This is a genomic window from Janthinobacterium sp. SUN118, assembly GCF_030397695.1.
GTDB lineage: Bacteria > Pseudomonadota > Gammaproteobacteria > Burkholderiales > Burkholderiaceae_D > Janthinobacterium.
The window spans coordinates 2239991-2297661 of sequence record NZ_JAPUBV010000001.1; the positions used below are offsets into that span (position 1 = coordinate 2239991).

Sequence of the window (57671 nt, forward strand, 5' to 3'; positions counted from 1 at the left end):
TATCGGTGTCTTCGACGGAACCGGAACCGAATTCCTCATCGTCGATCGACAGCACGAAGGCCGACGCGCGCGATTGCTGCTGGGCAAATTGCGACAAATCGCCGTAGCTGGTCACGCCCAGCACTTCCATGCCTTCTTTTTCCATTGCGGCGGCAAGGGCGCGAATACCCAGGCCGGACGTATTTTCAGAACGGAAATCCTCGTCAATGATGACGATAGGGAAACGAAATTTCATGCATGTCTCCAAAAAAGCAAGCCGCCCCTGACGTAATGGAGGGGCGGACTAGGGCGCGTCAGCCTGGCGGTATGGGTGCCGGCAGTCGCAGAAAAAAAATAAGAACGGGATTCTCGCAGAAATGCGGCGTCTGCGGGAAAAAAATATCATACAAAAAACACTTCAAGCGTGCGCTAGCGTGACGCAACGGTGTGACAGGGGTATTACAGCCATCACTTGCCGCTGGATATATGCCCCTCCAGCACGTTCAGCACCTTATCAGGCTTTGCGTTCCAGCGTGACAAAGGCATACGGCAAGCCGGATGTCTCCGACACATGCGCTTCGCGCGCGGTTTCTTGCCACACGGTATGGTCAATCGCGGGGAAAAAGGCGTCGCAGGCAAACGTCTGGCCGATTTCCGTGACGACCAGGCGCTGGGCCAGGGGCAGCGACTGCTTGTAGATCTCGGCGCCGCCGATGACATAGCCTTGCGCGCCGTCCAGCAGGGCGATGGCCTCGTCCAGCGAGCCGACGGCTTCCACGCCGTCATGGCGCCATGCGGCGTTGCGCGTGATGACGATGTTGCGGCGGTTCGGCAGCGGGCGGCCGATCGAATCGAAGGTCTTGCGCCCCATGAGGATGGGGTGGCCCGTGGTCAGGCGCTTGAAGTGCGCCAGGTCTTCCGGCAGCTTCCACGGCAAGGTGTTGTCGATGCCGATGCCGCCTTGCTTGTCCGTGGCGACGACGATGGTGAGTATGCTCATTGGTTCTGTGAAATAGGTGGGGGCAGGGCCCGATGCCCGTTATTATCGTTGAAATTGCGTTCGGGCTCCACCGGCGTCCGCAAATGCGGGCGCGGCCAGGAAGGCGCGCATGGCGTCGGCCAGCGCGTCCGGCGCTTCCAGCGGGAGCATGTGGCCGCAATGGTCTGCGATCATGTGCAAGGTTGCGTCAGGGAAATGTTCTGCCATTTCCCGCAGATCGGCCGGCTTGACCAGCTTGTCGTTCTGCGCGCCCACGATCAGCACGGGAAACGGCAGTTCCGCCAGACGCCCCATCAAGTCCGGGCGGTGGATGGTGGTGATGAACTGCGCCAGCAGCACTTCCTTGCCCAGGTCCAGTCCCATCTGCTGGATCAGGCCCGTGATGGCCGCATCGTCCAGGTGCGATGGGTGCAGCAGCTCGCGCAGGCGCTGGCGCGTGATGCCCGTATACGCGTGGTGTTCGAGGATGGCGACGATGCGCTGGCGCGCCGCGATTTCCGCCGGCAGCAAACCTTTCGCGGAATTGGCGATCAAAGTCAGCGACTGGACGCGTTCGGGGTGGGCCAGCGCGTGTTCGATGGCCAGGTAGGCGCCCAGCGAAAAGCCCACCAGATGCGAGCACGGCGCGCTGTGGCTGGCGATCAGCGCCTGCATGTCCGCGCGCGTGCGGCCCTGGTGCAAGGGGACGGCGTGCAGCTGGAAGCGCTCGCCCAGGGCGGCAGCCAGGCGCGACCACATGCGTTCATCGCACAAGGTACCGGGGATGCAATCGAGGCGCGTGATGGTTTGCTGTAAATCGGTATGGCTGTTGAAATCGGTCATGATGATGGATGCGTGCGCTTGTCGAGCGGCATTATCGGTCATTTCGGCGTGCTGCTGTCCATTGCTGCGGTCCCGTGCCCGGGTGTCGGACGGCAGATGCGATGGCATTATTTTCAATAGTGCGGCTATGGCATGCATTTACTTTATGGTAGGCTCATGGCTCGTCCGGCCATTGCGCCGGCGTCGTGTTCCGTAGCACCGAATGCAACCTACTAATTAAAAAGGAAATACCATGGCGATCAGTCTGCAAAAAGGCGGCAATGTCAACCTGAGCAAGGAAGCTCCTGGCTTGAAGAAAATCGTGATTGGCCTGGGTTGGGACCCGCGCGCCACCGATGGCGCCGCATTCGACCTGGACGGCAGCGCTTTCCTGTTGAAAACGGACGGCAAGGTCCGCTCCGATGCTGATTTCATTTTCTACAACAACCTGAAGTCGGCCGATGGCTCCATCGTCCACGCGGGCGACAATACGACCGGCGGCGGCGATGGCGACGACGAGAAAGTGGCCGTCGACCTGGCCAACGTGCCGGCCGATATCGACAAGATCGCCGTGGCCGTCACCATCCACGACGCGGAAGCCCGCAAGCAGAACTTCGGCATGGTCGGCAAGGCCTACATCCGTTGCCTGAATGGCGACAATGGCGCGGAAATCGCCCGCTACGACCTGTCGGAAGACGGTTCGACGGAAGCGGCCATGATCTTCGGCGAAATCTACCGCGCCGGCAGCGAATGGAAATTCAAGGCCATCGGCCAGGGTTTCAAGGGCGGTCTGGGGCCTCTTGCACGCTCGTTCGGCATCAACGCTTAAGAGCTACGGAAAACGGTCCATGGCGGCGTTGCGCCGCCTCGCCGTACTATGCGTACTGTCTTCGGCGACGCGCCTTGCCCTGAACCGTTGTCCGCAGCTCTTTTGGTCTTGTATCCGTACATGGAACAGCGGTCCATGGCGGCGTTGCGCTGCCATGGACTTACTGTACTCGTACTGCCTTCGACAACCCGCCTTGCCCTGGGCTGCTGTTCGAAGCTTTCACACCTGAATAAACAATCCCATGGAAAATCTGATCAAGGGGCAGCGTCTGGCGCTGTCCGGCCTCGTCACGGGCAACGCTTTGCAGCTGGGCATCAGCAGCGCCGGCCTGGCGCTGGACTTTGCCTGTTTCGGCCTCGACGCCAACGGCAAGCTGTCCGACGACCGCTACATGACCTTCTTCAACCAGCCGCGCACGCCATGCGGCGGCGTGGAGGCGGCCGCGCCGTCCGGTGACGCGGCCGGTTTCAGTTACCAGCTCGATCGCTTGCCGGCGTCCATCGAGCGCCTCGTCGTGACGGCTGCCATCGATGGTGCGGCCACCATGGCGCAGCTGGGCAGCGGCTGCCTGCGCCTGCTCGACGGCGCGCGCGAACTGGCGCGTTTCGCGTATGCGGGCATGGATTTTGCGCAGGAAAAAGCCGTTATGCTGGGCGAGTTTTACCGCAAGGATGGCGCCTGGCGCTTCATGGCCGTGGGACAGGGTTTCAATGGCGGCCTCGACGCGCTGGTCGCGCATTTCGGCGGCGAAGTGGCGCAGGCCGCTCCCGCTCCCGTGGCGCCGAAGATTTCCTTGTCGAAAATCTCGCTGACCAAGGCGGGCCAGACGCACAGGGTGTCGCTGGAGAAGGGCGCGGGCGCGCCGAAAAAGCTCACCGTCAAGGCCACCTGGACGGACAACGGCGATGGTGACGACGATAACGACGACCTCGACCTGCGCGTGGGCGTGCTCTTGCCGAACGGCCAGATGCGCTTCATCCAGGCGCCCGATACGGCGGGCAGCTTCGACAGCATGCCCTACGTGCGCCACCTGGGCGACGTGGCGGGCGCGTCGGGCAAGGAGCCGGCCACGGAAACGGTGGAAGTCAACCCGGCGCTGGCGCAGCATTATGGCGGCACCGTCGGCCTCGTCTTCAGCGTGTATTCGGCGTTGGCCAACGGCGCCGTGTCGGTGGCGTCCATGCGGCCGAAGATGGTCATGCAGTATGGCGAACAGATCGTCGAGTGCGCGTTCGACTTCCGCCTCTCCAAGGCGGCCGAGGACGATTCCGTCTACACCTATGTGATCGGCCTGGCGCGCATCACGCCCGACAGCATCATCCTCGAGCCGTCCGGCAGGACGTCGCCGCCGGACAGCGAGGCGACGCCGTGGCTGAGCTGGCAGGGCGAAGGCTTGCAGCTGGCCTTCAACGGTCCCGTCGTCTTCAAGGGCGAGGACAAGGATGATGAAGACGATTTCAACGCCGACAATCCACGCCGCTACATCGCCTGAGGCCGTGCAACTTCACATAACGCAGCATCGATACCGGAGAAACTGATGGAAACCTTGTCCAAGGGCCAGCGCTTGCCGCTGGCCAATCTTGTCCCCGATGGCGTGCTGGACGTTGGCGTCGCCGCGCAGGGGCTGGCGCTCGATTTTGCCTGCTTCGGCCTCGACGCCAACGGCAAGCTGTCCGACGAGCGCTACATGACCTTTTTCAACCAGCCGCGCACGCCGTGCGGCGGCGTGGAAGCGCGCGCGGCCAGCCATGGCGACAATGCCGCGTTCGCCTTCCAGCTGGCGCGCCTGCCGGCCGGCGTGGAGCGCCTGGTGCTGACGGCCTCGATCGATGGCGGCGGCGTCATGTCGCAGCTGCAGGCGGGCCATGTGCGCCTGCAGGCGGGCGGACGCGAGCTGGCCCGCTTCGCCTTTGCCGGCGCTGATTTTGCGCAAGAGACGGCCGTCATGCTGGCCGAGCTGTACCGCAAGGACGGCGCCTGGCGCTGCATGGCCGTGGGCCAGGGCTTCAATGGGGGCCTCGATGCGCTGGTGCGCCATTTTGGCGGCGAAGTCGCTCAATCGGCCCCGGCCGCCCCGGCTGCGGCGTCGGCCGTCATGCAGGCCAAGATCGACCTGGAAAAGCGGGTCGAACGCGAAGCGCCGCAACTGGTGAGCCTGGTCAAGCAGGCGGGCGTGTCGCTGCAAAAGGTGGGCCTGTCGGCGCACCGCGCCAAGGTCTGTCTGTGCCTCGATATTTCCGGCTCCATGGGCAGGCTGTACAAGGAAGGCCTGGTGCAGCGCTTTGCCGAGCGCATCCTGGCGCTCGGCTGCAAGTTCGATGACGATGGCGAGATCGACGTTTTTCTTTTTGGCAAGAACGTCCATCACCCGGCGCCGATGGCCTTGAGCAACTGCAATACCTACGTGGGCCAGGCCATCACCCGCCACCCGCTGGAAGGCGACACGCGCTATGGCGCCGCCATGCAGGCGATCCGCGCGTTTTACTTCCCTGACGCGCGTGGCGGCGAGCGCACGCGTCCTGTCGCGGCCGAGCTGCCCGTGTATGTGATGTTCGTCACCGATGGCGGCACCAGCGACCAGGCGACGACGGAGAAACAGTTGCGCTGGGCCAGCAACGAACCGATCTTCTGGCAATTCATGGGCATCGGCAAGGGGCGCAAGTCGAAGAGCAAGTTCCTCGCCGCCTTTGCCGATTCGGATTTCCCCTTCCTGGAAAAGCTCGACGAGTTGCAGGGCCGCCTGGTCGACAATGCCAATTACTTTTCCGTCAGCTCGCCCGACGAGCATAGCGATGCGGAACTGTATGACTTGCTGATGACGGAATATCCAGGCTGGCTGAAGCTGGCGCGGGGGCAGGGCTTGCTGCGTTAGCATCAGGCGCATCGGGTGAGGCTGGAATGCCACAAGGGCAAGAGATTTGTAAATTGAAGTAAATTGCCATGCTGCGCATTTGCCTTGGCCTGGCGACTCGTGGCATGCTTTCAATGTGCCCTCACGCCGCGGCGTAGCGCCTCATCCGTAGCGTTTCCATTATTCATTACCTCATGCATAAAATCCTCTTTCACTGCCTGGCGGGCGGCAGCCTGCTGGTCGCCGGCGCCGCCCAGGCGCAAACCGCTGCCACCGCTGCCACCGCCGCCACTGGCGACGCCGTCGTCAAGCCGGCGCCGCCGGCCAAGGTCACGGCCGTCGATGCACCCGCTACCGTCAGCGTCACGGCCGAGCGTCCCACGGGCCGCATCGACCGGCAAGTCTACGACGTCAAGTCCGACGTGGGCAGCACCAACGGCACGGCGGCCGACGCCTTGAATAACGTGCCGTCGGTGGCCGTCGATCCCGATGGTTCCGTGTCCCTGCGCGGCAGCAGCAACGTGCAGATCCTGATCGACGGCAAGCCGTCGGCCATGCTGCAGGGCGACTCGCGCGGCGCCACCCTGAACGCCATGGCGGCCGACGATATCGAGTCGGTGGAAGTGATCAACAATCCCGGCGCCCAGTTCGGCAACGAGGCCGGCGGCGGCCCGATCCTGAATCTGGTGATGCGCCGCAACCGCAAGCCGGGCGGCTTTGCCACCGTCAACGCGAATACGGGCATCGGCGGGCGCTACAACACGGCTGTTTCGGGCAGCTACAACGAGGGGCCATGGGGTTACCAGGGCGGCATCAACTTCCGTCACGATGGCCGCAATTCCGTGGGCGAGGTCAGCCGCGAGCGCCTGGACCGCGATACGGGCGCGTTTGCCCCCAGCAGCCAGCGCTCCACCAGCAATGGCTTGAATGATTCGCTGGGCTTGAACGGCACCGTCAATTACAACCTGAACGCCAATGACACGCTGGCCGCCAGCGTTTCCTACAACGGCCGCAGCAACGACCAGCGCTCGCTCGATCGCTACATCAATGGCGACAGCGCGGGCAACACCATCGGCGACTATGTGCGCAGCACCGTGCGCAATGGCGACAGCCGCAACTACAGCTGGGGCGCGCGTTACGACCACAAGGGCGAATTGCCGGGCGAGACATTGAAGATCGACCTGCGCGTGTCGTCGTCGAACAACGAGAGCGACAGCGATTACGCCAACGCCTACACGGTGGCGCCCCCGAATGCCTTCGACACGCGCGCGCGCCAGCGCAGCGAGACGGGCAACCGCATCGTCGACTTCAGCGGCGACTACGAACGTCCGCTGGCGGGCGGCACGGCCAAGCTCGGCTACAAGGTGGCCGACAACAAGAGCAGCTTCGATACCCTGTACACGGACATCAACCCCGGCAGCCTGGCGGAAACTGTCAATCCCATGCGCAGCAACCGTTTCGAGCTCGACGAGCGCACCATCGCGCTGTACGGCTCCTACCAGATGCGCATCAACGAGCGCTGGGGCGCGCTGGCCGGTTTGCGCGCCGAATACACGGACTTGAATGTGCGCCAGATCACGGGCGGCATCGAGGCCAGCAACAATTACGTCAACTACATACCGAGCCTGTTCGCCACGTATAAAGTCAGCGACGAGAGCAATCTGCGCTTCAGCTATGCGCACCGCATCCGCCGCCCGAACGCCGGCGACCTGAACCCGTACGTGGTGTACCGCGACGAGTTCAATGTGTCGTCCGGCAATCCCAAGCTGAAGCCCACGCAGACGGATTCGTTCGAAATCGGCTATGAAACCAGGCTGTTCGGCCTGGAAAGCAGCTTGCGCGCCTATCACCGCCGCGACACGGATGCCATCGTCGATTACCGTTACTTCATCAGCGATAACGTCTTGCTGACCACGCGCGAAAATGGCGAGGGCAGCCATTCCAGCGGCATGGAGTTCAGCGTCAGCGGCAAGCTGACGCCATCCCTGACCCTGAACACGAGCGGCAACCTGGCGCGCAGCCAGCAGACCAGCTCCGACGACCTGGGCAACCGCAGCACGCGCACGGCCAACTCGCTCAGCGGCAGGGCGCGCCTGAATTACCAGATCAATGCGGACAACCAGCTGCAACTGGCCCTGCAAATGCAGGGCAAGACCCTGTCCGGCCAAGGCTACCGCTCGCCGAACAACACGCTGAACCTCAGTTTGCGCCATACGGTGACGCCGCAATTGAGCCTGGTCATGAATGTGACCGATGTTTTCAGCAGCAACAAGATGGAAACCGTCATCAACAGCGCCTCGCTGCGCGAGACGAGCACGCGTCGCTTCGATGGACGGATGATTTATGTGGGATTGTCGTACCGCCTCGGCGGCGCCGGCACGGCGGCGAAGGATGGCGAGCGCGAGCCGCGCTTCGGTCCGCCGGGCGGACGGGGACCCGGTGGTCCTGGCGGTCCTGGCGGTCCCGGCCCCGGCTGATGCCGGAGCTCAGGCGGCGGCGATTTCCAGCAGGAAGTCGATAAAGCTGTCCGCGTGGCGCTCGAAACGCCAGGCGCCGGCGCCATGCCGGGCCGTGTACACGGGCGCGTCGCCGTTGGCGATGGTGCCCAGGTCCAGGCAATACGGATCGCCGCCCGCATCGGCGATCACCAGATAGTGTTCGGGCCAGCCGGCAATGGCTGCATCGCTGGCGGGATTCCAGGCGTAACCGTGCTGGGCCTTGACCAGTTCCGCCGCGCCGTACAGGTTCAAGCCCTGGAAATACTGCTCGCTGTCAATCAACACCCGCAGCGGCGAATGGCAGGCCAGGAAACGCCGGTAATGCTCCGGCAAGACCCAGCGCTGCGCGATGGCGGCCATGTCGGCGGCGCTGGCGATCGTCAGCCAGTTCGATGGCTGCGCCAGGTCCTGTTCCTGTTTGCGCCTGGCCGCCAGTTTTTTCTCCAGCCTGGCCGCGGCTTTTTCCAGCGCCGTGCGCGGCTCGTCCAGCGATGCATGGGTGGCCGGCGCCGCATGGCCGGCGCCATCCGGGCAGCCATCGCGTTGCCAGGCCAGCACGGCAGCGAGCTTCAAACTGTCTTGCCGCCAGTGGCCGGGGTCTGTTGGCAAGCCCGCATCGAAGGGCTGTCGGCTGAAGACGGCCAGGCTTTTCACGGCCTTGGCCCGCACTTCCAGGCTGGCAGTGCCGGACGCGGCCAGCGCCACCAGCGGCGCATAGGCATTCTTGCCTGCGCTTTTCAGCAAGCCATCGACACTCCAGTATGCCAGCGTGGGTTGCGCCAGGGCCCAGGCGAAAAATGCCGCATGCTCATCCGCTCCCACCAGGCGCGCGATATCGCTCATGAGGAAGTTGCGCCAGTGTAGCAACTGCCCCTCCTTGGCGTAGCCGATGAGGATATCGAGCACGGCCAGCCGGTCGCTGGCGCCGTGCTTTGCCAGCAGCCGGTCTTTTAGTTTGGAAAATTTGACGCCATCGGTCTCGTCAAACAGCTTGCGGTGCAGGGCGGCCAGCGCAGTCACCGCCATCAGACGGCCATCGCCGCCTTGATGGGCGCATGGTGTGCATAGCCTTCCAGCGAGAAGTCGGACGGTTCGATCTTTTCCAGCCACTCGGGTTCGTACTTGCCCGTCTTGGCGTAAGCGGGCACGCGGTCGGCAATGACGAATCTTGGGGCCGGGAACGGCGTGCGCTTCAATTGCTCTTCCACCATGTCGAGGTGGTTTTCATAGATGTGCGCGTCGCCGATGAAATAGGTGAACCAGCGCGGCGTGTAGCCCGTCAGGCGCGCCACCAGGTGCAGCAGGGCCGCGCCTTCGGCGATATTGAACGGCGTGCCCAGGCCGATGTCGTTGCTGCGCACATACAGGCACAGCGACAGCTCGCGCGTGCTGGCGTTCGGGATGAACTGGTACAGCAAGTGGCAGGCGGGCAGGGCGACGGCGTCCAGCACGGCCGGGTTCCAGCCGTGGAACAGGATGCGGCGGCTGCCGGGGTTGTGCATGATGGTGTCCAGGCATTCGCGCAGTTGGTCGACGGCCTTGTACAGCAAGACTTTCTGTACGCCCGCTTCGACGATGGGGGCGATCAGCGTAAAACCGTTGGCTTGCGCATCGGCGATCTGCGCCGGCTGGTCGGCGTCGAGCAGTTTATACGCGGGCCATTGGCGCCATTGCACGCCGTACACGGGGCCGAGGTCATCCTCGCCTTCGCGGTAGGGGTTGGCCAGCCACTGCGCATTTTCATTGGCGTTCTGGTCCCACACTTTACAGCCGAGCGCGCGGAATTCGGCCGCGTTGCGCGAGGCGCGCAGGAAGGCGCACAATTCGCCGATCACGGATTTGAAAGCCAGTTTCTTGGTCGTCACGGCAGGGAAGTTGCCGTTGGCCAAGTCGAAACGCATCATGGCGCCCGGCACGCTCAGGGTGCGGATGCCCGTGCGGTTGTCTTGCCAGCTGCCCGTTTCGAGGACGGTCTTGATCAAATCTTGATATTGCTGCATGTATTTCTCCAACGGTAAGGATGGTGATTGTAACGCAGGCGCGACAGGCGGGCCGCCGCCCGCACAGATAATTGCACTACCTTATCACCTGCAAACATGACTCTGTGGTAATTTGTGTGTCCCTAAGGAAATATAGAAACGGCAGACGCTGGCACCATGTTTTTGCGACAATTTGTAAATAATAATAACGCCGCCGTGGTGGAAATGAGCAGGGCCGATTTTCTCAAGGCCAACCTGCGCCTGATCCTGGCCTGGCCCCTGCTGGGCGTGGCCCTGTGCGCCGTGCTGTGGACGGCCACCATGCTGCAGCTGGAAGCGGAAAAGAAGGTGGCGCAGCAGCAGGCGCTCGACAGCGTGTCCTCGCAGTCGAAGGCGTATGGCCAGTATCTGCTGCGCACGCTCGAGCAGATGGACCAGCTGACCCTGCAGCTCAAGTATGAATGGGAAAACTCGCGCGGCCACTTGCGCCTCGACCAGTTGAAGACGCAGGGCATGTATGCCTTGCCGCAATTTGCCATCGTCGCCATCCTCGACCGCAAGGGCCAGGCCGTGACGGCCACGGCGCCCTTGACGCGCCTGCGCACGAACGAGCGCAGCGATTTCCTGCTGCGTCACTGGCGCAGCAATTCCAGCGCCCTGCGCATCGCGCTGGGACGCGCCAACGAGGCGGCCCCGGCAGCCACGGGCATCGACGAGACGCTCGTGCATTTCACGCGCCGGCTGGAAGACGAGGACGGCAATTTCGACGGCGTGCTGCTGATCTCCATCCATTCCAGCTATTTTTCCGAATTCTACGACAGCGTCAATTTCGGCAAGCTGGGCATGTCCGCCATGGTCGGCGAGGAGGGCGAGCTGTTCAGCACGCGCCTCGGCGCGCGCGTCCTGCCTGTCCATGCGGGCCAGGGCACGGCGTTCCTCGACACGAGTTTCCTGGAAACGGACAGCGGCGCCATGGAGTCGGGCAGCCGCGTGGCGTTTTCCGACAAGCAAAACCGCTATGTGGGCTGGCAGGCGCTGAAGGCGTATCCGTTTACGGCCGTGGTGGGTTTTGCCGACAGCGAAATGCTGCATCCCTACCAGGAAACGCGCACCATCTACATGGGGATCGCCTTTGCCGTAACCTTGCTGCTGCTGGCGTTTACCGTCATCGCCACCGTGCTGTCGTTGCGCCTGGCCTGGCGCCACCACCAGTCCGAGGGCGTGCGCAACGCCTACCGCATGGCCACGGAAGGCACGAGCGACGGCTTTTTCATCATCTCCGCCCTGCGTGGCGACGATGGCGGCATCGTCGACTTCGAGATCGTCGATTGCAACGAGCCGGGCGCCGGCTACTTCGGCGTGCGCCGCGAGCAGTTGCTGGGCATGCGGCTGCAGTCGCGCGCCCACGAGCCGTATTTCCGCGACCTGATCCATAATTACCGGGCCGCCATGGTTTCCGGTTTTTCCGAGGAAGAGATCGAATTGCCGGATGGCAATCCATTCAAGCTGCGCTGGATACGCCGGCGCCTGGTGCGCAGCGGTGACCGCCTGGCCGTCACCCTGCAGGACATCAGCACGGCGAAGGAGCACGAGCGCGACCTGCGCCGCCTGGCCAACGAGGATGGCTTGACGGGTTTGCCCAACCGCTACTGGCTGCAGCAATTCCTGCCCGGGGCGCTGGCGCGCGCGGCCATCACGCGCCACATGCTGGCGCTGCTGTTCATCGACCTCGACGGTTTCAAGGATATCAACGATACGCAGGGCCACGCGGAAGGCGACAAGGTGCTGCGCGCCGCCTCGCTGCGCCTGAAGGCCGTGCTGCGCCCGGGCGACCATGTGGTGCGCCTGGGCGGCGACGAATTCGTCGTCGTGCTCGACCCGGTGGAGGACGACAGCCGCGCCGAGCAGGTGGCGCAGCGCATCGCCATCGCCTTCGACGAACCGTTCTACCTGGGCAGCGAACGCCACAAGATGGGCGCCTCGATCGGCATCAGCCTGTATCCGCGCGATGGCGCCGAGACGGAAGTGCTGCTGAAGAACGCCGATATCGCCATGTATGCCGTGAAGGTGGCGGGCAAGGGCCATCACCGCTTCTTCCAGCCCGAATTGTTCGAAACCATCCGCAGCCGCCGCGAACTCGAGCAAAGCCTGGTGGCGGCGCTGGAACAGGACCAGTTCCTCGTCGTCTACCAGCCGCGCGTCGACGCCATGAGCGGGCAGCTGTGCAGCATGGAGGCGCTGGTGCGCTGGCGCCATCCGCAGCACGGCATGGTGCCGCCGCTGGAATTCATCCCCGTGGCCGAAAGCAGCGGCCTGATTTCGCAGCTGGGCGAAGTCGTCATCGAAAAGGTGTGCCAGCAGATGGCGCACTGGCAGGCCAGCGGCCTGGAACTGGTGCCCGTCTCGATCAACGTCTCGGCGCGCCAGTTCGGCCGCGGCGACGTGCACCAGGTGCTGGCGTCGGCGCTGGCGCGCCATCGCATCGATGCGCGCCTGATCGAGGTGGAAATCACGGAATCGGCCATGATGGATGAACAGAACCGCGCCGTCGAGCAGCTGTCGGCCATCCGCGCGCTGGGCGTGCGCCTGCTGGTCGACGATTTCGGCACCGGCTATTCCTCGCTGTCGCAGCTGCAGAAGTTCGCCATGGACGGCTTGAAGATCGACCGCGCCTTCACCATGGAGCTGGGGCGCTCGGAGCAGGGCGAGGTTTTCGTGCGGGCCATCCTGTCGATGGCCCATGCGCTGGGCATGAGCGTGGTGGCCGAAGGGGTGGAAACGCGCGAGCAGCTCGACATCCTGCGCGCGCTGCAGTGCAACGAGGTGCAGGGCTATTTCATCTCGCGGCCCGTGCCGGCCGAACAGATGCAGGTGCTGATGCGCAAGCGCTTCCTGATACCGCTTCCCGTTCCCGTATCGCCACCGTACAGTCCTGTGCAAGGAGAGGAAAACAACACCGTTTCATAAAAAGAGCGAACGTTCGCTTTTTATTTCAAAATATTATATGCTTCGCTCATGCCGTCAGTGAATTGGAGTTCACGGCGGCAAGAAAAGTGCAAGACGGGCCAGGTTGAGACGCCCGAGACAGTGCGCCGAAGAAACTAAACACGGCAGACAAAACGCGACGCACAGCAGGTTTTGTCCAGTGTTTTTATTCATATAATAAAGAGAGACCAACTTGAAACATAAATATCTGCCCCTCCTGATCGTCGCCGCATTCGCCGGCATTTCCTCCACCGCACAAGCATCGGGTTACCGTTTCGGTTCGCAAAGCGTGTCCGGCCAGGGTTCGGCCGATGCGAACGGCGCCGAAGCGGCCGACGCCTCGACCATTTTCTACAATCCGGCCGGCCTGTCGCGCCTGGAAGGCACGCAGTTCGTCGGCGGCGGTACCCTGGTGGTGCCGCATTCGACGTATGAAGACACGGGTTCGAAGACCTTCACCGGCCGCACCCCGGGCGGCACGACCAAGGATTACGCGCCGGACGCGGTCTTTGCACCAGCCCTGTACGCGAGCAAGAAGGTCAATGAGCAATGGACCGTCGGCATGGGCCTGTTCGTGCCGTACGGCGCCAAGCTCGATTACGGCAATGACTGGAGCGGCCGCTATGCGATCACCAACATCAAGCTCGAAGCCATCGCCCTGAATCCTTCCGTTTCCTTCAAGGTCAATGAGCACCATTCCTTCGGTTTCGGCGTCACCGCCGAACACATGAAGGCGGAACTGGGCCAGGCGGTCGACGTGCCGGGTTCCGTGGCCTTCCTGGCCCAGCACGCGCCAGCCGCGTCGCAAGCCTTCCTGGCGAATATCGCCAAGACGCAGGGCCTGGCCGCCGCGCAGGCAGCCGGCGCCGCCCTGAAGGGCGCGAAGGATGGCCACGCCTCGATGGATGGCGACGACTGGGGCTTCGGCTTCAACCTGGGCTACCTGTACCAGATGAATGAAGGCACGCGTTTCGGCATCTCCTACCGTTCGTCGATTTCGCACAAGCTGAAAGGCGACACGATCTGGGACTTCTCGCAAGTGTCGAACAACGCGGACGTGAATGGCTTCATCGCCAAGGCATCGAACAAGGTCAATTCCAAGGCGCTGGTGGAAGTGCGCACGCCGGAAACCCTGTCGGTCAACGCCTTCCATCAGATGGATGATCGTTGGGCCCTGATGGGCGACGTCACCTGGACCCGCACCTCGCGCCTGCAGAACCTGGACATCCAGTTCCCGCCGACGGCCGAAGGCCCGGAACGCATCCGCCAGCAGTGGAAGAACACCTACCGCGTCTCGCTGGGCACCAACTACAAGTACAGCGAAAACCTGCTGCTGCGCGCCGGTATCGCGCGTGACCAGGCGCCAGTGCGCAGCGCCGAGCTGCGTCACCCGGCGCTGCCGGACAGCGACCGCATGCAGTACTCGATCGGCGCGAACTGGAAGCTGAACGCCAATTCCTCGCTCGACCTGGCCTACAGCTACATCGACTTCAAGGATGCCACGGTCAACTACAAGAATGACTGCTCGCCGGTGACCCCTGGCTGCACCGGCAACGGTGAAACCACCAAGGGCCTGTTCAAGACCCGCATGCAGTTGATTGGTCTCGCTTACAACTACAAGTTCTAAGCAAGCGATGGCGGCCGATCCGGCCGCCGGAATGTGAAAAAGGCGCCTTCGGGCGCCTTTTTTGTGCCATGCACAATTAAACTTGCTTTTCGAAAATGTTGTTTCATTATTATAATGAAGCTTGATGGACCTCTTTCATGCAGCGAAAACCGGCGAGGACGAGACATGCGTATGGATACAGATCAGCGCGAAAGTAGCGCGGAAAACACCGGGGCGATTACAGCAGGTGCAGGCGCCAGGCGGCTGCCGCAACCTGGCGTGTTCCACGGCGGCGGGCGGGCGTCATGAGCGCCGCCTCACCTGTCCCGTCGCCGTTCTACACGCCGCCCGGCTTTGGCGACACGCCCGTCGGCGCGGTGATCGCCTTTGCGGGGACCATCGCCGATACCAGCATCGAAGCCTGGGGCTGGATGGTGTGCGACGGCCGCCTGCTGGGCGTCAGCCAGTATCCGGAATTGTTCGCCACGCTCGGCTATCTGTATGGGGGCGCGAACGATACCTTTCGATTGCCCGACTATCGGGGCTGCTTCCTGCGCGGCCGCGCTGCCGGCACGGATACTGATGCCGGCCAGGGCGCCGGCCCGGTACGGCAGGAGGCGGGGCCGAACAGCGCCGATGTCAGCTATCTGATCAAATTCACCTCTGGCATGCGCATGCGGATGCCGCCGCCATTGTCGGCATAGTTACGACAGGGGCGCCGCGCGCCTGCCGCGCGGCGTCATTCATTCCCCTTACCAGGAGCGCAGCATGGCAGATTTTTTGCAAGGCATGGACGTATCGGAACGCAACGGATACATCGACTGGGCCAGTGTCGCCAGCCGCATGGGCGCGCCGCGATTCGTCTATCTGAAAGCCACCGAAGGCGGCAACCGGATCGACCGCCAGTACGCCAGCAACCGTGCGGGCGCCACGGCGCAGGAGCTGTTGTGCGGCGCCTGCCATTTCTTCCTGCCCTCCACGCCGGTGGCGCAGCAGGTCGCCAACTTCTGCAATGTGGTGGGCAGCGTCCAGGGCGAATTGCCGCCCATGCTCGATGTCGAACAGGCCGGGCTGGAGCAGCCTGCCTATGCGGCCGCCGTCGCACAGTGGCTGCAGCAGGTGGGCGAGAGGCTCGGCTGCGTGCCCGGCATCTACACCCAGACCAGTTTCTGGGACGGCAGCGTGGGCTCGTTTGCGCCTTTCCTCGCCCATCCGCTGTGGATCGCCCAGTACGGCTCCAGGCCCGGTCCCGCATTGCCGTCCGGCGCCAGCGGCTACACGTTCTGGCAGTATACGAATATGGGCGTCGTCAACGGCATTGCCGGACCGGTCGACATGAGCCGCTTTGCCGGCTCGCCGGAGCAGCTGCAGGCGCTGCGCTGCGGCTAGCGTCCGCTCAGCGGGCAGCCGGCGCCTTGCCGCGCATCGCCTGGTCGAGCAGCGTCAGGGCCAGCCGCACGGTATCGTCGGGCATTTCCAGCAGCTGATCGCCCACATACCACTCCACCACGCTGTGCCCGGGCAGGGCGGCGTGGCTGGCGCGGCCGAACAGCCAGATGCCGTGGTCTTCGGCCACCTGGTTGCGGATGGCGATGGCGCGCTCGCGCGAGACGGGCAGGTGCAGGTGCAGCATGTTGGCCTGCGGGCTGGCCGGGTTGACGGCGATGGCGGGGAAGTCGCGCAGCAGCGCATACAGCCATTGCGTGCGTTCAAAGTAGCGCGGCATGGCGGCGATGCGCGCATCGAACTGCATGGCCGCGGCCACCACGTACGGCGTGCGGTGCACGATATTGCCGCCCTGGCGGCGGAACCATTCGCGCGCGCGTTCGACGAACGGCCGGCTGCCGGCCAGCATGGCGCCACCGAGGCCGCCGATGCCCTTGTACAGCGAAACATATACGGAATCGAAACCGGCGCAGATGGCGGGCAGTGGCTGCTTGAAACCCGCTTGCGCTTCCCACAGGCGCGCGCCATCCATGTGCAGGTGGATGTTGCGGTCGCGGCAGTGCCGCTTGATGTCGCTCAACTCGTCCCATGACGGACACTGGCCGCCGATTTCGCGCATCGGCAGTTCGACCTGCACGGCGCCCAGCGCATCGGGCACGGCGCGCAAGTCATCCACCGTCCACGGGCGGTGCGGGTCGCCGATCATCAGGCCCTTGAAGTGCTCGAGCAATTCATGGTTGCCCCGTTCGTGGCGCAGGATGTGCGACGTCGGGTGCAGCGCCACGAGCGGGGAGCCGCGGTCCTGGCAGGCCAGGCGCAGGGCGGTCACTTGCGTCATGGTGCCCGTGATGCAGAACACGGCCGCCTCGAAACCGAGCAGGCTGGCGACCTTGTTCTCGAACTGTTCGATCAGCGCGCCTTCGCCGTAGGTATCGTGCGCGATGTCGTTGGCGTCGCACCAGGCGGCCATGGCGGCGAAGGTGGCGGCCGGGGTGGGCTGGCGGTGGCCCGGCACGATGGTGTGGCAGCGCTGGCGCAGTTCGGCGTCGGTCAAGGGGCGTCTCCGTTACGGTTACAGGGTGGCCGTGGCCAGTTTCGCGCCAAAGCCGATGAACATGGCGCCCACGCCGCCGCCCATGCCGGCCGACAGGCGCCGGCGGCGGCGGAAGGTCTCGGCCAGGCGCGCGCCGACGAAAATGATGGCCGTCAAATAGGTAAAGCTGATCACCTGGCAGATCAAGCCCAGGCCGATGAACGACAGCACGGGATTCGGGAAGGCCGGATCGACAAACTGGATGAAAAACGAGATGAAGAACAAAATGGCTTTCGGATTCATCAGGCTGATGATCAGCGCCTTGCGGAACGGATCGCTTTCCTTGACGGCGACGGGCGTCGCGGGCGTTGCGCCGTCGGCCGCCGCGGGCGCGCGCAGCTTGCGCCAGCAGCCTATCAGCATCTGCAGGCCGATCCAGCCCAGGTAGGCCGCGCCGATGTATTTCACCACGTAGAACAGGGCCGGGCTGGCCTTCAGCAGCGAAGCGACGCCGCAGGCCGACAGCACCATCAGTATCAGGTCGCCGGCGAAAATGCCGAAGGCGCCCTGGTAGGCGGGCCGCACGCCGCGCTGCGCGGCCACCGACAGCACGTACATGGAATTGGGGCCGGGCAGGATGACGATGAAGATGGTCCCCAGCAAGAAGGTCCAGAAATCGGTGATGCCCAGGTTGGCGTGGAAGATGGCGTTCATGGCGGATCGTGTCTAGTTGATTTGTACGTGATGGAATTGCAGGGCCGCCAGGTTGGCGTAAATGCCGCCTAACGCGACCAGCGATGCGTGCGTGCCCGTTTCGACGATCTTGCCGTCTTCCATGACGACGATGCGGTCGGCGCGCTGCACGGTGGCCAGGCGGTGCGCGATGATGACGGTGGTGCGGCCTACCATGGCCGCTTCCAGCGCCTTTTGCACCAGGCGTTCCGATTCCGCGTCGAGCGCGCTGGTCGCTTCGTCGAGCAGCAGCAGCGGCGGGTTTTTCAGCAGGGCGCGGGCGATGGCGATGCGCTGGCGCTGGCCGCCGGACAGGCGCACGCCCCGTTCGCCGAGGAAGGATTTGTAGCCGTTCGGCAGGCGCTCGATGAATTCGTGGGCCGCCGCCATCTTCGCCGCGGCAATGACTTCCTCGTCGCTGGCGCCGGCGCGGCCGTAGCGGATGTTCTCCATGGCGTCGGCCGAGAAGATCACGGTATCCTGCGGCACGATGCCGATGGCGTCGCGCAGGGTGTGCAGGTCGAGCTGCTTGATGTCGACGCCGTCGAGGCGGATGCTGCCGCCTTGCGGGTCGTAGAAGCGCAGGAACAGCTGGAACAGGGTGGTCTTGCCGGCGCCGGAAGGGCCCACCACGGCCACCGTTTCGCCGGCGCGGATATCGAGGCTGACGTGGTCGAGCGCATGCGTGTCGGGACGCGACGGGTACGAGAACATGACATTGTCCAATGTCAGCGCGGCGCCGTTCGCGGCGCGCGCCGGCAGCGGCAATGGCGCGGCCGGCGATGTGATTTCCGATTTGACGGCCATCAGTTCCAGCAGGCGTTCGGTGGCGCCGGCGGCACGCTGCGCTTCGCCCATCACTTCGGACAGGGCGCCGATGGCGCCGGCGACGATGGAGGCGTACAGGATGAACTGCCCCAGGTCGCCGCCCGTCATCGAGCCTTCCAATACGGCGCGCGCGCCCAGCCACAGCACGAAGACGATGGTGCCGAACACCAGCAGGATGGCGATCACGGTCAGCAGGGCGCGCGCGCGGATGCGGCGCATGGCCGTCATGAAGGCGCCTTCGACGGAGTCGCCGAAGCGCTTCGATTCGATTTTTTCGTGCGTGAACGCCTGCACGGTGGGCATGGCGTTGAGGATTTCGCCGGCCATGGCCGAGGCGTCGGCGATGCGGTCCTGCGAATCGCGCGACAGCTTGCGCACCTTGCGGCCAAACACGACGATGGGCACGACGACGAGGATCAGCAGGCCGATGATGATGCCCGACAGCTTGGGGCTGGTGACGAACAGCATCACCAGGCCGCCGAGGAACAGCAGCACATTGCGCAGGGCCATGGAGATGCTGGTGCCGACCACGGCCTGGATCAGGGTGGTGTCGGTGGTGATGCGCGACAGGACTTCGCCCGTCTGCGTGGTCTCGAAGAATTCGGGGCTTTGCGTGACGACGTGGCGGTACACGGCGCTGCGGATATCGGCCGTGACGCGCTCGCCCAGCCACGACACCGTGTAAAAGCGCGCCGCCGTCGCCAGCGCCAGGATCGAGGCGACGCCGAACAGGGCGAGGAACACCAGGTCCACATGCTGGATGCTTTTCGAGCCGGCCGCGCCGCCGAAACCGAGGTCGATCATCTGCTTGAAGGCGGCGGGAATGGCCAGCGTCGAGGCGGCGGCCACCACCAGCGCGATACCGGCCAGGAAAAACTGCTTGCGGTAGGGCGTCAGGAAGGGCATCAAGCCCTTGAAGGCGGCCAGGCTGCCTTTTTTCAGTTCGCGGCTGCTGCCGCTATCGGGAGACGGTGTTGCGCTTGCGGCGGTTGCTGTACTCGTGCTGCTTGTTTCTGTGCTGGTTGTCATTGTTTTTCGCTTTGATTTACATATTCGGTACTGTTTACAACTTCATCGGCTGCACGTAGCCCGTCATTTCCAGGTAGGCGCGGCCCGCCGGCTGGCCATCGCGCTCCACCGTGACGGCGCCTTCCCAGTACACGGCGCCGGTGGACCTGCGCGAATCGAGTTCCTGGTCGGCCTGCAATGGCTTGATCTGCCAGCGCGTGGCGCCCGTACGGATCTCCGTGGCGACCGGGTACTCGGCCTTCGTGCGGGGCGAGCGCCACAGCTGCGTGGGGGTGAAATCGACGTCGCCGGGCGCAAACTGCGTCACCTTGCCGGCGGCGTCGCGCCATGCCGCGTGCGCCCATAGTTTAGCACCTGTCTTGCTGCGGATCTGGAAGGCCATCAGGGCGCCGCCGTCATCGAGGTTGGCGCCGACCCAGTTCCAGCCGCTGGCGTCCGCGTCGAGCACCTGGCTCGACCACTCGTGATCGAGCCAGGTGGCGCCCGTCACGGCTTCCGGCTTGCCGCCCGCGCGGGCGATCGTGCCCGTGGTGCGCAATTGCGGCACGCTGTAGTAATAGCTGGCCTGCGCCGGCCGCGCACCCTTGCGCGAGTAGCCGCCGTCGCCCTGCAGCAGCACCGGCTGCGAGGGCGCCAGGGTCAGCTGCAGGTTGAAGTCGCGGGCGGCCAGGCTGACCTGGTAGCTGCCGTCGGCTTGCCGCCGCATGCGCCAGTCGTCGAGCTTTACGTCCGTGTCGCCGACCTTGGCGTAGGCCAGGCCGAAGCCCTCGCGCGCGCTTCTTTCATCGTGCAGCAGCTTGCCCAGCTTCGGATCGGACAGGGCCGCATGGCCGATGATCAGCTGTTTCGGCGCAAACGCGCTGGGGTTGTCCGCATCGGCGGCCGTGGCGCTGCGGAAGAAGGTCACCTGGTAGCCCAGCTGTTCCCCGGCGCCGGTCTTGACCCACCCGGTGGCGTACCACCATTCCGTCTTGTAGGCCGGATGGGCGCCGAAATCGTGCGGCAGGCGCAGGGTCTGGCCCGGCGCCAGCGGCGTGACGGGGGCGAAGGCGGGTGGCGCGGCCAGCGCGGTGACGCTGCAGAACATGAGCAAAACAGTCAAACGGCGCATTACCAGTCCTCCCTGACGGCGCGGATGGGGCCAGCGGACAGCGCCTGGCGCCCCGCGATGAGGGCCGTGGCGGCGGCTGCCGTCAGCAGGGCGCCGGCCACGGTGGCGATCAATGGCCAGGGCAGGTGCAGCTGCATGGTCCAGTGGAACGATTGCGGATTGACGATGAAGACCAGCACAAAGCTGATCAACAGGCCGAGGACAAAACCGGTGGCGATGCCCAGCGCCGTCAGCGCGCCGCCCTCGAACGCCAGGATGGAGAGGATCTGTCCGCGCGTCACGCCCACATGGCGCAGCATGCCGAACTCGCGCGCGCGGGCCAGGGTCTGGGCCGAAAACGTGGCGGCCACGCCAAACAGGCCGATGACGATGGCGATGGCTTCCAGCAGATACGTGACGGCGAAGCTGCGGTCGAAGATCTGCAGGCTCAGGGCGCGGATGGCCGACGGATTCGATACTTCCAGGCTGGCGCCGAACGGCAGGGCTTTCAGGCGCTGCTGCAGCTGTTCGCCCGTGGCGTCCTTGTCCAGCCACAGGGCCGCATCGCTGACATCCATGTCGGCGCTCAGGGCGCGGTAGTCGGCCAGCGGCATCTGGATCGCCCCGGACGAGCGCGCATAGTCGCGCCAGATGCCGGCGACAAAAAAGCCGTGCAGGCCGCCGGCCAGCGGCAGCGCGATCGGCTGTCCCGGCTTGACGCTGTACAGGTCGGCCGCCGCCTCGGACAGCCAGACGGGCCGGCTGCCAGCCGGCACGGGCAGGGAGTCCCCCACCAGCACCATGCTCTTGCCCGGGTCCTGCAAGTTGATGGGGCGCGCCAGCAGCGCCACGTTGGGCCGGTCCGGCGCCAGCGACAGCGAGCGCACGCGCTGGAAGTCGGCCCTCGCCACGCCGGGCAGGGCGGCGATGGCGGCCTGTTCGCGCGGATTCAGGCCACCGGTGCCGCCGCTGGCGGCCGTGCGCGCATACACGTCGGCCGGCAGCACTTGCAGCAGCCAGTCGTCGACGGAAACGCGGAAGCTCGACACCATGATGGCCATGGCCACCATCAGGCTAAAGCTCGACAGCACGCCGCCGAGGGCGATGCCGGCCTGGCCCGAGGCATTCGCCAGGCGTGCCAGGGTCAGGCTGCGCACGGGCGCATGCTGGCTCGTTGCCGTGCGCAGCCATGCCGCCTGCGCGGCGCGGAAGACGACGGCGGCCAGCTGCGGCATCAGGGCGATGGCGCCGATCAGCAGCAGGGCGATGGACAGGTAGCCGAACAGCGGCAGCTCGAACACGGGCGGCAGCAACGTCAGGGCGCCTGCCAGCAGCAAACAGGCCAGCGCGGGCCAGGTTTTCGCCAGGCGCGTCGTGACGACTTCCTCGCTGCCCGATTTCAGGGCGATGGCGGGGGCGGCGCGCGCCGCCTCCAGCGCGGGCGCGGCGCAGCCCAGCAAGGCCACGCCGAGACCCAGCGCGAAATACACGAAGGCGGCAACGGGCGTGAACTGGACCTGCGGCTGCACGCCGGCGAAATAGCCGGCGCCCAGGTCGCCGCCAAAGTAGCGCAGGGCCACGGCCGCCATCGCGTAGCCGCCGGCGATGCCCAGCGCGGCGCCCACGATGCCGAGGCTGGCGCCTTCCAGCAGCACCTGGCGCAGCAGCTGGCCCCGTTCCATGCCCAGCACGCGCAGCAGCGCGAACTGGCTGCGGCGGCGGATGACGGACAGCGCCTGCGTGGAAAAGACGAGGAAGGCGCCCGTAAACAGGGCGACGAGCGCCAGCACGGTCAGGTTGACGCGGTAGGCGCGGCTCAGGTTATTGTTGCGGCTATTTTCGTTCTCGTCGTTGGGCTGGCCCACGTGGAAGCGCCCCGGATACTGCGTTTCCAGCGCGCGCGTCAGGTCCGCCAGGAAGGCGTCGCGGTTGACGCCCTGGCGCAGTTTCAAGTCGATGCGCGACAGCTTGCCCAGCCTGTCGAAGCGCCACTGCGCCGCGCCGATATCCATCACGGCGATGCGCTGGCCGGCGCGTGCGCGCTGCAGCGAGCCGGCCACGCGCAGCGGCACCTTGCCCGTGCCCGATTGCAGCGCGAGCGTGTCGCCCTGCGCCAGACCGAGCCAGCGCAAGGCGGCGGGCGACAGGAAGATGGCGTCGTCGGCCAGGGTGTCGAAAGGCTGGCCTTCGGCGGGCGCGCCGATCAGGTCGGGAGAGATATGGCCGGCGCGGAAGACGTCGAGCGTGAGGATATGCAGCGGACCGCCATCCTTGCCGGCTTTTCCTGCCACGCCGGCCTGCAATTCCAGCACGGGCGAAGCGACGGCCACGCCGTCGCGCTGCGCCAGCCATGGATAGATGCTTTCGTCGAACAGCGCTTCGCGCCCGGCCACCTGCACGTCGGCCTGGCCGGACAGGCTTTTCACGGCTGTGGAGAATTCATTGAAGGCGGCCGCGTTGATCAGGTGGATGGCAAAGCCCAGCGACACGCCGATGGCGATGGCCAGGATGGCGACGAGGGCGCGCATGGGATGGGCGCGCCATTCGCCCAGCAGCAGCCAGCGCGACAGCAGGCGCGGGGACGCGGGCGGGCCCGGCTGCCGGGTCAATTCAGGCACTCGATGGCCAGGCGCTCGCCGGCGCGCCGCGCCTTGAGCTGCGCCGCATCGCGGGTTTTGTCGCCGGCGCCGACGGCGTCCTGCGCCGCCCATTTCTGTTCGAGGCGCAGCTGGGCGCAGTGCTTGTCGCGTGCCTCGAGCTGCCTGGCGGCCCGTTCGCGGGCCTGGTCTTCGACCTTCTCGCGCTGCTTGCGCGCCGCTTCCATCTGGCTGGCCACCCGTTCCTGGCGCGTGGCCGCGCCCTTGTCGACGGCAGGCGGCGGCGCTGGTATCTCGAGGATTTGCAGCTGGCCACCCGTGCACGGCGTTTCGCCATAGCTGGTCAGGCCATCCTTCACGCATTTGTACACGCCCTGCGCGCCGGCCTGGCCGGCCACGCTGGCCAGACAGGCGAACAGCATCGGCACGATAGACGACGACTTCACAATATCTTCCCCGGATTCATGATGTTTTGCGGGTCCAGCGCCTGCTTGACGGCGCGCATCAGCTGCAGTTCCAGCGGCGACTTGTAGTGCGCCAGGTCCGCCTTTTTCAGGGCGCCGATGCCGTGTTCGGCCGAGATGGACCCGCCAAAGCCGTCCACCCGGTCGTGCACGATGCGGTTGATGGCATCCTGGTTGGCAAGGAAGTCGCCATCCGTCATGCCGGCTGGCGGCGCCACGTTGTAATGCAGGTTGCCGTCGCCCAGGTGGCCGAAGCATACGAGCTGGCAGCCGGGGAAGGCCGCTGCCAGGGCCGCATCCGTGACGGTGATGAAATCGGCGATGCGCGAAATCGGCAGCGAGATGTCGTGCTTGATGTTCTTGCCGGCTTGCGCCTGCGCCAGCGGAATGTGCTCGCGCAGCTGCCACAGGCCTTCGGATTGCGCCACGGAGCTGGCGACGACGGCGTCGTCGATCAAGCCGTCTTCGAGGGCCGCGCCGATGCTCGCTTCCAGCAATTCCACGGCGTGCGCCTCGGACTGGCTGCTGGACAGTTCGAGCAGCACGTACTGGCCGTGCGCTTCGGCAAAGGGGCGCGGCAGCTGCGGGAACTGCTCGGCCACCAGCTGCAGGCAGTACTGCGACATCAGTTCAAAACCCGTCAGGCTGGCGCCGCAATGGTCCTGCATCAGGCTTAACAGACGCAGGGCGTGGGCGGGCGAGGGCATGGCGGCCAGTGCCGTGATGCAGGCTTTCGGCTGCGGATACAGCTTCATCACCGCGCCCGTGATGACGCCCAAGGTACCCTCGGCGCCGATGTAGAGGTCGCGCAAATCGTAGCCGGTATTGTCCTTGCGCAAACCGCGCAAGCCGCTCCAGATCTCGCCTTGCGGCGTGACCACTTCCAGGCCCAGGCACAGCTCGCGCGCGTTGCCGTAGCGCAGCACGGCCGTGCCGCCCGCGTTGGTGGCCAGATTGCCGCCGATGGTGCAGCTGCCCTCGGCCGCCAGCGACAGGGGGAACAGGCAGCCGGCGGCGATGGCCGCTTCCTGGATGGTTTGCAGGATGCAGCCCGCGTCGACCGTGATGGTGCGGTTGACGGGATCGAGCGCGCGGATGCCGTTCAGGCGCGCCAGCGACAGCACGATGGCCGTGCCGGCCGCGTCGGGGATGCTGCCCAGGACCAGGCCAGTGTTGCCGCCTTGCGGCACGACGGGAATCCGCCATTGCGCGCAGGCGCGCAGCACGCCGGCCACCTGTTCCACCGTGGCGGGACGCAGCACGGCCAGGGCCTTGCCGGTGAACCTGTCGCGCCAGTCGGTGAGGAAGGGCGCCGTGTCGGCGTCGCCGGTCAGTACGTAGGCGTCGCCCAGCAGGTCGCGGCAGGCGGCGAGGAAGTCGGTCTGGTCTGTCATTTTTTGATGCTCACTTTATTCACTTTTTCCAGCAGTTCCCTGGCCATGCGCTTGGCGGCCTTTTTATACGGGCGCAGATACAGTATGGCGCAGAAGAAGTAGATGCAGACGATGGCCGCCTCGCCCCAGGCCATCAGGGCCGACATGCGGTTCGTGTCGCTGTAGCCGCGCACCACGCCCTCGGTAAAGTACAGCAGGATCACCATCGACGACCATTGCAGGGTGTAGACGTCGCGCTTGATGACGCCATACAGGGGAATGAGCAGCGGGACGGCTTTCAGCACGACCCAGGAGCCGCCCGGCTGCAGCGGGGCGACGACGGTTTCCCACAGCACGCACCAGACGATCAGGGTGACGAGGCTGGCGATGGCGCCCCAGTGAAAATACTTGTGCAGCGCGCCGTGCATCAGGCGCCCGCCAGTTTCGCGGCGTTTTCCGCCAGGCGCCGGCCCAGGGCGATGGCCAGGCGCTTTTCATCGTCGCTGAGCGCCTTGTCGCCGTCTATGCCCGACCAGTGCGTGGCGCCGTAGGGCGAGCCGCCCGTGGCCGTCGTCATCAGTTCAGGGTGGGTGTAGGGCAGGCCCATGACCAGCATGCCGTGGTGGAAGAGGGGGATCATCATCGACAGCAGCGTCGATTCCTGGCCGCCATGCAGGCTGCCCGTGGACGTGAATACGCAGGCGGGCTTGCCGGCCAGGCTGCCGGCCAGCCAGTCGCTGGCCGTGCCGTCCCAGAAGTACTTCATGGCGGCGGCCATGTTGCCGAAGCGCGTGGGTGAACCGAGGGCCAGGCCCGCGCACTCCTGCAAGTCTTCCAGCTCCACGTAGGGCGCGCCATCGGGCGGCACCTCGGGCGCCGTCGCCTCGGCCACCGTCGAGACGGCGGGCACGGTGCGCAGGCGCGCATCGCAGCCAGGCACGCTTTCCACCCCCTGGGCAATCAATTCGGCCAATTGGCGCGTGGCGCCATGGCGTGAATAAAACAATACAAGAATAATCAGATTGGTTGGCTTCATCATTGGTATTATAGGGCGCTTTACAGCCTGATACGACTGCTGTCATGGCGCCGTTCTGATTTCGAACATGTTTTTAAAATATATACTTCCATTCTTTCAATACCTGTGGCGTACCCTGGGCATCGGGCTCGACGTCGTGCGCGGCCTGACCTGGTCCGAAACGCGCGACCTGCTGCAGTTCGCGCGCCGCCGCGTGCGCGAGGAAAGCCTGCCGCAAGTGGCGGGCAGCCTGACGTTTGCCACCGTGTTCGCGCTGGTGCCGCTGCTGACCCTGGCCCTGGCAATCTTCACCACCTTCCCGCTGTTTAATACCTTCCGCCACGCGCTGGAAGATTATTTCGTGCAAAGCGTGATGCCCAAGGGTATTTCGAACACCATCCTCGACTACCTGACGACGTTTGCCTCGAAGGCCACGCGATTGTCGGCCATCGGCGCGGGCGCCCTGATCGTTACCTCGGTGGGCATGATGAGCTTGATCGAGCGCGTCTTCAACCGCATCTGGCGCGTGCGCCAGGAACGCCGCTGGACCAAGCGTCTGCTCGTGTACTGGGCCATCGTCACCCTGGGGCCGCTGCTGGTGGGCGTGTCGCTGACGGTGACGTCGCGCGTCTTCATCGCCACCAGCGGCGTGGTGGGCGCCGTGCCTTTCCTCGGCACCGTGTTCTACACGTTGGTGTCGATCGGCCTGACCATGCTGGCGTTCACGCTGTTGTACATCACGGTGCCGAACCGCGACGTGGACTGGCGCGACGCGGCGTGGGGCGGCTTGCTGGCGGCGCTGGCGTTCGAGGTGGCCAAGCGCGGTTTCGGCGAATTCATCCAGGAATTTCCCACGTATTCGCGCATCTATGGCGCGCTGGCCGCCTTGCCGCTGTTCCTCGTGTGGATCTACCTGAGCTGGATGATCACGCTGGTGGGCGCCTTGCTGGTGGCCGCCTTGCCCGTCGTGAAATACGAGCGCTGGTGGTACGAGGCGGCGCCCGGCAGCGAATTCGTCGACGCCGTCGCCATCCTGAAGGTGCTGCACCAGGCTTGCCATTGCGCCGATTCGGCCCTGGTGGGCGCGGCCGAGATCCGCCGCAGCACACGCCTGGGCTTCGAGGAAATGGAAACCCTGCTCGACAAGATGGTGCTGCAGGGCTGGGTGGGCCGGGTCAACGTGGACGGCGCCGTGCGCGTGCAGTGGGGCAAGCGCGTGGCCGACAGTTCCGACCACTGGGTCTTGCTGGGCAACGTCAACCGCATCACCCTGGCCGACGTCTACCGTCTATTCGTCTTCGGCGGCATGCGCGTCAATTCCGGCTACCCGGCCGGCTCCACCAACGAGCGCGACATCAAGGCGGCCGAAGAGGCAGCCGCGCTGGCCGCGCAGGTGGAAAATGCCGTGGAAGAGGGCCTCGGCATGAGCTTGGCCCAGCATTTCGGCGAAGTGCGCTGCGCCTGACGGGCCGTCAGGTATTGAGCCTGTCGTACAGCAGGCTGTCGAGCGCGCCCGTCAGCGTATTGCCCTCTTCATCGAGCAGCGTGTAATCCTGCTGGCTGTCGCCGAGCGATGCGCTGCCTTCGATGCCGCACACGAGCTGGTAGGTGGTGTCGTCGATCGCCAGCTTGATCATCGCCAGGACTTGCTCTCGCTGGCCGTCGGCCAGTGCCAGCGCATCGAGCATGGCGCCCAGCCGGGTTTGTCCCTGCCGTCCCTGCGCATACAGGGCCAGCAGCGAGGCATTGGATGCGCTGACATCATCGATGAACTTTTTCGCTTGCATGGGAACCTGGTCTTGAAGTGGCGCGGCCTGGCCGCCGCCGGGGTGAAAACTCACAGCAGCACGGGCCGCAGGGCCGCCTGCAGCGCCACCTTGCCGAATGCCGCCGCATCGCACGCGCGCACCACGCCCAGATAATACGTGTCCTCGCCGCCGTGCATGTTGACCAGGCGCAGCTGATGCGGCGCCAGGTGGGCGGCGATGGCGGCCAGGCCGTCGGCCATGGCGTCGCCATCGTGCTGGTCGGCCCAGGTGAAATCGCGCAGCGCGGGCAGGTCGATATGCCGGGCGATGCGCGGTACTTCATCGACCGCTTTCCAGTCCAGCGTGGTGCCGTGGCCCAGCACGTGGGCGGCCGTCGACCAGAGCAGGAAGAAACAGGCGGCTGCCGGCGTGTCGCCTTCGTATTCCTCCTCCGGGTCGTCTTCCGCCAGTTCTTCCAGCGTCACCTCCACGCAGCGCTGCGCCAGCGCCGCATCGCCCAGCAAGAGCAGCGCGGCCATGGCGCGCAGCTGTTCGCGGTCGGCTTGCGCGAGGATCTGCGCCGGCGTAAAGCTGTTGCGCGGCGGCGCTTTCTTCTTGCCCAGTCCCATGGCCTCGCTCAGCTGGGCCGTGATGGCCGCCTTGAAGTTGTCCACGGTGTCGAGCTGCTCCAGCAACTTGCCCGTGAAATCCATGGTCCACGCCATGCCATCCTTGACCACATATAGAAAATCGCTTTGCACGGCCACGCCGCGCAAATGGTGGGCGGGCGGGTACAGGGGCGTGAATGCCTGCTTTCCATCGGGCGTCAGCATGCACGCCAGCCCTTGCGCGTCGATGGCGAAGATCAGGTTCTTGCGCAGCCTGGGCGGCGACGAGGTGGTGGCGCAATCGATGGCTTCATACCGGCACGGTGCCAGCAGCTCTCCCTTGGCGTTGGCCAGGCCGAACAGGTAGCGCCCGGCTATGCGCTGGCTGACGATGGCGATCTTCTTTTTCGTGCCGAAGTCCTGCACGGAGCTGTAGGCGGTCGGCAGCAGCACCTTGCCCGTGGCGTCGATCACGCCGCAGACATTGCGCTCGTCGTCATCCTTCGTCTGGCGTTCGATGTCGATATTGCCATCGTCGCGCTGGCCGATATTGTCCACGCCGTCGATCAGCAGCGCGCCATCGGGCAGGCGCAGCAGACGGCTGGCGCCGTCCGGCGCGATCTGCTGCAGCAGGTGGGGAGTGATCACGTACAGGGCGCCGGGGGCGGGCGGCAGCACCACCGTGCCGTTCAGGTCCAGCACGCCGTGCGCATCGGGCTGGGCGGCCGTGGCGTAGGTGATCCAGCCATCGTCCGCGTCGTGGCTGTCCAGCGCAACCGCGTTCAGCGACAGCGGCACGATCCAGCGGCCGTACGGCGTGACCATGCCCAGCAGCTCGGACTGTCCGGCTTTGGCCACTTCGTAGCACAGCGCGTCCTCGATCCACTTGCGCACTTCCAGCCCCTGCAGGAAGGGCAGTTCGTCCGTGTCGAGTTCCTCGACGTCGGCCAGCTGCGCGCTGGCGGACGCCGACCAGTAGCCGGTCGCGGGCGATGCGGCGCCGGCGGCCAGCAGCGGCGCCAGCGCTTTCCGGTCGCCGCGCAGCAGGGCCGAGTGCAACGCTTGCGCCTCGGCGCGCAGGGCCTCGAGCGCGGCCGCGTATGCCGGCGTGTCGATATCGTGCGGGATCAGCTGCACGCAATCGAGCACCAGCCACGGCTGGCCGCCGGCCAGCAGGGCGCCGATGGCGCTGCGCGCGACGATGGCGGCCGCGTCGCGCGGCTTGTCCATCAGCGCGGACAAGGCTTGCCAGCTGGCCTGCGCCTGCGCCATCGGCGCGGCCAGCACGCAGGCGCAGTCCTCGCCATCGCCGTAGACGGGCCAGGCGACGGCTTGTGCACCGTCGCCGATGAGCAGCTTGAACAGCATGGGCGTGTCCAGCCGCCATTCGGCCAGGCCGGTAATCGTGTCGGTGTCGAAATCGGCTTGGCCGGGCAGGACGGCGGTGCCGAACAGGGCTGCGGTATTGATCATGGATCTGTCTGAAAATGAAGGGTAGGGACGGTTCAGGGGGCGGGCGGCATTAGCCAGTGCGCGAGCGCGCCGCGATCGAGTTCCAGGCGTTGCGCCACGGCGGCCGCCTCGAAGGCCCACAGGCCGTAATAGCCGCCCAGGCCCTGCGCACGCAAATGGCCGTTGAACCAGTCTTCCTGCACCAGCGCGCCGTGCCAGCTGGCCAGGTAGTCTTGCAGGTATTCCAGCTGCAGCGTTGCATCGTCCGCGTGCAGGCAGTCGTACAGGGCCGAGTAGGGTTCGGCGAAATACCACTCATCGACGGCGGGACGCCGCGGATCGATGGCAGACAGCAGCGCCTCATACACGCCATCCTCGCCATCGAAGGCCGTTTGCAGCGCGGCCAGGCGCGCGGCCAGGTCGTGGCGGCCGAACAGCAGGCTGGCCCCCAGCAGTTGCAGGGTGCGCGCATAGTCGGTCAGCTGTTCGAAATCAAAGGCGGGCAAGGCGTCGTCATCGTAGGCTGCGGCCAGGGCCGCGCGCGCCGATTCGCAGGCGGCGATGGCCGCTTCCAGCGCCGTTTCCACCTCGGGCAGGGGCAAGCCTGCCGTGTAGCGCAGCGAAAACGCCTGGTAAGCGGCGCTGGCGGCCGCACAGGCCCAGTAGCCGTCATCGCCGCCATCGTCCAGCGCCTGCGCCCGTGCATACGCTGCCAGCAGGGCGTCGAGGTAGGCCAGGTTGCGCGCGAAATCAAACGGAGTGCCGAACGGCGCGGGCGGCGCCTGGCGCGGCGTACAGTGCCACGGCGCGGAGGAAGGCGCGCAGGCGTTGGCGCAGTCGCGCTGGATGGCCCAGTCGGCAAAGATTTGCTGCATATACTGCGCCGTCTCGTCGTCGTGGGCGATGGCCCCGGCGCCCACCATGGTCGTGCCCAGCAGGGTATAGCCGGGAAAGCGGCTGCTCTCGTAGGCGATGGTGGTGACGCTCTGGATGGCCTTGCCGTCGCTCAGGTCGCGCACGCGGAAGTACACGTCGTCCCAGCCCGCCAGCGGCATGCCCTGCCGGGCGGCGGGCAGGGTGGTCCAGCCGCCATCGGCCTGTTCCGCATAGGCATCGAGCAGTTCGTCGAGGCCGCCGGGCCGGTCGATGCGGTTATTGGCGTCGTATTGCAGGCCCAGTGCGGCCGCGAACGCGGGCGCATGGCGGCCTTCGAAGATCAGGTATTGGGCGTTCAGGGTGCCGACCAGCAGGTCGCTGCGGCAGCCCGCCACGGTGACGGCTTGCGGCAGGCGGTACCAGTGGTAACCCGGTATGCCGGCCATGGGGCCGCCTTCGGCCGCTTGCGGGTTATCGCAGCGCAGCTGTTCCAGCCAGGTGTAGCGTTCGTGCCGCGCCGCTTCCGTGCCGCTGCCGCGGCCAGTCAGTTCGTCCAGCAGGGTGTCCAACAACATCATGCATCTATCCTAAAAATGGGCGTGGCAAGCTGCCGCCGCCACGCGGGTACCAGTGTCAGCGCCTCACGCGGGCGCTGTTTGCGCAAACGCAAACAGCGCGTCGAGCACGGCGTCCGGCTGCTCGGCCATCAATTCATGCCCGCTGTCGACCTGCACCACCTGGCCATGCGCGATGCATGAGGTCAGCAACCGGGTCGATTTGGGCGGCGTCATCATGTCGCGCGCGCCGAAAATGAATAAAGTCGGGCAGTGTACCGAAGCGGCGGCGATTTCGCCGTTCGCGTACGCATTGCAGGCATAAAAGTCCGTATGGAACACGTGCTGCGGGTTGATGGCGGCGATGCGCTGCTTCAGGCGCCGCGCGCCGCCCATGGCATAGAAGCCGGGGCCGGGGAACGACGGCTTTTGCGCGATCGACGAATGCGACCAGATATTGACCATGTCGATGGCCGCCTGTTCATCGTGCAGCGAGGTTTCCAGCAGCGCCGGCGACACCTTCATCGGGTAGGTCGAGCCGAGCATGGCCAGCCGGCTGACCCGCTGCGGTGCCTGGAATGCCGCTTCCAGCGCGATCAATGAGCCCATGCTGTGGCCGGCCAGCATGGCCTTGTCTGCGCCGGCCGCGTCCAGCACGGCCAGTATCCAGCGCGCCAGTTCCTCGACGCTGGCTTTCGCCGCGCCCAGGCTGCGGCCATGGCCGGGCAGGTCGACGGCCAGCACGTTCCAGCCATGGTGGGCGAAATAGCGCGTCTGCAGGGCCCACACGGAATGGTCGTTCTGCGCGCCGTGGATGAAGACGGCCGTCGGCTGGTTTGGATTAAAAGCCTTGCCGCCCGTGTAGCAGTAGGCGACGGTATGGTCGATGGTGAACAGCATTTCAGGCGCCTTTCTGCGACAGTTTCAGGCCACGGGCCAGGTCTTCGATCAAATCGTCCGCGTCTTCCAGTCCCACGGACAAGCGCATGGTGCCCTGCGTGATGCCGGCCTGCGCCAGCTGTTCGTTGGGCACGCGGAAGTGCGTGGTGGAGGCGGGATGGATGACGAGCGACTTGGCGTCGCCCACGTTGGCCAGGTGCGAGAAGATTTTCAGGCTGTCGACGAAGCGCTGGCCGGCCGCGCGGTCGCCGCGCAGGCTGAAGGTGAAGACGGCGCCGGCGCCTTTCGGCAGCAGGGTCTTGGCCAGTGCGTAATCGGGATGCGAGGGCAGTTCGGGGTAGGACACGGACTCCACGGCGGGATTGGCCAGCAGGAAGTCGATCACCTTGCGCGTGTTGGCCACGTGGCGGTCCATGCGCAAGCCCAGGGTTTCCACGCCTTGCAGCACGGCGAAGGCGTTGTGCGGACTCATGACGGCGCCGAAGTCGCGCAAGCCTTCGCGCCGCGCGCGCAGGGCGAACGGCGCCACCGTCGATTCCTCGGCGAAGACCATGCCGTGGAAGCCGTCATACGGTTCGCACAGTTCGGCAAAGCGGCCCGTCTTGTCGTAGGCCGCCTGCCAGTCGAAGGTGCCGCCGTCGACGAGCAAGCCGCCGATGGCCGTGCCATGGCCGCATAAAAACTTGGTGGCAGAATGGAACACCAGGTCGGCGCCATGCTCGAAGGGGCGCAGCAGATACGGCGTGGTGAAGGTGGAGTCGAGCATCAGCGGCAGATGATGTTCGTGCGCGAGTGCGGCGACCGTCGGGATGTCCAGCACGTCGAGGCCGGGATTGCCCAGGGTTTCCGCGAACAGCACCTTGGTGTTCGGACGGATCGCGGCGCGCCAGGCATCCGGGTCGCGCGGATCGACGAACGTCGTCTCGATGCCGAAGCGTTTTAATGTATAGGACAGCAGGTTGTGCGAGCCGCCGTACAGGGCGCGCGAGGCGACGATGTGCGAGCCGGCGCCGGCGATGGTGGACAGGCCCAGGTGCATGGCGGCCTGGCCGCTGGCCGTGGCGATGCCGGCCACTCCGCCTTCGAGGGCGGCGATGCGCTCTTCCAGCACGGCATTGGTGGGATTCGAGATGCGCGAGTACACATGGCCGGCGCGCTCCATGTTGAACAGCGAAGCCGCGTGATCCGAACTCTTGAAGGCAAACGAGGACGTGAAGTGGATCGGCGTGGCGCGCGCGCCCGTGGCCGGGTCGGGCGCGGCGCCCGCGTGCAGGGATAGGGTATCGAAACCGGGGTATTTCGGGCCGCTCATGGTGGTGTCTCCGCCAAATATTAGTGTGGCCAGATCGTACCCGGATTTGCCGCCGAGCAAAAGGGCATGCGTGCAGGGCGCATGGCGCCGTGCTGGCGGCTAAGCGGTGTAACTTGAAGTCGAAAAAAAGTGACCGGCGCGGGGCGGCGGTGGTAGCATATCGGCTCAGCGATATTCGGGTTGTTTCACCCTCGCGCGTGCGCCGCGCCGTGGGGAAGGCGGCTGCATGCAAGCGAAATCCTGGGCTTCAGGCGCACTCTCATAGCATGTTCACCAGGAAAGATTTTATGCCCGCACCATCGTTCGACGGCGCCCTCGCCGTAGCCGGACCATCTGTCGCCGACGGCCTGTGCCACGCAGGCTGGGTCATGCAAGAGCATTTCATTTCTCCTGAACTCAGTCGCCAGCTGGCCGCCGAGTGCGTGCAATCCATGCTCAACGGCAACATGAAGGGCGCCGGCGTGGGCAGCGGCCACGCGCCCTTGCTGCAGCCGGATATCCGCGGCGACCATATCGAATGGCTGGAAGCGGGGCGTTCCGCCGCCTGCGACCGTTACCTCGCGCATATGGAAGCGCTGCGCCTGACCCTGAACCGCGAGCTGTTCCTGGGTCTGGACGAGTATGAAAGCCATTTCGCCCTGTATGCGCCGGGCGCCTTTTACCGCGCCCATCTGGACCGCTTCCGCGACGACGACAAGCGCACCGTTTCCGTCGTGCTGTACCTCAACGACGACTGGCTGCCCGCGCACGGCGGCGCCCTGCGCCTGCACCCGCAGGGCGCGCCCGTGGTGGACGTGGCGCCGGTAGCGGGGCGCATGGCCATGTTCCTGTCGGGCGAGATGCTGCACGAGGTGCTGCCGACGGCGCGGGAGCGCCTGTCGATAGCCGGCTGGTTCCGCCGCCGCGCGTGATGCAAAGTTGCGCGCAATCCCCCTCGATTTGATTGTGCGCAAGGCTGGATTTTTCCGCAGGCATAGGCTACAGTCGCAGTAAGGGCTTAGAATAACTAAAATACCAATCACGCGGACAGGACGGCCAATATGAAAGTATCTGAAATTCTCCAAGTCAAGGGCAATATTCTCTACACGGTCACGCCTGACCAGCCCCTGCTTGACGCGGCCAATACCATGGCTGAAAAAGACATCGGTTCGCTGGTGGTCATGGAATTTGGCGACCTGGTCGGCATGCTGACCTTCCGCGAAGTGTTGAACGCGCTGCACGAAAACGCGGGCCAGATCGGCGGCGGCACCGTGCGCAAGCACATGGATGACCACCCGATCACCGTCACTCCCGATACGGAAGTGAACGAAGTGCGCCGCATCATGCTGGAAAAGCACGCGCGCTACCTGCCCGTGATGAACGCCAAGACCTTGCTGGGTGTCATCTCCTTCTACGACGTGGCGCGCGCCGTGCTGGAAGCGCAAAGCTTTGAAAACCAGATGCTCAAGGCGTATATCCGCGACTGGCCGGCCGAAACCACCGACTGAATTCATTCCTTGCATTTAAAACAACGCCGGCATCGCCGGCGTTTTGCATTCCAGGGGCAAGATACGGGGTTTACGCCGCCCCCTGCAGCGCCTCATTGTTCAGCCAGCTGCCCAGCGCCGCAGCCGTCATGGGACGGGCAAACAGGAAGCCTTGCGCCATCGGACAGCCCAGCGCTTGCAAGATCTGCGCCTGGCGCTCGTCTTCCACGCCTTCCGCGATGACGGCCAGGCCCAGGTTGCGGCCCAGCTGTATCACCATCTCGGCGATGCTGCTGCCGCGCGCGGAGCCCGTGATTTCCGTGACGAAGGCGCGGTCGATCTTCAGACGGTCGACCTGCAGGCGTTGCAGGTAGGACAGCGACGAGAAGCCCGTGCCGAAGTCGTCGATGGCGATGCTCACGCCCGTCTGCTTGATCTGCCACAACATCTTGATCAATAAATCCGGCTCTTCCATGGCCATCGATTCCGTGATTTCCAGCTCGATGAATTCGGGCGGCGCCTGCGTCTCTTCCAGCGCCGCGCGCAGCATTTCCAGGAACAGCGGGTGGCGGAATTGCACTTGCGACACGTTGACGGACATGACGAAGTTGCGGTGGCCCTGTTCGCGCAGCAGCACCAGTTCGCGGCAGGCCGTGCGCAGCACCCATTCGCCGAGGTCGATGATGATGCCCGAATACTCGGCGATGGGGATGAAACGGTCGGGCGAGATGAACTTGCCGTCCGGCGTCTGCCAGCGCAGCAGCGCTTCCGCGCCGACGGGGCGGCGCGTGGTCAGGTCGATCTGCGGCTGGTACACTACAAACAGCTGGCCCTGGCTGAAGGCCGTGCGCAGCGCGTGCATCATGCGCACGCGTTCGCGGATTTCGATGCCCATGCTGCGCGAGAAATAGAAGTGCCCGGCCCGCTGCTGGCTTTTCGCCCGCTTCAGGGCGATGTCGGCATCCTTCAGCGCGTCCGCGCCCGTGCCCGCATGTTCGCCCAGGCGTACCAGGCCCAGGGTGGCGGACAGCTGCACGTCCTGGCCGTCGATGCAGAACGGCGCCTGGAACAGGGCCAGGATGTTGGCGGGATTGACTTGCGACGAGTCGCCGAGCACGCAGAAGATGTCGCCGCCCAGGCGCGCCACGGTCAGCTGCGACCCCAGTTCCGTTTGCAGGCGGCCCGCCACGGCGACGAGCAGCAGGTCGCCGAACTGGTGGCCCAGCGCATCGTTGGTTTCGGCAAAGTGGTCGAGGTCGACCAGCGACAGGGTGGCGTCGTCGCGCGCGGGGCCGGCCAGGGTGGCGTCGAGGATTTCCACCAGGCGCGTGCGGTTGGGCAGCTTCGACAGGTTGTCGTAGAAGGCCGCGTTATGCAGGTGCGACACGAGCTCGACATTGTCCAGGCCGACGGCGACATTGCTGCAGAATACTTCCAGCAGACTTTCATCGATGGCCGAGAGGGGGCGCGGCAGCAGCAGGTAGGCGGCCGCGTCGCGGCTCGACTTACCGGCGAAGTACAGGGTGGCGTAATCGTGCGCGTACACATTGCGCCGCTGTGCCAGCGTGTGTTCGATGGCGGCCATCACGCGCGGGTTTTGCAGGCCGCACAGGGCGCTGTGCGGCAGGCCGGAAAAGCTGCCCGTGCAGGCCGAGACGAGCAATTCCTTGGCGCCGCTGTCGAGCAGTTCCTGCACGCACAGCACGCCGTCGGCGCGGATGCCCAGCAGGTCGGCGATCTGCGCCAGCACGCCGGCCGAGAAATTCTGCACGCCATGCAGGGCCATCAGCTGCGTGCTGGCGTGCACGATCTGGTCCAGGCCGCGCCGGCTGCTGCTGATCGAGCGGATCTGTTCGTACGAGCGGATGGCGGCCGTCACCGTGGTAAACAGTTTGATGCGGGTCAATTCCGACTTGGTCTTGTAGTCGTTGATGTCGAAATCGCGGATGGCGTCGATTTCCGGCGCATAGCCGGGCTGGCCCGTGCGCAGGATGATGCGCACGTCCGTCATCTTCAGGGTTTCGCGGATGTAGCGCACCAGGTGCAGGCCGGCGTCGTCCTGTTCCATCACCACGTCGAGCAGGATGACGGCGATGTCGTTCTCGTGCTTGAGCAGTTCGCGCGCCTGGCCGGCCGAGTAGGCATGCACGAATTCCAGCGGACGGTGCTGCATTTCCAGGTTACCCAGCGCGAAAGTGGTGGTGGAGTGGACGTCTTCATCGTCGTCGATGATCATCACCCGCCAGACGCTGCGCGGCGCGGCGGCCAGCGGCAGCGCTGGTTGCTCATCGAGAAATACCAGGTCGTCGTGATCGTCCTTGTTGGCGTCAAGGGGGATGATCGGTGCGGGCATGTATAGCTTCTCCTGGATGACTCAGTACGGAATGTGAGCACATCAGAAATGTCCATGGCGTTGTTGCGCTGCCTCGCCGTACTCGCGTACTGACTTCGGCAGCGCGCCTAGCCCTGGGCATTTCTGATGCACTCAGGGGCAGCAAAAACAGCACTCAATTGCCGTGGCGCTTTGCCTCGCCGTACTCGCGTACTCTCTTTGGCAACGACGCCTGGCCCTGGGCATTTTGTGACGCGCTCTCGGCGCTGCACAAATCTGGTTTTGGCAACCAGTATTGTGTAGCGCGCTTTGATCCAAGTATATAGCTATTTAATAAGCAAAATGTTTTTTTAAGCCTATTCTGTGGGGCAATATTTATTGTTTTGCATGATTGCAACTCATATCTGGCATTTTTCATACGAAAAAAAACGCGGGATTTAAAAATGGCGATTCCTGCGCGGCAAATGGCGGCAGCGAGGGCGGACACGCGCGCGAATATCGGGCGCTGGCGTGGCATTAGCGGCATGGCATGCCCTGCGGCTGGTAGAATTGAGTTTTCCAGTCCTCACATCTCCCTACTATGTCCGGCAACTCTTTTGGCAAGCTGTTTACTGTTACCACTTTCGGCGAATCGCATGGCCCGGCCATCGGTTGCGTGATCGACGGCTGTCCGCCGGGCCTGGTCCTGTCGGAAGCCGATATCCAGCCCGAGCTGGACCGCCGCAAACCGGGCACTTCGCGCCACGTGACGCAGCGCCAGGAATCGGATACGGTGGAAATCCTCTCCGGCGTGTACCAGGGCGTGACGACGGGCACGCCCATCGCGCTGCTGATCCGCAATGAAGACCAGCGTAGCAAGGATTACGGCAATATCGCGGAAAGCTTCCGTCCCGGCCACGCCGACTACACCTACTGGCATAAATACGGCGTGCGCGACCCGCGCGGCGGCGGACGCTCGTCGGCGCGCCTGACGGCGCCCGTCGTGGGCGCGGCGGCGATCGCCAAGAAATGGCTGCTGCAGCAGTACGGCACCACGTTCAAGGGCTGCATGAGCCAGCTGGGCGACATTGCCGTGCCGTTCCAGTCGTGGGAACACGTGCATGCGAACCCCTTCTTTGCCGCCAGCGCCGACGCGGACCTGATCGCGCGCATGGAAGACGCCATGGACCAGCTGCGCCGCGACGGCGATTCGATCGGCGCGCGCATCGACGTGATCGCGCAAAACGTGCCCGTCGGCCTGGGCCAGCCCATCTACGACAAGCTCGATGCCGACATCGCCTACGCCATGATGGGCATCAATGCCGTCAAGGGCGTGGAAATCGGCGCCGGCTTCGATTCGGCGGCGCAAAAGGGCTCGGAACACGGCGATGAACTGACGCCCGAAGGTTTCATCGGCAATAACGCCGGCGGCGTGCTCGGCGGTATCTCGACGGGGCAGGATATCAGCGTGTCGATCGCCATCAAGCCGACGTCGTCGATCCGCACGCCGCGCCGCTCGATCGACAAGGAAGGCAATCCCGTGATGGTGGAAACGTTCGGCCGCCACGACCCCTGCGTGGGCATCCGCGCCACGCCGATCGCCGAAGCCATGCTGGCACTGGTGCTGATCGACCACGCGCTGATGCACCGCGCGCAGTGCGGCGATGTGTCTGTTTCTACGCCGAAGTTGAAGTAAGTGACGGTTGTCGGATCGCGGGCCTGCGGCCCTGATCCGACCTACGACCAGATCCGACCTACGACCTTGATGGTTGCTTTCTCGTTTAAGAACGACGCTTGCGACACCTGACAAAACCGTAGCGAGCGGAAGGGAGAGGTGGCTGAGAAGCGCAACCGTATTTGAGTACGGTGAGCATCGCAGCCATGCAGGTCGGCTTAGCGCGTAGGTCGGATTAGCGCCTGCGCGTAATCCGACACCATTGTCGGCGTTTCCTGTCACGCCACCTTATTCGCCACCAGCTCGAGTTGGTGGCGCATCTCCACCGACTGCACCAGCAACGCCCGGATATCGTTGATCAGGTTGAATTCCGTCTGGTTCAGCTGGATCGGCGGGAAGCTGTCGTCCCAGTCGCCGTACAGGAATCCCGTCGGGTGGCCATTGGCCGACAGCGGCAGCACGACGAAGCTGCGCGCTTCCGACAGCGTGGCCTTCCACCATTGCGGCAGCTTGGCGGCGAATTTCGGGTCGCGCGCATTGTCGATGAAGATCACGCGGTCGCTATTGAGGGCCGCGTGGAAGACGTTCGGTTCATACGTGTCGCCAAACACCATCAAATCCTGCAGGTCGGCCATGCCTTCGCCCATGCTGATGCGCGCCGAATACAAGTGGTCCTTGTGGTTGCGCACGAACGCCACCGAGCGCGAAAAATCAAAGCCCTGGTGCAGCGTTTCCAGCGCCATCGAGACCATTTGCCCGGGGCTGGCGCTGCCGATGGCGCCGCGCAGGTCGGCCAGGCCGCTGATCAGCACGCGGTTGCCCTCGGCGCGCATGCGCGTCGATGCCAGCTGGCGCGCGCGCCGTTCGGCCGGCTTCGACAGTGGCGCGATCGACAGGTCGGCCGCCGCCATCATCTTGGCCTTGTCCACCGCCACGCCCAGGTCGTTGGCGGCGATGCCCAGGGTGCCCGCATAATTGTCGATCAGCGCGTGCACCTGGGCCGCGCCGGCCGCATCGTCATGCCACAGCGAGTCGGCACAGCGCGCCGCCATCGTCGACAGGCCCGCCATCCAGTCGGCGCCGCTGACGGGGGAGTTGTCGGGCGACGGATCCATCGGGCGCATGCCGTTGATCAGGTGCTGCGGCAAGCCCCAGTGGGCGGCCGTGGCATAGCCCACTTCCGGCAGCGACAGGCCGAGGATCTCGCGCGCGGCGGCCGCCTCGTTGCCGGGCCCGGCGTGCGCCTGCATGCGGGCCCAGAAGTCCGTCATGTAGAACGTCACCATCATGCGGCCCAGGGTGTGCAGCATCGAGCAGACGACGGCCTGTTCGGCCTGCAGGCTGCCGGCGCTGGTGGCCACCTGCTGCGCCACCATGCCGGCCAGCACGGCCTTTTCCATTTCCACGTGGGCGCTGACGGAGTCCGGCGAGGCCTGCGACAGTTCCTCGATCAGTTTCAGGCCCAGCGCCAGGTGGCCGATGGCGTCGATGCCGAGCACCAGTACGGCTTTCGACACCGTGTTGACCCGCTGGCCGAAGGCCGAATACATGCCGCTGTTGGCCAGGCGCAGCACCTTGTGCGTGAGGACAGGGTCCGACAGCACCGTTTGCGTGATGTCGAATTCGTGGTCATCCTCGCCGCGCATGGCGCCGAGGATGGCGCTGATGGCCTTGGCGAAGCCGGGCATGTCGCCCTGCTGGCGCGTGCGCGCCCACAGCAGTTCCAGGGTGTTTTTGCCGAGCTGGGTCGGCGCCGTGAAATGGCCAGGGTTCATTGCACACCTCCGCGCAGCTCATTGGCAGACGGCGTGGGCACCAGCGCCGCATAGGTTTTGTCGCTCAAGGCCGATAGCGCCGCGTGGGCCGGCATCGGTTTGCCCGTCAGGTAGCCTTGCACATAATGGCAGCCGCGCGATTCCATGAAGTGCATCTGCTCCTCCGTTTCCACGCCCTCGGCCACCACGGACAAATTCAAATGCTTGGCCAGGTCGAGAATCGTGTTGCAGATGGCCGCATCCTTGCTCGATTCGGGCAAGTCCTTGATGAAGGTGCGGTCGATCTTCAGCACGGAAATGGGGAAGCGCTTCAGGTAGGCCAGCGAGGAATAGCCGGTGCCGAAATCGTCGATGGCGATGCGCGCGCGGCGCTCCGTCATCTTGCCGAGGATGGTTTCCGCGTGCACGGGATCGATCATCAGCGTGCCTTCCGTGATTTCCAGCACCAGGTGTTCGCCGGAGAGGCCCGAAAAGGCGATGGCGTCGTCCAGCACGTCGAGGAATTTGTCGTTGCGGAACTGGCGCGGACTGATATTGACGGAGATGTACAGCGCCCGCCTGGCCACTTCCTGGAACTGCTTGAGCTGCACGCAGGCCGCCTTCAGGGCCCAGGCGCCCAGCAGGTTGATCAGGCCATTCGCCTCGGCGATGGGGATGAAGCGCACGGGCGGCACCAGGCCCAGGGTGGGGTGCTTCCAGCGCATCAGGGTTTCAAAGCCCTGGATCTGGCGCGTGTGGGCGTCGACGATGGGCTGGTAGAAGAGCAGGAATTCGCCTTCGCGCACGGCATGGAACATGGCCGCTTCCAGCGAGATATCGTGTTCCGACGGGCCGTTCAGGCGCGGGCTGTAGACCAGACAGCGGGCCTTGCCCGTTTCCTTGGCGCGCGACATGGCCGCATCGGCCAGCGCCACCAGCCGCACTTCGTCTTCCGCGTGCAGCGGATAGATCGCCACGCCGACGGATGCGCCAATGTAAATCGTGTGGCCATCGACCTCGAACGGCGCCTGCAGGGTGGCCAGCAGGCGGCCCGTCACCAGCTTGATCTGCGCATCGGTGGCGCTGCCGGGCAGCACGGCGACGAATTCATCGCCGCCCACGCGCGCCAGGGTGTCGCTGTCGCGCAGGGTCTTGCGCAGGCGCGCGGCGGCCAGGCGCAGCACGGCGTCGCCGACCGGATGGCCGAGGCCATCGTTGACCTTCTTGAAGCCATCGAGGCCGATGGTGGCGACGGAAAAGCCCTGTCCCGAGCGCGCGGCCTGGGCGATCACCATGCGGATGCGGTCCGACAGCAGCAGGCGGTTCGGCAAGCCGGTCAGGGCATCGTGCGTGGCCATGTGGCGCAGCCGTTCTTCCGTGCTGTGCTGGGCCGAGGTGTCGCGCCCGACCACCAGCAATTCGGCGACGCCGGCCGCGTTCATGTAGGAAGACAGGCGCAGTTCGAACCAGATTTCCTGGTCCGGCGTTTGCAGCCGCACTTCCAGGCGCCCCGGTTCGGCCAGGGCGTCTTCCAGCGCCGCTTGCAGCGCGGCGCGCGACGCTTCGGCCGCCAGCGGCAGCAGCAAATGGCCGCCCAGGCCATTGGCCGCGCCGAACAGGGTGGCCGCGCGTTTGCTGGCGAACAGGATCAGGCCGTCCGCATCGAGCCGGAACACGACGTCGCCTGCCTCTTCCATGAGGTTGTCCAACTCGTGGCGAGCCTCGCGGTGGGCGGCGGATGGGGTACTGGAAAACATCGTGCTGGCTTTTACCTTCTTTATCAGTGCCGGCTTCCGGCGCATTGCCGGGAGCCAACGGGAGTAGTGCGTAGGGCAGCTTGCCGCAATAGCAGGCTAGAGTGACTATGGGAACGCGATCCACACGAAATGTATCATTGAAAAGCACCCGAATACATGAAATAGAGCAACATTGCTTCAGGTTTTATAAATAATCCTGTCTTCCCTGAAAAAAATCAGGAAGCTTTTTGCGTGGCCCCGTTTCACCCCTCATCGCACCGCTGCGGCGCGCTTGCCCCGCCCGCGCGTTTGCGCTAGTCTGGCTGGCAGACGGATGCACGGTGCGCCAGCGGCGGCGAGGGCGCCATGATAACAAATCGCGGGAGACAGCCATGAATGCCTTTGACACGCATGAAGTTTTCAACCAGGCGACGCCGTTCGAGAACGTCAACCTGTTCGCCTGCGATCCGGCGCTGATCGAGGCGCTGCTGCGCGAGGGCGGCGGCGCGGCGCTGCAGGAACTCGATGCGCTGGGCGAAAGGCTGGGCCGCGCCGAGACGATCGCGCTGGCGCGCCTGGCGAATATCCATACGCCGGAACTGCAGCAGTTCGACCGCGCCGGGCGCCGCATCGACGAAGTGCTGTTCCACCCGGCCTGGCATGAGCTGATGGCCATCCTCGTCGGCGCCGGCGCGCATGCCTCGCCATGGGCCGCGCCCGGTCCGGGCGCCCAGGTGGCGCGCGCGACCGCCTATCTATTAGTGGGGCAGCTGGAAAACGGCACGCAATGTCCGGTGACGATGACGTATGCCTCGGTGCCGGCCCTGCGCCAGGCCCTTGATCTGCCGCAAATTGCCGAGCGCTGGCTGCCGAAGATATTGTCGCGCCACTACGACCCCCGTTCCTTGCCCGTGGAGCAGAAGCGCGGCGCCCTGGTCGGCATGGGCATGACGGAAAAGCAGGGCGGCTCCGACGTGCGCAGCAACACGACGCGGGCCACGCGCGTGCCGCCGGCCGAGGCGCGCACCCTGTTTGGCGGGCAGGCGGACGGCGCCTGGCGCATCGTCGGCCATAAATGGTTTTTTTCGGCGCCGCAAAGCGATGCCCATCTGATCCTGGCGCAGGCGGACGAGGAGGGGCTGTCGTGCTTTTTCCTGCCCCGCTTCCTGCCCGACGGCAGCCGCAACGCCATCCGCGTGCAGCGCCTGAAGGACAAGCTGGGCAACCGCTCGAATGCGTCGTCGGAAGTGGAGTTCGCCAACGCCTACGGCTGGCTGGTGGGCCAGCCGGGGCGGGGGATTCCGACGATACTGGAAATGGCCAGCCACACGCGCCTCGATTGCGTGCTGGGCAGCACCGGCATCATGCGCGCCGCCTTGAGCCAGGCGCTGCACCATGCGCGCCAGCGGGCCGCATTCGGCAAGCCGCTCGTCGAGCAGCCGCTGATGCAGAACGTGCTGGCCGACCTGGCGCTGGAATCGGAAGCGGCCACCGCGTTCGCGCTGCGCCTGGCGCGTTGCTTCGATGAAAAGGACGATCCGCAGCAAGCGATGCTGGCGCGCGTGCTGACGCCGGCCGGCAAGTACTGGATCTGCAAGCGCGGCCCCGGCTTCGGCGCGGAAGCCATGGAAGTGCTGGGCGGCACCGGCTACGTGGAGGACGCGCCGCTGGCGCGCCTGTACCGCGAGCTGCCCGTCAACTCGATCTGGGAAGGTTCGGGCAACGTCATGTGTCTCGATGTCTTGCGCGCGTTCGGCAAGTCGCCGGCCGCGCGCGATGCCCTGGCGGCCGAGCTGGCGCTGGCCGGCGATGACGATGCCACGTTCGCCGGCTACCGCGCGCGCCTGCTGGCCGACCTGGACGGGGCGCAAACGGATGAATTTGGCGCCAGGCGGCTGGCCGAGCGCATCGTGCTGGCCGTGCAGGGCGGCTTGCTACTGCGCCATGCACCGCCATGCGTCGCGCAAGCTTTCCTGAACTCGCGTCTGGCGCAGGCGCCGGGCGGCGCGTATGGCCGCTTGCCGGTCGGCACCGATTGCGCAGCCATCCTGGCGCGCGCGCTGCGCGAGTATTGAGGAGGGCGGGGCAGGACGCCGCGCTGGCCCCGCGCGGCGCGGAAAGCGGATTTTTGTATGCAATGTCGAAAATTCCGGCCACAGGCGGGCTGTGGGCTGGGATAATGCTGGAATCCATCATTTTATCGACGCACAGCGCGTTTGCGGCCATGCATGCCGCCGCGCCAGAGAGTAGAGAAAGAAAAATAACATGAAACAAGATCCACGCTTCCCCAATCTGTTCATTACCGACCATCCCTTGATCCAGCACAAGCTGAGTCACATGCGCGAGCACGACACGTCGACGCGCACCTTCCGCGAGTTGCTCAAGGAAATCACCTTGCTGATGGGTTATGAAATTACGCGCGACTTGCCGCTGACGACGCGCGAAATCAAGACGCCGCTGGTGACCATCGACGCGCCCGTCATTGCGGGCAAGAAACTGGCCATCGTGCCCATCCTGCGCGCCGGCATCGGCATGAGCGATGGCCTGTTGAACCTGGTGCCGTCGGCGCGCGTGGGCCACATCGGCGTGTACCGCGACCCGGCCACCCACATGCCCGTGGAATACCTGGTGCGCCTGCCGGACTTGAACGAGCGCACCTTCATCCTGTGCGATCCGATGGTGGCGACCGGCAATTCGGCCGTGTACGCCGTCGACGTGCTGAAGAAACGCGGCGTGACCGACGAGCAGATCATCTTCCTGGCGCTGGTGGCCGCACCGGAAGGCGTCACCGTGTTCCAGAACGCGCACCCGAACGTCAAGATGTTCTGCGCCGCGCTCGATTCGCACCTCGACGACCACGCCTACATCGTGCCGGGCCTGGGCGACGCCGGCGACCGTATCTTCGGTACCAAGTAAGCGTTTTCAGGCGAGTATCGCGATGGCAACCTTGATCGACCCGGATTTTCGCGCCCGTTTGCGCGCCTTGAACGACAAATATGCGGCTGGCGTGCCAGCCCTGATGCAAACGATTGCCCAAGCGCAAGCACGTTGCGATGGCGAGGGGCCGCGCCTGGAGCCGCTGACGGAGCTGCACCGTGCGCTGCACGCGGTGGCCGGCTCGGCCGCCACCTTCGGTTTCGCCGCGCTGGGCCAGGAATGCCGGCGTATCGAGCAGCTGGTGCGCGTGCTGCTCAACGAGCCGGGGCCGGTGCTGACCGAGTGGCCGGTGCTGAGCGCGCAGGTGGGGGCGCTGTTGCGCTGGGCGGAGCGCGATGCGGCCGCCACCCACTTCACTGCCTGAACGACCGCGTCATAGTGGGTGTGGTTGCAATGATTCATTTGATACAACGCAAAGCCCCCGCGTCGTAGATTAGGATATAGTGTGTCCATGCCGCTGGTACAGGGCGCCGCAAGACGGGGATTTGGCTATCAAAGTAGTGTTCGCAAGTTTATTTTGCGAAAGAATGGTTTTTCTCAGTTTTGTTGGTATAATTGGGCATCGTTGGATTCGAGGTAGTAGTGCAGTTTGTCTGTCATTTCTTTCTTGCTTCAAACGATATAACGGGCGCAAGCCCAACTTAACTGAAATAGGAAATTGTAATGGCAACTGGCATCGTAAAATGGTTCAATGATTCGAAGGGTTTCGGCTTTATTACCCCTGACGAAGGCGGCGAAGATCTGTTCGCTCACTTCTCGGCTATCCAGTCGAACGGCTTCAAGTCCCTGCAAGAGAACCAACGCGTTTCTTTTGAAGTGACCGCTGGCCCTAAAGGCAAGCAAGCTTCGAACATTCAGCCAATCTAATACGCTGGATCAAACGAAATAAAGAAATCCTCGGTCTCCGAGGATTTTTTTTTCGCCTGAATTTCCGTAAGGCATGGCTTTTGCGTGTTTTGCGCGGACATTTTGCCCGTGCGCAGTCATTTGTCGGGCGGCTGCGGTGCAGCGTCGGGCGGGCAGGTCGGCCTGGCGCTTATGCGTATGCCTGTCTGCCCGCATTTCCCTGTCGTCACTGGGCTGGGAGGCGTCGCTTAGGCTGCGCCATGCCGACCTGCGCCGCTGCTTGTTGCCGCTTTGCCTCATTGCTGGCGGGCAGGCCTGCCTGGTCAGCGCAAGCCTCTAAGTCGAGCTCTACGGCTTTTCCCGCTGACGTCTCGGCGCCGGACAAAGCCGTCGCGAGCGGAAGGCAGTGGGGGCGAGAAGCGCAGCCTTAGTAAAGATAGGTGAGCATCGCCGCCGCCTATGCCGATGCGCAGCAGGTTTGGTCTCGCATCCTCAGAAAGCCGGTTCGCGCCAGTAATCGGCTTGCGAGTACGCATGCCGCAAAAAATCCACGAATGCCCGTATGCGCAGCGGCAAATGGCGGCGCTGGGCAAACACGGCGTAAATGTCGTTGCCCGGCGCGGCGAACTGGTCCAGTACCGTCACCAGCTGGCCAGAAGCGATCTCGGCACCCACTTCCCACATCGAGCGCCACGCCAGTCCCTTGCCCGCCAGCGCCCAGTCGTGCAGCACTTCGCCATCGTTGCACACCATGTTGCCCGCCACCTTTAAAATCACATTCTTGCCGTTTTCGCGGAAGGTCCAGCCGCGCTGGCTGCCTTCGCTGCTGATCGCCAGGCAATTGTGTTTCGCCAGGTCGGCCGGGATGCGCGGCGTGCCCGCCCGTTTCAGGTAGGCGGGCGAGCCGACCAGCACGCGCTGGTTGTCGGCCAGCTTGGTGCTCACGAGCGAGGAATCGGACAGGCTGGCGATGCGGATGGCCACGTCGATGCCTTCGCCGATCAGGTCGACGAGGCGGTCGTTCAGGTTCAGCGATACCGTCACGTCGCGGTGCTCGGCCACGAACGAGGGGATCAGCGGCGCCACGTGCTGGCGGCCGAAGCCGGCCGGCGCGGAAATGAGCAGATGGCCGCTGGCTTTCACGCTGCGCTCGGCCACGGCCGCTTCCGCCTCTTGCAGCTCTCCGAGGATGCGCTGGCAATCCTCGAGGAAGGCGGCACCTTCATTCGTCAGCGCCAGCTTGCGCGTCGTGCGCTGCAGCAATTTGACGCCCAGACGCTGTTCCAGGGCATCGAGGCGGCGCCCTATCATGGCCGGGGCGATGCCTTCCGCGCGCGCGGCGGCCGACAGGCTGCCCTTGGCGACGACTTCCACGAACGTCGATATTTGTCTGAACTGGCCCATGCTGTGTTCTCGTTATGTCGTCACTTGTGATAAAAACGCATAGATGAAGTGATTTTTAATCTCGTTTCCATGCCTTATAGTGCAATACTATAGAACAAAAGCGCCGCCCGGCAGAGTGTTTTCGCGTCTCTGTCCAGCTTGCCCGCACAGTCGTTCGGCTTATACTTGGATCACCAGATTACCTTTGCTTATATTTACTAAAAACCGGAGAACTTCATGACGCAGAGCACAATCCCCCTTCCCGAAGGCATGCAAATCACGGGCGCCATCGCCCCCGGCTACGAACAGATCCTGACGCCCGATGCGCTGGCGCTGGTGGCCAAGCTGACGCGCGCGTTCGAGCCGCGTCGCCAGGAATTGCTGGCCGTGCGCGTGGAGCGCGCCAAGCGTCTCGATGCGGGCGAGCGTCCTGATTTCCTGCCAGAAACCGCACACATCCGCGACGGCGACTGGAAGATTGCGCCGATCCCGAAGGCGCTGGAATGCCGCCGTGTGGAAATCACCGGTCCCGTCGAGCGCAAGATGGTCATCAACGCGTTCAATTCCGGCGCCGACAGCTACATGACGGACTTCGAGGATTCGAACACGCCGAACTGGGACAACCAGCTGACGGGCCAGATCAATATGTTTGACGCCGTGCGCAAGACGATTTCGCTCGAGCAAAATGGCAAGTCGTACAAGCTGAACGACAAGATAGCCACCCTGGTCGTGCGTCCGCGCGGCTGGCACCTCGATGAAAAACACGTGCTGGTCGACGGCAAGCGCATTTCGGGCGGCATCTTCGATTTCGCCCTGTTCATGTTCCATAACGCCAAGGAACAACTGGCGCGCGGTGCCGGCCCGTATTTCTACCTGCCGAAAATGGAATCGCACCTGGAGGCACGCCTGTGGAACGACATCTTCGTCATGACGCAAAATGAGCTGGGCTTGCCGCAAGGCACGATCAAGGCCACCGTGCTGATCGAAACCATCCTCGCCGCCTTCGAAATGGATGAAATCCTGTACGAACTGAAGGAGCACAGCTCGGGCCTGAACGCGGGCCGCTGGGATTACATCTTCTCGTGCATCAAGAAATTCAAGCTGGACAAGGATTTCTGCCTGGCCGACCGCGCCAAGGTCACCATGACGGCGCCGTTCATGCGCGCCTACGCCTTGCTGCTGCTGAAAACCTGCCACAAGCGCGGCGCACCGGCCATCGGCGGCATGGCGGCCTTGATTCCGATCAAGAATGATCCGGAAAAGAACGACATCGCCATGGGCGGCGTGCGCAACGACAAGGCACGCGATGCCACCGACGGCTACGACGGCGGCTGGGTCGCCCATCCTGGCCTGGTGGAACTGGCCATGGGCGAGTTCACGAAAGTGCTGGGCGACAAGCCGAACCAGATCGAGAAACAGCGTCCCGACATCGACGTCAAGGCGTCGGACTTGCTGAATTTCCAGCCGGAAGCGCCGATCACGGAAGCGGGCTTGCGCTACAACATCAACGTGGGCATCCACTACCTGGGGAGCTGGCTGGCCGGCAATGGTTGCGTGCCTATCCACAATCTGATGGAAGACGCGGCCACGGCCGAGATCAGCCGCTCGCAAGTGTGGCAGTGGATCCGTTCGAGCAAGGGCGTGCTGGAAGATGGCCGCAAGGTGACGGCCGAGATGGTGCGCGCCATGATTCCGGAAGAGCTGGCGAAGGTGCAGCGCGATGCGCCAGGCGGCGACGGCCCGACTTACGTGCGCGCCGGCCAGATTTTCGAGGAAATGTCGACGTCGGAGTCGTTTGCTGAATTCCTGACCTTGCCGCTGTACGAAGAAATCTGATCCTGATCAAGAGCTATGTAAAAAAATCCCGGCAGATGCTTTTGGCGCTGCCGGGATTTTTGTATTGATGTCTGCGCGCCTGACAAGACCGTCGCGACGTGCGGCAGGTTTGCTCAGGTGTCCTCAGAAATTATTCTTCCACATGCGCAGCGCGGCAAACGCTTCCACGGGCGAGGCGTCGGCGGCCAGCTTGCCTTCCACCTTCAGGCTGGTCAGGATGGCCGGTTCGCGGTAGCGCAGGAAGGGGTTCGTCGCTTTCTCCAATGCAATGGTCGACGGCACGGTGGCCAGGCCTTGCTGGCGCTTTTCCGTGTCGATGGCGACGCGCTCCTGCAGGGCCAGGTTGCCCGGTTCGACGGCGCTGGCGAAGCGCAGATTGGACAAGGTGTACTCATGCGCGCAAAATACCTCGGTATCGTCGGGCAGGGCGGCCAACTTGCCCAGCGAATCGGCCATCTGGCCCGGCGTGCCTTCGAACAGGCGGCCGCAGCCGCCGGCAAACAGCGTGTCGCCGGAAAACAGCCATGGCGCGCCACCGCGCTCGTCGCGCTGGCGCACATAGGCGATATGGCCCTTGGTGTGACCGGGCACGTCGATGACCGTCAGCTGCAAGCCCAGCTCGGGCACATAGGCGACATCGCCTTCGGCAAGCGGTTCCGTGATGGCTGTGATAGCCTCATTGCGTGGGCCGAAGACGGGCACGGCGAAATGCTGCAACAATTCAGGTACGCCGCCCGTGTGGTCGGCATGGTGGTGCGTGAGTAAAATGGCGGACAGGGTCAACTGATGGGTTTTAAGCGCATCGAGGATGACCATCGCATCGCCGGGGTCGACGACGGCGGCATGGCGGCCGTCATGGATCAGCCACAGGTAGTTGTCGGCAAAGGCGGGCACGGCAAGTACCGATAAAGCGTGTTCAGGGGAATGGGTCATGAGTCAAAGAGAAAACTGAATGGACAGTGTGGCATCCGAAAAATCCATTATAGCGCTTGACGGCTGGCTGCAGACGCCGGCCGGTCTGTACGTGCGTGCCTGGGAGCAGCAATGCCTCGACAGCCTGACGGTCGACATCTTCGGTTTTAACGCGGTGCAGATCGGCTTACCCCAGCTCGACGCGCTGGCCGCCAGCCGCATGCCGAACAAATGGCTACTCGATTCGCGCCTGCCGTCGCGCCCGCCGCAAGAGAGCCGTTTGACCCTGGTGGCCGCTTTCGACGAGTTGCCGTTCGACTCGCAAAGCCTGGACCTGGTGGTGCTGCCGCACGTGCTCGAGTTTGCCGCCGAGCCGCACCAGGTTCTGCGCGAAGTCGAGCGCGTGCTGATACCGGAAGGGCGCGTGATCGTCTGCGGCTTCAATCCGGCCAGCCTGTGGGGCGCGCGCCAGGGCTTGAGCCGCGTGACGGGCCGCCATTACCTGCCGCAGGCGGGCGAGTTGATCTCTATGCCGCGCATGAAAGACTGGTTAAAATTGCTGAACATGGGCGTCAGCCAAAGCCATTTCGGCTGCTACGCGCCCGCCTGCAAGACGGAAAAATGGCTGCGCCGCAACGCCTTTATGGACAAGGCCGGTGCGCGCTGGTGGCCATATCTGGGCGCAGTGTATATAGTGCAGGCGATCAAGCGCGTCAAAGGGATGCGTTTGATCGGTCCGGCGTGGACCAAGAAACCGGCGACGGCGCCCGCAGGCGCACCGGTCACGAATAAAAGGCGGGAACAGCAAGATGGATAAGGTAGAAATTTACGCCGATGGCGCATGCAAGGGCAATCCCGGTACGGGCGGCTGGGGCGCGCTGATGGTCGCCGATGGCGCCAAGAAAGAAATTTACGGCGGGGAACTGAATACGACGAATAACCGCATGGAATTGAAGGCCGTGATCGAAGCCTTGACGGCGCTCAAACGCCCGTGCCAGGTCGTGATGTATACCGATAGCCAGTATGTCCAGAAGGGTATCAGCGAATGGATCCACGGCTGGAAGGCGCGCGGCTGGAAAACCGCGGCCAAGGCGCCCGTGAAAAACGTCGACCTGTGGCAGGCGCTGGACACGGCCCAGGCCGTCCACGAAGTCGAATGGCGCTGGGTGCGTGGCCACAATGGCCATCCGGGCAATGAGCGGGCCGATGCGCTGGCCAACCTGGGCGTGGAAACCGTGCGCGCCTGAGAACGTCTTGCCAAGCCTGCTGCGCGTCGCGCTTTGCGGCCTGTGATGCTGACCGTAGCTGCGTACGGTTGTGCTTCTCGACCACAAATCATTGCCGCTTGCGACGGTGTGTAGGACGTTCAAGCACACTGTGGTTCGATTACGATACGCAGGTTTGTTATACTGTGCGCTTCGCTTTTTGCTTTTAAGACTGAATCCCCCATGCGTCAAATTGTTCTCGATACTGAAACCACCGGCCTGAACCCACGTACGGGTGACCGCATCCTGGAGATCGGGGGGGTCGAGATGAACAATCGCATGTTGACGGGGAATAATTTCCACCACTACATCAATCCCGAGCGCGATTCGGAAGAGGGTGCGCTGGCCGTCCACGGCTTGACGACCGAATTTCTGAGCGACAAACCGAAATTTGCGGAAATCGCCGAGGAATTCCGTGCCTATATCGCCGGCGCCGAACTGATCATCCATAACGCGCCGTTCGATATCGGCTTCCTCAACGCCGAATTCAAGCGCCTGAACCTGCCGCCCGTGCATGAACAAGTGCATGGCGTGATCGATACCCTGGTGCAGGCGAAGGAAATGCATCCGGGCAAGCGCAATTCGCTCGACGCCCTGTGCGACCGCTACGGCGTCTCGAACGCCCACCGCAAGCTGCACGGCGCGCTGCTCGACTCGGAATTGCTGGCCGACGTCTACCTGGCCATGACGCGCGGGCAAAACAGCCTCAGCATGGAAGAGGAAGTGGAAGTGGCGGCCGACGGCGCCGCCCTGGAAATCGTGCCTCTGGCCGAAGTCATCTTCCAGAGCGCCAGCGCCGACGAACTGGCCGCCCACGAAGCCACCATCGCCGGCCTGGACAAGGCCGCGAAAGGCCAGTGCATCTGGACCGCCGTCATGGCGCCGCCAGCGGCCGCCTGACAAAAATGCGGAGCGCGACAAATTTCCTGCCGCCAGCCCTTGCAGATGCCGCAACACCTATGCGATAATTCGCCTCGCTTCGGGAGGTTAGCTCAGGGGTAGAGCACTGCATTCACACTGCAGGGGTCGCAAGTTCGAAACTTGCACTTCCCACCAAAATTTTCGTTTGTATTCAATGACTTGGGATTTCGCATTCTATCAAAATACAAACTTGGGGCAAACTTGGGGCAATGGGATTTTTCTCCCACCGCCTAGCCTCAACAATACGGCCGCTTTCTGCGGCCGTTTTCATGTCAAGCTGCCTTAGAACGCCTTACATTCCTCTTACTAGCTTTCTCAACAACGGCCTCGTACACTGCGCTATTCTGATTGCCCTCTATCGGCCTATTGCGTTGAAAAACTCTTGGTCAAGACTCGTCACAATGCAATAAATGTACAGGAAAATTGTACGTAGTGAAGGATGCGTTTGAGGTGGGCAAATAGCATCTCGACCTTTTTCCGATCTCTAGAAGATGAAATCGGTACGGCTGAACGTGCCGTCGCGATGCTCGGATTTATCCCATGCAGGAACGTGCGGGGCGATCTTCTTTTCATCGACCAGCCATCCCAACATTGCAGCCACACCGTAATTCGTATCGCCCACCAATCGCTGCGGCTTGATAGCGAATTTTTCCTCAACCCGGTTGATCATCGTTTTGGTCGCTTCGACCTCGGCGAGCTTGTTCACGGCTGATGCCTCGACATCGACAATCATTCCCGCTTTCAAATCGATCAGGTAATTTGTTGAGTAAGCAAAAATAGCCGGCCTGCAGCGGCAGTCCAGGTTGCAGACGGATCCGTCAGCGAGATTCTTTTGGGCAGCACTGGATTAGCTTGCTCCAGAGCTGCCAGATATTCTCGCACCGGTCGACTTGCCTGCTCAGGGTCACCCCAATCGATAGCGGAATCGCCTGAACGGGAACGTTGCCGCTGGGCGTCAGCCTTGATCATGCTGGCGTTGCTTGCAAACCCTTCGCCCTGTACCAGGCCTGCTGCGATGCAACGTCGAAGAACCGCATCGAATAGCTGGCGAAATGCATCGTGATCGCGAAAGCGGCCGTGTCTATTTTTGGAAAAACTTGAGTCATCCGGCACCTTATCCTGCAGACCCAACCGGCGGAACTAACGGTAAGCCAGATTCATGCCGATTTCTTCGCACAGCCTTCGCTCAGAACGTATGCCATCGAGCGCGGAATCGTTTTGTATTGTCGCGCTTGCGGTAGCCATGCTTATGCAACCGATGGAACGATCATCGCTGACGACTCATCTTCTAGCAAAGGTGCGCGGCCTGCTCCGTCTTCGCGGTGTCAAATGCGCTAACCCCTAGCTATACAACGTTCGCTTCGAGTCTGGCGCGGACACTACTATAGTTCCGCAATCGAGCAGAAGCAGTCGTTGTTGTGTATCGCTGTCAGTCCTATTTATCGTGCATTAAGCAGTATCCATCATTCTGAAGTTTGCAGCGGACTCCTGGGTTAGATCGTAACAGCTCATATTCAGCGTAGGAACGTTTCAGCTGTCGCAAAACAGCAATCACCTGGGGATCAGTGCTTTTGGACAGGTCATCCAATTTTCCCCAAGCTACTAACTTAGGGGAAATACCAACAAAGACCATGGAAAACGGCGCCAATTTGTACTCAGGGAAATAACTGGTCACGCAACCAGTGCCGTTTTTCTCGCATTTGTAACTTGATGCCACCTGACCGGTTGGCTCGCTAATTTCGTAATGCCGCAACGTATAAGTCGCTCCCTCTACGTCAAATATTCTTGACGCAAGAACACTTGACCGACCCAACACCTTATCGACCTCAGAAATTGTGAGTCCTTTCCCTTTCTTGTCGAGCGTCGCAACGTCGCTCTCCCATACGGGAACAGAGACACATCCTGTAAGCATAACCAAAAGAGTGACAATAGTGAGTTTGGAAACAAGACGCATAGATTTTAGGGGGAATATTTTTAATGTAACCACTTTCCGAGACGATCATGGTTTTTTATCACGTTGGATATAAACAATGATAGCATTTCCCCTTCGCAAGTTTTCGATATCTGATGACTATAATGCGTTGCACCGATGACCTGGCAAGCGAGCCATGCGCCGCAGACGGTACTCGCCTAATGGCCGTGGCGATATATTCTTCTGCTTTGGGAGGGAATCTGTCGCACATGAACACCGGCAACCGGCCAGAAGCAGTCATTGGAGAGATAATGGATTGGGAACCGATTTCAGAGACAGAATGATGGGATAAGATCATAAGTGCGGAAGGCCGAATGGGTCCTCAGGTACTCCGCCTGTGGGAAGCCTTCAAAATTCCTCCTGAGAAGTGGGCCCAGCAAACCTATGGCACAGTTGGCGGCGGCTTTTGGGTTGTGGCGGTCATCGGCAGCAGGGTAATCTGGTTCAACGATATCGAAGTTGGTTTTAACTGTTCTTCATATGTAGTCGCCGGTAAGCTTTCCGAGTATTTTTGCAACCAAGATGAACTTGAGATAGCCGTTCAAAATATGCTAGCGATCATCGAGGCCGGCAGAGATTCAATCGCGCGACGCTCCGTCCCGATCCCAAGGGAATGGAAGTCTAGATAAGTCTAGTATCAAAGGTCCGGTCTGGAGCGGAACCTACCAACAGCGGCAATCGGCCAAGAGCAGCCACTCGATATACATATGCGATGAAGCCCATGGATAATTTGCAAATAAGGGAATTAGTAAAGAAGTTGGACACAACAAGCGCACTCGACCAAGAGGCAGCTTGGACGCTGTTGCGCCCCCTGGGTATAGACGTTGTGCCGTTCTTGGCTGATGCCTTTGACAGTACAAAAAAAGCGCAAGGCCGCGTTGCTCTCGTCTTTCATGCGATTCGTTTTGCACGCATTTCACAGACTGCATTCGAACTGGGTATTCGGGCTCTTAAAGACAAAGCGACCCTAGTTCGCTATCGAGCATGTGGTATCTGTGCATACTCCTTGCGTGCTGATGCGATTCCTCATCTTAATGAATTGCTAAAACACGCCGATGTGAAGACTGTAGAGGACGCAATTGCTGCGATAGACGCTATAAAGCGAAGGAACCATCACTACTTCATCGACCGTAGTCATTCGGGCAGTTCATTTTGGACCGTTAACCCGGAAGACTCCGCTTTGTGATGATGACGTTGCTTACGGCCAGGAGCGGTCTTTTGCAGAGCGGCGGAAACGGCGATGGTGACTAAACAATGAAGAGATTTGAGATTGAAGGTCCACTGCGTGGAGAAGGGCTAATCGTCCGGCAAGCTGGCGGCATGCATCGCTACGGTCACGTAATCCTGTCAGTCGAACCGGCGCAAACGGCGCTTTCATTCGCACGGGAAGTCTCGTCTACAAGGATCCCTGAGGAATTTAAGGCAGCGGTTTACAGAGGCATCGAGGCACAATTCCAGCCTCACGCAAGGTTTGGTACATACAGCACGGAAGGTCTCCTGATTCGGATAGTAGATGGGTCATCACATGCCATCGATTCGAACGAAGGAAGCTTTGAAATTGCGGCATCGTTGGCTTTGTTGAGAGCACTGGACCAACTGGCTCAGGGCTGGACATAACAACCGAGATCTCGGGTATCTGAAATGGCGTCAACGTCATAGGTTGCCGCGTCGGGACCGCTAAAGGTTCTGTCGCGTTGTTGATCAGAGGGCAAAGTTATCCCTGCATGGCACTTCTCCCCTCAAACTGGACGGACTTTTCCTGCCCGCGCATAAAATTGGTCGGCGAACGGCATCTTTACTGTGCGATCCATTGCGAACTGACCCTTGCGGAACATGTGCATGAGCTCGATGCCCGCGAGCACATTACCGGCGCATCGGAACGACGCCCACACGCGTGGGACGAGCGTGGCAGCGAAACCACCGGCCATGCGACTTGCCAAGTCGAAGCCGGCACCCGACCAAACCTCAGCTTTCCTGGGCGCGTTCGTACAGGAACCCGCCGAAGTTCAAGCAGCTTTTGCTTCAGCGCGGCGTTTGTCGCTGCAGGGCAAGGGGGATAGACAAGTCAAACCCGATCTCCTCGTTGGATCAGGCAGCTACGAGATCGCACACCCGAAGTGTGGCAGAACACCCAGGCTCCTAACACGATCCATCGGCTTTCATCTTTCAAGAACCAAGGATCAGGAAAGTCAAAGCTACTGGCGGCGATTCAATGGCACCGTTCGCTTCCGCCCCAAAGCGGACACAGCTCAACATTTTGCGCCGGCTTTTTCGCCACCGCCGAGACTTTTCAGCAATGCGGCTCGATTTTCGAAAAATCGCATATTTTTCATTGTAGCGATGCCCCCACAGCGGGTACAGGTGCAGGTCTTCGTTTGCGTAAATGTGTTTTCCTCGCTAAGTGCCTGGCACATTTCGCAGCGCCAGATCCACGGAAATCTTTCAGGTAGAGATACAGAACAGAGGAAAACGAATTGCTGAGCGACTGTCTGGATGCACTCATCGGGTTTATTTAGGTCAAGCGCTCCGTTAAATTTTATGCAGTCGGTTTGAGCTTTTGCTGGATCGAGGTCGTTTACGAGATCCAGCCAGATCCAGTGGATATAAGGTTCATTGTAGTCATCAGAAATTGTTAGCATTTCTTGCACGCATTCCCAAGGCATAAGTAGGCCTTGTAGCATCTTTTGGCAAATGCTACTAGAGTAAGTACATAGAGCGCTGTACCAGTCGCTCGGCAGTTCCAATCTTAGTTCGTTTATGGATGACTGAAATAATCGTTCAACTTGATCCGAATCGACGTAGTCGTCCCAGCGGCACACAGCGAGTTCCCAAATGCTAGGTGCATCACAACCGCCTTCCAGTAACTCATTTGCCCAATCGACGTAGTCGAGCGTCTTTATCCAGGATCCATCGATCCTCTTAAAAGCAAGTTCTGTGAAATCCAAGTGTTTCCTTGCAAGGCTTCGGTTTTAGAATAGAACGCGTATGACCGCCTCTGGCCGGTAGCGGCACCAGAGCATAGCCGATTGCCAATCAGAAAATTTCACACATTATCACGCTGCTACGAATGGC

The 57671-nt window shown here is 63.3% G+C and carries 49 protein-coding genes, 1 tRNA gene and 2 pseudogenes (1 of these 52 cut by a window edge); 24 read left to right on the forward strand and 28 right to left on the reverse strand.

Features of this window, described 5'->3' with window-relative positions:
- The 3 genes from O0880_RS10110 to O0880_RS10120 form a co-directional block, all read right to left on the reverse strand.
- Positions 1-235 carry the start of an arginine/lysine/ornithine decarboxylase gene (locus O0880_RS10110; RefSeq protein ID WP_071323284.1) on the reverse strand. The gene continues 2024 nt to the left of window position 1, outside the view, so 235 of the gene's 2259 nt are visible here — the first part of the coding sequence; its start codon is at positions 233-235; the stop codon falls past the left edge of the window.
- Positions 236-493: 258 nt separating this feature from the next.
- Positions 494-979 (reverse strand): dihydrofolate reductase, encoded by a 486-nt coding sequence (locus tag O0880_RS10115; protein WP_289886271.1) that lies wholly within the window; start codon positions 977-979, stop codon positions 494-496.
- A 42-nt stretch (positions 980-1021) separates the two neighbouring features.
- Positions 1022-1843, reverse strand: coding sequence for an alpha/beta hydrolase (locus tag O0880_RS10120; protein WP_289886272.1), 822 nt, complete (start codon positions 1841-1843; stop codon positions 1022-1024).
- Positions 1844-2033: 190 nt separating this feature from the next.
- On the opposite strand from O0880_RS10120, the gene O0880_RS10125 reads away from it, so the two are divergent.
- The 4 genes from O0880_RS10125 to O0880_RS10140 all read left to right on the forward strand — a co-directional run bounded on the left by O0880_RS10125 (position 2034) and on the right by O0880_RS10140 (position 7937).
- Positions 2034-2609: a TerD family protein gene (locus O0880_RS10125; protein ID WP_071323286.1), complete on the forward strand. Its 576-nt coding sequence runs from the start codon at positions 2034-2036 to the stop codon at positions 2607-2609.
- 241 nt (positions 2610-2850) lie between these two features.
- Positions 2851-4101, forward strand: coding sequence for a TerD family protein (locus O0880_RS10130; RefSeq protein ID WP_289886274.1), 1251 nt, complete (start codon positions 2851-2853; stop codon positions 4099-4101).
- A gap of 45 nt (positions 4102-4146) precedes the next feature.
- Positions 4147-5481: a VWA domain-containing protein gene (locus tag O0880_RS10135; RefSeq protein ID WP_289886276.1), complete on the forward strand. Its 1335-nt coding sequence runs from the start codon at positions 4147-4149 to the stop codon at positions 5479-5481.
- Between the two features lie 173 nt (positions 5482-5654).
- Positions 5655-7937 carry an outer membrane beta-barrel family protein gene (locus O0880_RS10140; RefSeq protein ID WP_289886277.1) on the forward strand — a complete coding sequence of 761 codons (2283 nt, stop codon included), beginning with the start codon at positions 5655-5657 and terminating at the stop codon, positions 7935-7937.
- Between the two features lie 9 nt (positions 7938-7946).
- On the opposite strand, the gene O0880_RS10145 is transcribed toward O0880_RS10140, so the two are convergent.
- Together O0880_RS10145 and O0880_RS10150 are read right to left on the reverse strand one after the other, a co-directional pair.
- Complete coding sequence (locus O0880_RS10145) at positions 7947-8984, reverse strand: SMI1/KNR4 family protein (protein WP_289886278.1); 1038 nt, start codon at positions 8982-8984, stop codon at positions 7947-7949.
- Positions 8984-9958 carry a thymidylate synthase gene (locus O0880_RS10150; RefSeq protein WP_289886279.1) on the reverse strand — a complete coding sequence of 325 codons (975 nt, stop codon included), beginning with the start codon at positions 9956-9958 and terminating at the stop codon, positions 8984-8986. Before O0880_RS10150 ends, O0880_RS10145 begins: the two co-directional genes overlap by 1 nt.
- A 156-nt stretch (positions 9959-10114) precedes the next feature.
- Between O0880_RS10150 and O0880_RS10155 the strand changes: the two genes are divergently transcribed.
- The 4 genes from O0880_RS10155 (at position 10115) to O0880_RS10170 (ending at position 15917) form a co-directional block, all read left to right on the forward strand.
- Positions 10115-12904, forward strand: a complete 2790-nt coding sequence (locus O0880_RS10155; protein WP_289886281.1) for an EAL domain-containing protein — start codon at positions 10115-10117, stop codon at positions 12902-12904.
- Positions 12905-13115: 211 nt separating this feature from the next.
- Positions 13116-14549, forward strand: a complete 1434-nt coding sequence (locus O0880_RS10160; protein ID WP_289886283.1) for an OmpP1/FadL family transporter — start codon at positions 13116-13118, stop codon at positions 14547-14549.
- A gap of 284 nt (positions 14550-14833) precedes the next feature.
- A complete protein-coding gene (locus O0880_RS10165; protein ID WP_289886284.1) occupies positions 14834-15232 on the forward strand; it encodes a phage tail protein in 399 nt (132 codons plus the stop codon).
- A 64-nt stretch (positions 15233-15296) separates the two neighbouring features.
- The gene (locus tag O0880_RS10170; RefSeq protein WP_289886285.1) at positions 15297-15917 is read left to right on the forward strand and encodes a glycoside hydrolase family 25 protein; all 621 of its coding nucleotides are present in this window, start codon (positions 15297-15299) and stop codon (positions 15915-15917) included.
- A 7-nt stretch (positions 15918-15924) separates the two neighbouring features.
- On the opposite strand, the gene O0880_RS10175 is transcribed toward O0880_RS10170, so the two are convergent.
- From O0880_RS10175 to wrbA, 9 genes are all read right to left on the reverse strand, one after another.
- Positions 15925-17028: a beta-eliminating lyase-related protein gene (locus tag O0880_RS10175; RefSeq protein WP_289886286.1), complete on the reverse strand. Its 1104-nt coding sequence runs from the start codon at positions 17026-17028 to the stop codon at positions 15925-15927.
- 18 nt (positions 17029-17046) lie between these two features.
- Positions 17047-17721, reverse strand: a complete 675-nt coding sequence (leuE, locus tag O0880_RS10180) for a leucine efflux protein LeuE (protein ID WP_289886287.1) — start codon at positions 17719-17721, stop codon at positions 17047-17049.
- Between the two features lie 12 nt (positions 17722-17733).
- Entirely contained in the window at positions 17734-19596 is a 1863-nt protein-coding gene (locus O0880_RS10185; RefSeq protein WP_289886289.1) for an ABC transporter transmembrane domain-containing protein, read from the reverse strand.
- A 34-nt stretch (positions 19597-19630) separates the two neighbouring features.
- Positions 19631-20707, reverse strand: coding sequence for a carotenoid 1,2-hydratase (locus O0880_RS10190; protein WP_289886290.1), 1077 nt, complete (start codon positions 20705-20707; stop codon positions 19631-19633).
- Positions 20707-23214 (reverse strand): FtsX-like permease family protein, encoded by a 2508-nt coding sequence (locus O0880_RS10195; RefSeq protein WP_289887339.1) that lies wholly within the window; start codon positions 23212-23214, stop codon positions 20707-20709. The genes O0880_RS10190 and O0880_RS10195 overlap by 1 nt, the downstream gene beginning before the upstream one ends.
- Positions 23215-23291: 77 nt before the next feature.
- Positions 23292-23729 (reverse strand): DUF4124 domain-containing protein, encoded by a 438-nt coding sequence (locus tag O0880_RS10200; protein WP_289886292.1) that lies wholly within the window; start codon positions 23727-23729, stop codon positions 23292-23294.
- Positions 23726-25141 (reverse strand): FAD-binding oxidoreductase, encoded by a 1416-nt coding sequence (locus O0880_RS10205; protein ID WP_289886293.1) that lies wholly within the window; start codon positions 25139-25141, stop codon positions 23726-23728. The genes O0880_RS10200 and O0880_RS10205 overlap by 4 nt, the downstream gene beginning before the upstream one ends.
- On the reverse strand, positions 25138-25548 hold the full coding sequence (locus O0880_RS10210; RefSeq protein WP_289886294.1) for a DUF2069 domain-containing protein: 411 nt from the start codon (positions 25546-25548) through the stop codon (positions 25138-25140). Before O0880_RS10210 ends, O0880_RS10205 begins: the two co-directional genes overlap by 4 nt.
- Positions 25548-26156 (reverse strand): NAD(P)H:quinone oxidoreductase, encoded by a 609-nt coding sequence (wrbA, locus tag O0880_RS10215; protein WP_071326390.1) that lies wholly within the window; start codon positions 26154-26156, stop codon positions 25548-25550. The genes O0880_RS10210 and wrbA overlap by 1 nt, the downstream gene beginning before the upstream one ends.
- Positions 26157-26223: 67 nt before the next feature.
- On the opposite strand from wrbA, the gene O0880_RS10220 reads away from it, so the two are divergent.
- Complete coding sequence (locus tag O0880_RS10220; protein WP_289886295.1) at positions 26224-27600, forward strand: YihY family inner membrane protein; 1377 nt, start codon at positions 26224-26226, stop codon at positions 27598-27600.
- Between the two features lie 7 nt (positions 27601-27607).
- Here O0880_RS10220 and O0880_RS10225 read toward each other — a convergent pair whose 3' ends face one another.
- The 5 genes from O0880_RS10225 to O0880_RS10245 form a co-directional block, all read right to left on the reverse strand.
- A complete protein-coding gene (locus O0880_RS10225; RefSeq protein WP_289886296.1) occupies positions 27608-27922 on the reverse strand; it encodes a hypothetical protein in 315 nt (104 codons plus the stop codon).
- A 50-nt stretch (positions 27923-27972) separates the two neighbouring features.
- Positions 27973-29964 carry a WG repeat-containing protein gene (locus tag O0880_RS10230; RefSeq protein WP_289886297.1) on the reverse strand — a complete coding sequence of 664 codons (1992 nt, stop codon included), beginning with the start codon at positions 29962-29964 and terminating at the stop codon, positions 27973-27975.
- 32 nt (positions 29965-29996) lie between these two features.
- Positions 29997-31397: a PoNe immunity protein domain-containing protein gene (locus O0880_RS10235; RefSeq protein ID WP_289886298.1), complete on the reverse strand. Its 1401-nt coding sequence runs from the start codon at positions 31395-31397 to the stop codon at positions 29997-29999.
- 63 nt (positions 31398-31460) lie between these two features.
- A complete protein-coding gene (locus tag O0880_RS10240) occupies positions 31461-32273 on the reverse strand; it encodes an alpha/beta hydrolase (protein WP_289886299.1) in 813 nt (270 codons plus the stop codon).
- Position 32274: 1 nt separating this feature from the next.
- Positions 32275-33585, reverse strand: coding sequence for an O-acetylhomoserine aminocarboxypropyltransferase (locus tag O0880_RS10245; RefSeq protein ID WP_289886301.1), 1311 nt, complete (start codon positions 33583-33585; stop codon positions 32275-32277).
- A gap of 287 nt (positions 33586-33872) precedes the next feature.
- On the opposite strand from O0880_RS10245, the gene O0880_RS10250 reads away from it, so the two are divergent.
- Both O0880_RS10250 and O0880_RS10255 read left to right on the forward strand, forming a co-directional pair.
- Positions 33873-34496 carry a 2OG-Fe(II) oxygenase gene (locus O0880_RS10250; protein WP_289886302.1) on the forward strand — a complete coding sequence of 208 codons (624 nt, stop codon included), beginning with the start codon at positions 33873-33875 and terminating at the stop codon, positions 34494-34496.
- 129 nt (positions 34497-34625) lie between these two features.
- Positions 34626-35072 (forward strand): CBS domain-containing protein, encoded by a 447-nt coding sequence (locus tag O0880_RS10255; RefSeq protein ID WP_010398828.1) that lies wholly within the window; start codon positions 34626-34628, stop codon positions 35070-35072.
- A gap of 70 nt (positions 35073-35142) precedes the next feature.
- Here the strand turns inward: O0880_RS10255 and O0880_RS10260 are convergent, their stop codons facing one another.
- Positions 35143-37404 (reverse strand): EAL domain-containing protein, encoded by a 2262-nt coding sequence (locus O0880_RS10260; RefSeq protein WP_071323309.1) that lies wholly within the window; start codon positions 37402-37404, stop codon positions 35143-35145.
- 559 nt (positions 37405-37963) lie between these two features.
- On the opposite strand from O0880_RS10260, the gene aroC reads away from it, so the two are divergent.
- Positions 37964-39058 (forward strand): chorismate synthase, encoded by a 1095-nt coding sequence (gene aroC / locus O0880_RS10265; protein ID WP_289886312.1) that lies wholly within the window; start codon positions 37964-37966, stop codon positions 39056-39058.
- Between the two features lie 257 nt (positions 39059-39315).
- Here aroC and O0880_RS10270 read toward each other — a convergent pair whose 3' ends face one another.
- Both O0880_RS10270 and O0880_RS10275 read right to left on the reverse strand, forming a co-directional pair.
- Positions 39316-40812, reverse strand: a complete 1497-nt coding sequence (locus O0880_RS10270) for an HDOD domain-containing protein (protein ID WP_071323311.1) — start codon at positions 40810-40812, stop codon at positions 39316-39318.
- Complete coding sequence (locus tag O0880_RS10275; RefSeq protein WP_289886313.1) at positions 40809-42548, reverse strand: EAL domain-containing protein; 1740 nt, start codon at positions 42546-42548, stop codon at positions 40809-40811. Before O0880_RS10275 ends, O0880_RS10270 begins: the two co-directional genes overlap by 4 nt.
- 371 nt (positions 42549-42919) lie before the next feature.
- Between O0880_RS10275 and O0880_RS10280 the strand changes: the two genes are divergently transcribed.
- From O0880_RS10280 to O0880_RS10295, 4 genes are all read left to right on the forward strand, one after another.
- Positions 42920-44602, forward strand: coding sequence for an isovaleryl-CoA dehydrogenase (locus O0880_RS10280; RefSeq protein WP_289886314.1), 1683 nt, complete (start codon positions 42920-42922; stop codon positions 44600-44602).
- Positions 44603-44792: 190 nt separating this feature from the next.
- Positions 44793-45443 carry a uracil phosphoribosyltransferase gene (gene upp, locus O0880_RS10285; RefSeq protein ID WP_046682928.1) on the forward strand — a complete coding sequence of 217 codons (651 nt, stop codon included), beginning with the start codon at positions 44793-44795 and terminating at the stop codon, positions 45441-45443.
- Between the two features lie 22 nt (positions 45444-45465).
- Entirely contained in the window at positions 45466-45828 is a 363-nt protein-coding gene (locus O0880_RS10290) for an Hpt domain-containing protein (RefSeq protein WP_071323314.1), read from the forward strand.
- Positions 45829-46127: 299 nt separating this feature from the next.
- Positions 46128-46331, forward strand: coding sequence for a cold-shock protein (locus O0880_RS10295; RefSeq protein WP_010398811.1), 204 nt, complete (start codon positions 46128-46130; stop codon positions 46329-46331).
- A gap of 471 nt (positions 46332-46802) precedes the next feature.
- On the opposite strand, the gene O0880_RS10300 is transcribed toward O0880_RS10295, so the two are convergent.
- Positions 46803-47714 carry a LysR family transcriptional regulator gene (locus O0880_RS10300; RefSeq protein WP_071323315.1) on the reverse strand — a complete coding sequence of 304 codons (912 nt, stop codon included), beginning with the start codon at positions 47712-47714 and terminating at the stop codon, positions 46803-46805.
- Positions 47715-47930: 216 nt separating this feature from the next.
- On the opposite strand from O0880_RS10300, the gene aceB reads away from it, so the two are divergent.
- The gene (gene aceB / locus O0880_RS10305; protein WP_071323316.1) at positions 47931-49529 is read left to right on the forward strand and encodes a malate synthase A; all 1599 of its coding nucleotides are present in this window, start codon (positions 47931-47933) and stop codon (positions 49527-49529) included.
- A gap of 123 nt (positions 49530-49652) precedes the next feature.
- On the opposite strand, the gene gloB is transcribed toward aceB, so the two are convergent.
- Complete coding sequence (gene gloB / locus O0880_RS10310) at positions 49653-50462, reverse strand: hydroxyacylglutathione hydrolase (protein ID WP_289886322.1); 810 nt, start codon at positions 50460-50462, stop codon at positions 49653-49655.
- A 19-nt stretch (positions 50463-50481) separates the two neighbouring features.
- Here gloB and O0880_RS10315 point away from each other — a divergent pair, with 19 nt between their 5' ends.
- From O0880_RS10315 to O0880_RS10330, 4 genes are all read left to right on the forward strand, one after another.
- Positions 50482-51258, forward strand: coding sequence for a class I SAM-dependent methyltransferase (locus O0880_RS10315; RefSeq protein WP_071323318.1), 777 nt, complete (start codon positions 50482-50484; stop codon positions 51256-51258).
- Positions 51251-51688, forward strand: a complete 438-nt coding sequence (gene rnhA / locus O0880_RS10320; protein WP_071323319.1) for a ribonuclease HI — start codon at positions 51251-51253, stop codon at positions 51686-51688. The genes O0880_RS10315 and rnhA overlap by 8 nt, the downstream gene beginning before the upstream one ends.
- A gap of 201 nt (positions 51689-51889) precedes the next feature.
- Positions 51890-52606, forward strand: a complete 717-nt coding sequence (gene dnaQ / locus O0880_RS10325; protein WP_289886325.1) for a DNA polymerase III subunit epsilon — start codon at positions 51890-51892, stop codon at positions 52604-52606.
- Positions 52607-52687: 81 nt separating this feature from the next.
- Positions 52688-52762, forward strand: a tRNA-Val gene (locus O0880_RS10330).
- A gap of 358 nt (positions 52763-53120) precedes the next feature.
- On the opposite strand, the pseudogene O0880_RS10335 reads toward O0880_RS10330, so the two are convergent.
- Together O0880_RS10335 and O0880_RS10340 are read right to left on the reverse strand one after the other, a co-directional pair.
- Positions 53121-53827: pseudogene (locus O0880_RS10335) on the reverse strand (transposase); the annotation flags it as partial.
- A 235-nt stretch (positions 53828-54062) separates the two neighbouring features.
- Positions 54063-54614 (reverse strand): hypothetical protein, encoded by a 552-nt coding sequence (locus tag O0880_RS10340; RefSeq protein ID WP_289886327.1) that lies wholly within the window; start codon positions 54612-54614, stop codon positions 54063-54065.
- Positions 54615-54913: 299 nt separating this feature from the next.
- On the opposite strand from O0880_RS10340, the gene O0880_RS10345 reads away from it, so the two are divergent.
- From O0880_RS10345 to O0880_RS28105, 3 genes are all read left to right on the forward strand, one after another.
- Complete coding sequence (locus O0880_RS10345; RefSeq protein ID WP_289886329.1) at positions 54914-55228, forward strand: hypothetical protein; 315 nt, start codon at positions 54914-54916, stop codon at positions 55226-55228.
- Between the two features lie 92 nt (positions 55229-55320).
- Positions 55321-55785, forward strand: a complete 465-nt coding sequence (locus tag O0880_RS10350; protein WP_289886331.1) for a hypothetical protein — start codon at positions 55321-55323, stop codon at positions 55783-55785.
- A 68-nt stretch (positions 55786-55853) separates the two neighbouring features.
- Positions 55854-56216, forward strand: a complete 363-nt coding sequence (locus tag O0880_RS28105; RefSeq protein ID WP_354669882.1) for a hypothetical protein — start codon at positions 55854-55856, stop codon at positions 56214-56216.
- Positions 56217-56338: 122 nt separating this feature from the next.
- Here the strand turns inward: O0880_RS28105 and O0880_RS10355 are convergent.
- Together O0880_RS10355 and O0880_RS10360 are read right to left on the reverse strand one after the other, a co-directional pair.
- Positions 56339-56479 (reverse strand): annotated as a pseudogene (locus O0880_RS10355) (IS6 family transposase); the annotation flags it as partial.
- 369 nt (positions 56480-56848) lie between these two features.
- On the reverse strand, positions 56849-57544 hold the full coding sequence (locus tag O0880_RS10360; RefSeq protein WP_289886333.1) for a hypothetical protein: 696 nt from the start codon (positions 57542-57544) through the stop codon (positions 56849-56851).
- Between the last annotated feature and the right edge of the window lie 127 nt (positions 57545-57671).

Bases quoted from the DNA above. Each gene is read 5' to 3' on its own strand.
- O0880_RS10300 (WP_071323315.1), bottom strand. From the start codon at position 47,714: ATGGGCCAGTTCAGACAAATATCGACGTTCGTGGAAGTCGTCGCCAAG.
- O0880_RS10280 (WP_289886314.1), top strand. From the start codon at position 42,920: ATGAATGCCTTTGACACGCATGAAGTTTTCAACCAGGCGACGCCGTTC.
- O0880_RS10120 (WP_289886272.1), bottom strand. From the start codon at position 1,843: ATGACCGATAATGCCGCTCGACAAGCGCACGCATCCATCATCATGACC.
- O0880_RS10240 (WP_289886299.1), bottom strand. From the start codon at position 32,273: ATGCTGTTCACCATCGACCATACCGTCGCCTACTGCTACACGGGCGGC.
- O0880_RS10255 (WP_010398828.1), top strand. From the start codon at position 34,626: ATGAAAGTATCTGAAATTCTCCAAGTCAAGGGCAATATTCTCTACACG.
- O0880_RS10245 (WP_289886301.1), bottom strand. From the start codon at position 33,585: ATGAGCGGCCCGAAATACCCCGGTTTCGATACCCTATCCCTGCACGCG.
- O0880_RS10135 (WP_289886276.1), top strand. From the start codon at position 4,147: ATGGAAACCTTGTCCAAGGGCCAGCGCTTGCCGCTGGCCAATCTTGTC.
- rnhA (WP_071323319.1), top strand. From the start codon at position 51,251: ATGGATAAGGTAGAAATTTACGCCGATGGCGCATGCAAGGGCAATCCC.
- O0880_RS10225 (WP_289886296.1), bottom strand. From the start codon at position 27,922: ATGCAAGCGAAAAAGTTCATCGATGATGTCAGCGCATCCAATGCCTCG.
- O0880_RS10220 (WP_289886295.1), top strand. From the start codon at position 26,224: ATGTTTTTAAAATATATACTTCCATTCTTTCAATACCTGTGGCGTACC.
- O0880_RS10165 (WP_289886284.1), top strand. From the start codon at position 14,834: ATGAGCGCCGCCTCACCTGTCCCGTCGCCGTTCTACACGCCGCCCGGC.
- O0880_RS10115 (WP_289886271.1), bottom strand. From the start codon at position 979: ATGAGCATACTCACCATCGTCGTCGCCACGGACAAGCAAGGCGGCATC.
- aroC (WP_289886312.1), top strand. From the start codon at position 37,964: ATGTCCGGCAACTCTTTTGGCAAGCTGTTTACTGTTACCACTTTCGGC.
- O0880_RS10290 (WP_071323314.1), top strand. From the start codon at position 45,466: ATGGCAACCTTGATCGACCCGGATTTTCGCGCCCGTTTGCGCGCCTTG.
- O0880_RS10270 (WP_071323311.1), bottom strand. From the start codon at position 40,812: ATGAACCCTGGCCATTTCACGGCGCCGACCCAGCTCGGCAAAAACACC.
- wrbA (WP_071326390.1), bottom strand. From the start codon at position 26,156: ATGAAGCCAACCAATCTGATTATTCTTGTATTGTTTTATTCACGCCAT.
- O0880_RS10125 (WP_071323286.1), top strand. From the start codon at position 2,034: ATGGCGATCAGTCTGCAAAAAGGCGGCAATGTCAACCTGAGCAAGGAA.
- O0880_RS10155 (WP_289886281.1), top strand. From the start codon at position 10,115: ATGTTTTTGCGACAATTTGTAAATAATAATAACGCCGCCGTGGTGGAA.
- leuE (WP_289886287.1), bottom strand. From the start codon at position 17,721: ATGAACGCCATCTTCCACGCCAACCTGGGCATCACCGATTTCTGGACC.
- O0880_RS10315 (WP_071323318.1), top strand. From the start codon at position 50,482: ATGGACAGTGTGGCATCCGAAAAATCCATTATAGCGCTTGACGGCTGG.
- O0880_RS10190 (WP_289886290.1), bottom strand. From the start codon at position 20,707: ATGCGCCGTTTGACTGTTTTGCTCATGTTCTGCAGCGTCACCGCGCTG.
- O0880_RS10295 (WP_010398811.1), top strand. From the start codon at position 46,128: ATGGCAACTGGCATCGTAAAATGGTTCAATGATTCGAAGGGTTTCGGC.
- upp (WP_046682928.1), top strand. From the start codon at position 44,793: ATGAAACAAGATCCACGCTTCCCCAATCTGTTCATTACCGACCATCCC.
- O0880_RS10150 (WP_289886279.1), bottom strand. From the start codon at position 9,958: ATGCAGCAATATCAAGATTTGATCAAGACCGTCCTCGAAACGGGCAGC.
- O0880_RS10235 (WP_289886298.1), bottom strand. From the start codon at position 31,397: ATGATGTTGTTGGACACCCTGCTGGACGAACTGACTGGCCGCGGCAGC.
- O0880_RS28105 (WP_354669882.1), top strand. From the start codon at position 55,854: ATGAAGAGATTTGAGATTGAAGGTCCACTGCGTGGAGAAGGGCTAATC.
- O0880_RS10195 (WP_289887339.1), bottom strand. From the start codon at position 23,214: ATGCGCGCCCTCGTCGCCATCCTGGCCATCGCCATCGGCGTGTCGCTG.
- O0880_RS10170 (WP_289886285.1), top strand. From the start codon at position 15,297: ATGGCAGATTTTTTGCAAGGCATGGACGTATCGGAACGCAACGGATAC.
- O0880_RS10140 (WP_289886277.1), top strand. From the start codon at position 5,655: ATGCATAAAATCCTCTTTCACTGCCTGGCGGGCGGCAGCCTGCTGGTC.
- O0880_RS10230 (WP_289886297.1), bottom strand. From the start codon at position 29,964: ATGATCAATACCGCAGCCCTGTTCGGCACCGCCGTCCTGCCCGGCCAA.
- O0880_RS10345 (WP_289886329.1), top strand. From the start codon at position 54,914: ATGGGTCCTCAGGTACTCCGCCTGTGGGAAGCCTTCAAAATTCCTCCT.
- dnaQ (WP_289886325.1), top strand. From the start codon at position 51,890: ATGCGTCAAATTGTTCTCGATACTGAAACCACCGGCCTGAACCCACGT.
- O0880_RS10350 (WP_289886331.1), top strand. From the start codon at position 55,321: ATGGATAATTTGCAAATAAGGGAATTAGTAAAGAAGTTGGACACAACA.
- O0880_RS10205 (WP_289886293.1), bottom strand. From the start codon at position 25,141: ATGACAGACCAGACCGACTTCCTCGCCGCCTGCCGCGACCTGCTGGGC.
- O0880_RS10210 (WP_289886294.1), bottom strand. From the start codon at position 25,548: ATGCACGGCGCGCTGCACAAGTATTTTCACTGGGGCGCCATCGCCAGC.
- O0880_RS10130 (WP_289886274.1), top strand. From the start codon at position 2,851: ATGGAAAATCTGATCAAGGGGCAGCGTCTGGCGCTGTCCGGCCTCGTC.
- O0880_RS10250 (WP_289886302.1), top strand. From the start codon at position 33,873: ATGCCCGCACCATCGTTCGACGGCGCCCTCGCCGTAGCCGGACCATCT.
- O0880_RS10260 (WP_071323309.1), bottom strand. From the start codon at position 37,404: ATGCCCGCACCGATCATCCCCCTTGACGCCAACAAGGACGATCACGAC.
- gloB (WP_289886322.1), bottom strand. From the start codon at position 50,462: ATGACCCATTCCCCTGAACACGCTTTATCGGTACTTGCCGTGCCCGCC.
- O0880_RS10275 (WP_289886313.1), bottom strand. From the start codon at position 42,548: ATGTTTTCCAGTACCCCATCCGCCGCCCACCGCGAGGCTCGCCACGAG.
- O0880_RS10185 (WP_289886289.1), bottom strand. From the start codon at position 19,596: ATGACAACCAGCACAGAAACAAGCAGCACGAGTACAGCAACCGCCGCA.
- O0880_RS10145 (WP_289886278.1), bottom strand. From the start codon at position 8,984: ATGGCGGTGACTGCGCTGGCCGCCCTGCACCGCAAGCTGTTTGACGAG.
- aceB (WP_071323316.1), top strand. From the start codon at position 47,931: ATGACGCAGAGCACAATCCCCCTTCCCGAAGGCATGCAAATCACGGGC.